At 62.9% G+C, this 55,166-nt stretch carries 53 protein-coding genes and 1 pseudogene (1 of these 54 running past the window's edge); 32 read left to right on the forward strand and 22 right to left on the reverse strand.

Annotated features, from left to right (window positions below):
* Nucleotides 1-192, forward strand: a pseudogene (locus ACFSOZ_RS33295) (glutathione S-transferase family protein); the annotation flags it as partial.
* Nucleotides 193-707: 515 nt separating this feature from the next.
* Here ACFSOZ_RS33295 and ACFSOZ_RS33300 read toward each other — a convergent pair.
* On the reverse strand, nt 708-923 hold the full coding sequence (locus ACFSOZ_RS33300) for a hypothetical protein (protein ID WP_258590263.1): 216 nt from the start codon (nt 921-923) through the stop codon (nt 708-710).
* A 621-nt stretch (nt 924-1,544) separates the two neighbouring features.
* On the opposite strand from ACFSOZ_RS33300, the gene ACFSOZ_RS33305 reads away from it, so the two are divergent.
* Both ACFSOZ_RS33305 and ACFSOZ_RS33310 read left to right on the forward strand, forming a co-directional pair.
* Nucleotides 1,545-2,150, forward strand: a complete 606-nt coding sequence (locus ACFSOZ_RS33305) for a DUF2865 domain-containing protein (protein ID WP_379105218.1) — start codon at nt 1,545-1,547, stop codon at nt 2,148-2,150.
* Nucleotides 2,151-2,278: 128 nt separating this feature from the next.
* A complete protein-coding gene (locus tag ACFSOZ_RS33310) occupies nt 2,279-2,515 on the forward strand; it encodes a hypothetical protein (protein WP_379095644.1) in 237 nt (78 codons plus the stop codon).
* A gap of 36 nt (nt 2,516-2,551) precedes the next feature.
* Here ACFSOZ_RS33310 and ACFSOZ_RS33315 read toward each other — a convergent pair whose 3' ends face one another.
* Nucleotides 2,552-2,899, reverse strand: coding sequence for a hypothetical protein (locus tag ACFSOZ_RS33315; protein ID WP_379095646.1), 348 nt, complete (start codon nt 2,897-2,899; stop codon nt 2,552-2,554).
* Nucleotides 2,900-3,087: 188 nt separating this feature from the next.
* Between ACFSOZ_RS33315 and ACFSOZ_RS33320 the strand changes: the two genes are divergently transcribed.
* The 7 genes from ACFSOZ_RS33320 (at nt 3,088) to phoB (ending at nt 13,531) form a co-directional block, all read left to right on the forward strand.
* Nucleotides 3,088-7,647 carry a PAS domain-containing protein gene (locus ACFSOZ_RS33320; protein WP_379105220.1) on the forward strand — a complete coding sequence of 1,520 codons (4,560 nt, stop codon included), beginning with the start codon at nt 3,088-3,090 and terminating at the stop codon, nt 7,645-7,647.
* 678 nt (nt 7,648-8,325) lie between these two features.
* A complete protein-coding gene (gene pstS, locus ACFSOZ_RS33325) occupies nt 8,326-9,381 on the forward strand; it encodes a phosphate ABC transporter substrate-binding protein PstS (RefSeq protein ID WP_379105222.1) in 1,056 nt (351 codons plus the stop codon).
* Nucleotides 9,382-9,447: 66 nt separating this feature from the next.
* On the forward strand, nt 9,448-10,431 hold the full coding sequence (gene pstC, locus ACFSOZ_RS33330; RefSeq protein WP_379105224.1) for a phosphate ABC transporter permease subunit PstC: 984 nt from the start codon (nt 9,448-9,450) through the stop codon (nt 10,429-10,431).
* A 3-nt stretch (nt 10,432-10,434) separates the two neighbouring features.
* Complete coding sequence (gene pstA / locus ACFSOZ_RS33335) at nt 10,435-11,286, forward strand: phosphate ABC transporter permease PstA (RefSeq protein ID WP_379105225.1); 852 nt, start codon at nt 10,435-10,437, stop codon at nt 11,284-11,286.
* On the forward strand, nt 11,283-12,089 hold the full coding sequence (gene pstB, locus ACFSOZ_RS33340) for a phosphate ABC transporter ATP-binding protein PstB (RefSeq protein ID WP_379105227.1): 807 nt from the start codon (nt 11,283-11,285) through the stop codon (nt 12,087-12,089). The genes pstA and pstB overlap by 4 nt, the downstream gene beginning before the upstream one ends.
* Before the next feature lie 25 nt (nt 12,090-12,114).
* Nucleotides 12,115-12,822: a phosphate signaling complex protein PhoU gene (phoU, locus tag ACFSOZ_RS33345; protein WP_056587420.1), complete on the forward strand. Its 708-nt coding sequence runs from the start codon at nt 12,115-12,117 to the stop codon at nt 12,820-12,822.
* 19 nt (nt 12,823-12,841) lie between these two features.
* A complete protein-coding gene (phoB, locus tag ACFSOZ_RS33350; RefSeq protein ID WP_010911896.1) occupies nt 12,842-13,531 on the forward strand; it encodes a phosphate regulon transcriptional regulator PhoB in 690 nt (229 codons plus the stop codon).
* A 12-nt stretch (nt 13,532-13,543) separates the two neighbouring features.
* On the opposite strand, the gene ACFSOZ_RS33355 is transcribed toward phoB, so the two are convergent.
* Nucleotides 13,544-14,791, reverse strand: a complete 1,248-nt coding sequence (locus tag ACFSOZ_RS33355) for an ROK family protein (RefSeq protein ID WP_379105229.1) — start codon at nt 14,789-14,791, stop codon at nt 13,544-13,546.
* Nucleotides 14,792-15,137: 346 nt separating this feature from the next.
* Between ACFSOZ_RS33355 and xylF the strand changes: the two genes are divergently transcribed.
* The 4 genes from xylF to ACFSOZ_RS33375 all read left to right on the forward strand — a co-directional run bounded on the left by xylF (nt 15,138) and on the right by ACFSOZ_RS33375 (nt 20,331).
* Nucleotides 15,138-16,178 (forward strand): D-xylose ABC transporter substrate-binding protein, encoded by a 1,041-nt coding sequence (gene xylF, locus ACFSOZ_RS33360; protein ID WP_379105231.1) that lies wholly within the window; start codon nt 15,138-15,140, stop codon nt 16,176-16,178.
* Nucleotides 16,179-16,323: 145 nt separating this feature from the next.
* Entirely contained in the window at nt 16,324-17,676 is a 1,353-nt protein-coding gene (locus ACFSOZ_RS33365; protein WP_379105233.1) for a sugar ABC transporter permease, read from the forward strand.
* Between the two features lie 11 nt (nt 17,677-17,687).
* Nucleotides 17,688-18,488 (forward strand): ATP-binding cassette domain-containing protein, encoded by an 801-nt coding sequence (locus ACFSOZ_RS33370; protein WP_013529276.1) that lies wholly within the window; start codon nt 17,688-17,690, stop codon nt 18,486-18,488.
* A 220-nt stretch (nt 18,489-18,708) separates the two neighbouring features.
* A complete protein-coding gene (locus ACFSOZ_RS33375) occupies nt 18,709-20,331 on the forward strand; it encodes a CHASE domain-containing protein (protein ID WP_379105235.1) in 1,623 nt (540 codons plus the stop codon).
* Between the two features lie 159 nt (nt 20,332-20,490).
* Here the strand turns inward: ACFSOZ_RS33375 and ACFSOZ_RS33380 are convergent, their stop codons facing one another.
* The 6 genes from ACFSOZ_RS33380 to ACFSOZ_RS33405 all read right to left on the reverse strand — a co-directional run bounded on the left by ACFSOZ_RS33380 (nt 20,491) and on the right by ACFSOZ_RS33405 (nt 23,976).
* Nucleotides 20,491-20,736 (reverse strand): YMGG-like glycine zipper-containing protein, encoded by a 246-nt coding sequence (locus ACFSOZ_RS33380; RefSeq protein WP_111544405.1) that lies wholly within the window; start codon nt 20,734-20,736, stop codon nt 20,491-20,493.
* Between the two features lie 85 nt (nt 20,737-20,821).
* Nucleotides 20,822-21,148, reverse strand: a complete 327-nt coding sequence (locus tag ACFSOZ_RS33385) for a hypothetical protein (protein WP_379105237.1) — start codon at nt 21,146-21,148, stop codon at nt 20,822-20,824.
* Nucleotides 21,149-21,277: 129 nt separating this feature from the next.
* The gene (locus tag ACFSOZ_RS33390; RefSeq protein WP_379105487.1) at nt 21,278-21,457 is read right to left on the reverse strand and encodes a hypothetical protein; all 180 of its coding nucleotides are present in this window, start codon (nt 21,455-21,457) and stop codon (nt 21,278-21,280) included.
* A gap of 139 nt (nt 21,458-21,596) precedes the next feature.
* Nucleotides 21,597-22,628: a sensor histidine kinase gene (locus ACFSOZ_RS33395; RefSeq protein WP_379105239.1), complete on the reverse strand. Its 1,032-nt coding sequence runs from the start codon at nt 22,626-22,628 to the stop codon at nt 21,597-21,599.
* 185 nt (nt 22,629-22,813) lie between these two features.
* Nucleotides 22,814-22,978 (reverse strand): DUF1328 domain-containing protein, encoded by a 165-nt coding sequence (locus tag ACFSOZ_RS33400; protein WP_027031438.1) that lies wholly within the window; start codon nt 22,976-22,978, stop codon nt 22,814-22,816.
* Between the two features lie 203 nt (nt 22,979-23,181).
* Nucleotides 23,182-23,976, reverse strand: coding sequence for a response regulator (locus ACFSOZ_RS33405; RefSeq protein WP_379105241.1), 795 nt, complete (start codon nt 23,974-23,976; stop codon nt 23,182-23,184).
* A 223-nt stretch (nt 23,977-24,199) separates the two neighbouring features.
* On the opposite strand from ACFSOZ_RS33405, the gene ACFSOZ_RS33410 reads away from it, so the two are divergent.
* Nucleotides 24,200-24,403: a NepR family anti-sigma factor gene (locus ACFSOZ_RS33410; protein WP_379105243.1), complete on the forward strand. Its 204-nt coding sequence runs from the start codon at nt 24,200-24,202 to the stop codon at nt 24,401-24,403.
* Nucleotides 24,404-24,405: 2 nt separating this feature from the next.
* Complete coding sequence (locus ACFSOZ_RS33415) at nt 24,406-24,957, forward strand: sigma-70 family RNA polymerase sigma factor (protein WP_379105245.1); 552 nt, start codon at nt 24,406-24,408, stop codon at nt 24,955-24,957.
* 35 nt (nt 24,958-24,992) lie between these two features.
* Here ACFSOZ_RS33415 and ACFSOZ_RS33420 read toward each other — a convergent pair whose 3' ends face one another.
* A complete protein-coding gene (locus tag ACFSOZ_RS33420) occupies nt 24,993-25,310 on the reverse strand; it encodes a response regulator (RefSeq protein ID WP_379105479.1) in 318 nt (105 codons plus the stop codon).
* Nucleotides 25,311-25,521: 211 nt separating this feature from the next.
* Here ACFSOZ_RS33420 and ACFSOZ_RS33425 point away from each other — a divergent pair, with 211 nt between their 5' ends.
* From ACFSOZ_RS33425 to ACFSOZ_RS33435, 3 genes are all read left to right on the forward strand, one after another.
* Entirely contained in the window at nt 25,522-26,283 is a 762-nt protein-coding gene (locus ACFSOZ_RS33425) for a Crp/Fnr family transcriptional regulator (RefSeq protein ID WP_379105247.1), read from the forward strand.
* A gap of 131 nt (nt 26,284-26,414) precedes the next feature.
* Entirely contained in the window at nt 26,415-26,741 is a 327-nt protein-coding gene (locus ACFSOZ_RS33430) for an ElaB/YgaM/YqjD family protein (RefSeq protein WP_379105249.1), read from the forward strand.
* 11 nt (nt 26,742-26,752) lie between these two features.
* The gene (locus tag ACFSOZ_RS33435; protein WP_379105251.1) at nt 26,753-27,211 is read left to right on the forward strand and encodes a hypothetical protein; all 459 of its coding nucleotides are present in this window, start codon (nt 26,753-26,755) and stop codon (nt 27,209-27,211) included.
* A 76-nt stretch (nt 27,212-27,287) separates the two neighbouring features.
* Here ACFSOZ_RS33435 and ACFSOZ_RS33440 read toward each other — a convergent pair whose 3' ends face one another.
* Nucleotides 27,288-28,820, reverse strand: coding sequence for a sensor histidine kinase (locus tag ACFSOZ_RS33440; protein ID WP_379105253.1), 1,533 nt, complete (start codon nt 28,818-28,820; stop codon nt 27,288-27,290).
* A 155-nt stretch (nt 28,821-28,975) separates the two neighbouring features.
* Here ACFSOZ_RS33440 and ACFSOZ_RS33445 point away from each other — a divergent pair, with 155 nt between their 5' ends.
* Entirely contained in the window at nt 28,976-29,149 is a 174-nt protein-coding gene (locus ACFSOZ_RS33445) for a hypothetical protein (protein WP_379105255.1), read from the forward strand.
* Nucleotides 29,150-29,178: 29 nt separating this feature from the next.
* On the opposite strand, the gene ACFSOZ_RS33450 is transcribed toward ACFSOZ_RS33445, so the two are convergent.
* Nucleotides 29,179-30,099: a diacylglycerol/lipid kinase family protein gene (locus ACFSOZ_RS33450; RefSeq protein ID WP_379105257.1), complete on the reverse strand. Its 921-nt coding sequence runs from the start codon at nt 30,097-30,099 to the stop codon at nt 29,179-29,181.
* A gap of 301 nt (nt 30,100-30,400) precedes the next feature.
* Between ACFSOZ_RS33450 and ACFSOZ_RS33455 the strand changes: the two genes are divergently transcribed.
* The gene (locus ACFSOZ_RS33455) at nt 30,401-31,732 is read left to right on the forward strand and encodes a PRC-barrel domain-containing protein (protein ID WP_379105259.1); all 1,332 of its coding nucleotides are present in this window, start codon (nt 30,401-30,403) and stop codon (nt 31,730-31,732) included.
* Between the two features lie 84 nt (nt 31,733-31,816).
* Here ACFSOZ_RS33455 and ACFSOZ_RS33460 read toward each other — a convergent pair whose 3' ends face one another.
* On the reverse strand, nt 31,817-33,388 hold the full coding sequence (locus tag ACFSOZ_RS33460; RefSeq protein WP_379105260.1) for an alkaline phosphatase family protein: 1,572 nt from the start codon (nt 33,386-33,388) through the stop codon (nt 31,817-31,819).
* A 227-nt stretch (nt 33,389-33,615) separates the two neighbouring features.
* Between ACFSOZ_RS33460 and ACFSOZ_RS33465 the strand changes: the two genes are divergently transcribed.
* The 4 genes from ACFSOZ_RS33465 to ACFSOZ_RS33480 all read left to right on the forward strand — a co-directional run bounded on the left by ACFSOZ_RS33465 (nt 33,616) and on the right by ACFSOZ_RS33480 (nt 36,686).
* Nucleotides 33,616-34,548 carry a VOC family protein gene (locus ACFSOZ_RS33465; protein ID WP_379105262.1) on the forward strand — a complete coding sequence of 311 codons (933 nt, stop codon included), beginning with the start codon at nt 33,616-33,618 and terminating at the stop codon, nt 34,546-34,548.
* A gap of 4 nt (nt 34,549-34,552) precedes the next feature.
* Nucleotides 34,553-35,173, forward strand: a complete 621-nt coding sequence (locus tag ACFSOZ_RS33470; RefSeq protein ID WP_379105264.1) for an alpha/beta hydrolase — start codon at nt 34,553-34,555, stop codon at nt 35,171-35,173.
* A gap of 2 nt (nt 35,174-35,175) precedes the next feature.
* Nucleotides 35,176-35,475 carry a GNAT family N-acetyltransferase gene (locus ACFSOZ_RS33475; protein WP_379105266.1) on the forward strand — a complete coding sequence of 100 codons (300 nt, stop codon included), beginning with the start codon at nt 35,176-35,178 and terminating at the stop codon, nt 35,473-35,475.
* Between the two features lie 152 nt (nt 35,476-35,627).
* Complete coding sequence (locus tag ACFSOZ_RS33480; RefSeq protein ID WP_379105268.1) at nt 35,628-36,686, forward strand: dipeptidase; 1,059 nt, start codon at nt 35,628-35,630, stop codon at nt 36,684-36,686.
* 153 nt (nt 36,687-36,839) lie between these two features.
* Here the strand turns inward: ACFSOZ_RS33480 and ACFSOZ_RS33485 are convergent, their stop codons facing one another.
* Genes ACFSOZ_RS33485 through ACFSOZ_RS33500 form a run of 4 tightly spaced genes read right to left on the reverse strand, consistent with a single transcriptional unit; the run spans nt 36,840 to nt 41,495 of the window.
* Nucleotides 36,840-37,082: a hypothetical protein gene (locus tag ACFSOZ_RS33485; protein ID WP_379105270.1), complete on the reverse strand. Its 243-nt coding sequence runs from the start codon at nt 37,080-37,082 to the stop codon at nt 36,840-36,842.
* 2 nt (nt 37,083-37,084) lie between these two features.
* Nucleotides 37,085-38,320, reverse strand: a complete 1,236-nt coding sequence (locus ACFSOZ_RS33490; RefSeq protein ID WP_379105272.1) for an aminomethyl transferase family protein — start codon at nt 38,318-38,320, stop codon at nt 37,085-37,087.
* A 3-nt stretch (nt 38,321-38,323) separates the two neighbouring features.
* Nucleotides 38,324-39,889, reverse strand: coding sequence for a phytoene desaturase family protein (locus tag ACFSOZ_RS33495; RefSeq protein WP_379105274.1), 1,566 nt, complete (start codon nt 39,887-39,889; stop codon nt 38,324-38,326).
* Entirely contained in the window at nt 39,876-41,495 is a 1,620-nt protein-coding gene (locus ACFSOZ_RS33500; protein WP_379105275.1) for a phytoene desaturase family protein, read from the reverse strand. Before ACFSOZ_RS33500 ends, ACFSOZ_RS33495 begins: the two co-directional genes overlap by 14 nt.
* A gap of 200 nt (nt 41,496-41,695) precedes the next feature.
* On the opposite strand from ACFSOZ_RS33500, the gene ACFSOZ_RS33505 reads away from it, so the two are divergent.
* The 5 genes from ACFSOZ_RS33505 (at nt 41,696) to ACFSOZ_RS33525 (ending at nt 46,829) form a co-directional block, all read left to right on the forward strand.
* The gene (locus ACFSOZ_RS33505) at nt 41,696-42,496 is read left to right on the forward strand and encodes a class I SAM-dependent methyltransferase (RefSeq protein ID WP_379105277.1); all 801 of its coding nucleotides are present in this window, start codon (nt 41,696-41,698) and stop codon (nt 42,494-42,496) included.
* Nucleotides 42,497-42,502: 6 nt separating this feature from the next.
* Nucleotides 42,503-43,216 carry a transcriptional regulator BetI gene (betI, locus tag ACFSOZ_RS33510; protein ID WP_379105279.1) on the forward strand — a complete coding sequence of 238 codons (714 nt, stop codon included), beginning with the start codon at nt 42,503-42,505 and terminating at the stop codon, nt 43,214-43,216.
* Nucleotides 43,217-43,249: 33 nt separating this feature from the next.
* Nucleotides 43,250-44,332, forward strand: a complete 1,083-nt coding sequence (locus tag ACFSOZ_RS33515; RefSeq protein WP_379105281.1) for an ABC transporter substrate-binding protein — start codon at nt 43,250-43,252, stop codon at nt 44,330-44,332.
* A gap of 113 nt (nt 44,333-44,445) precedes the next feature.
* Nucleotides 44,446-45,522 (forward strand): extracellular solute-binding protein, encoded by a 1,077-nt coding sequence (locus ACFSOZ_RS33520; protein ID WP_379105283.1) that lies wholly within the window; start codon nt 44,446-44,448, stop codon nt 45,520-45,522.
* Nucleotides 45,519-46,829, forward strand: coding sequence for a flavin monoamine oxidase family protein (locus tag ACFSOZ_RS33525; protein ID WP_379105285.1), 1,311 nt, complete (start codon nt 45,519-45,521; stop codon nt 46,827-46,829). Before ACFSOZ_RS33520 ends, ACFSOZ_RS33525 begins: the two co-directional genes overlap by 4 nt.
* Here ACFSOZ_RS33525 and ACFSOZ_RS33530 read toward each other — a convergent pair.
* The 3 genes from ACFSOZ_RS33530 to ACFSOZ_RS33540 are packed head-to-tail and all read right to left on the reverse strand — an operon-like array spanning nt 46,793 to nt 49,657.
* Nucleotides 46,793-47,866: an ABC transporter ATP-binding protein gene (locus ACFSOZ_RS33530; RefSeq protein WP_379105481.1), complete on the reverse strand. Its 1,074-nt coding sequence runs from the start codon at nt 47,864-47,866 to the stop codon at nt 46,793-46,795. The two genes, ACFSOZ_RS33525 and ACFSOZ_RS33530, sit on opposite strands and share 37 nt — an antisense overlap.
* 52 nt (nt 47,867-47,918) lie before the next feature.
* Entirely contained in the window at nt 47,919-48,743 is an 825-nt protein-coding gene (locus ACFSOZ_RS33535; protein WP_379105287.1) for an ABC transporter permease, read from the reverse strand.
* A complete protein-coding gene (locus ACFSOZ_RS33540; protein ID WP_379105289.1) occupies nt 48,740-49,657 on the reverse strand; it encodes an ABC transporter permease in 918 nt (305 codons plus the stop codon). Before ACFSOZ_RS33540 ends, ACFSOZ_RS33535 begins: the two co-directional genes overlap by 4 nt.
* Before the next feature lie 255 nt (nt 49,658-49,912).
* Between ACFSOZ_RS33540 and ACFSOZ_RS33545 the strand changes: the two genes are divergently transcribed.
* Complete coding sequence (locus tag ACFSOZ_RS33545) at nt 49,913-51,331, forward strand: aminotransferase (protein WP_379105291.1); 1,419 nt, start codon at nt 49,913-49,915, stop codon at nt 51,329-51,331.
* Nucleotides 51,332-51,362: 31 nt separating this feature from the next.
* Here ACFSOZ_RS33545 and ACFSOZ_RS33550 read toward each other — a convergent pair whose 3' ends face one another.
* The gene (locus ACFSOZ_RS33550) at nt 51,363-52,565 is read right to left on the reverse strand and encodes an aromatic ring-hydroxylating oxygenase subunit alpha (RefSeq protein WP_379105293.1); all 1,203 of its coding nucleotides are present in this window, start codon (nt 52,563-52,565) and stop codon (nt 51,363-51,365) included.
* A gap of 496 nt (nt 52,566-53,061) precedes the next feature.
* On the opposite strand from ACFSOZ_RS33550, the gene ACFSOZ_RS33555 reads away from it, so the two are divergent.
* Nucleotides 53,062-53,472, forward strand: coding sequence for a hypothetical protein (locus ACFSOZ_RS33555; protein ID WP_379105295.1), 411 nt, complete (start codon nt 53,062-53,064; stop codon nt 53,470-53,472).
* A 124-nt stretch (nt 53,473-53,596) separates the two neighbouring features.
* Here the strand turns inward: ACFSOZ_RS33555 and ACFSOZ_RS33560 are convergent, their stop codons facing one another.
* Nucleotides 53,597-55,166 carry the 3' portion of a PAS domain S-box protein gene (locus ACFSOZ_RS33560; RefSeq protein WP_379105297.1) on the reverse strand. Its footprint extends 518 nt past the window's final position, so 1,570 of the gene's 2,088 nt are visible here — the last part of the coding sequence; its start codon lies off the right edge, out of view — the gene reads right to left on this strand; its stop codon occupies nt 53,597-53,599.

Below are 55,166 nucleotides of genomic sequence, written 5' to 3' on the forward strand. Positions count from 1 at the left end.
GAGCCCGTCGATCGCCGACATCCGCCTGGCGGCGACGCTCGAGTTCCTGGCGGTCATCGACTATCCTCTGCCGAAAATGGGCGAAGGAGTATATGGCGGCGATCGAGAAGGCGGCTCGGCAAGGCCTATAGCGAGCCGGCCGGCGACGTGCGCGGCTACATCGCCCATGTGAAGTCGCAGGCCAGGGCATGAGGTTAAGGATTCGTTAACCCAAGCCCTGTCTACTGACGATAATTCACCCCGCGACCACGGATGTACTGGCGCCGAGGTGGAAGGAAAGGTCGGCGCATGCCGGCCTTTTTACTTTCGCGCGCTGGCGCCGGGACGTGATCGAGCCGCGATCAGGCCACGCAAGCCTCGTGGGGTGTCGCTTTTTTGGCGCCAATTTTCTGCCGACAGATATTGTCATCGCCAGCGTTGGCCCTACCATCCATTTCGGCAGTCCCGCATGGATTGTCGGTCATGAGCAAGACGAGGGCTGGCGGATGAAAGCGTTGCGAGGCAGGTTGCGATTGTGGGCGTGATGCTGGCGGGCGCGCTGTTCCTTCCAATGCCGCTGAACTCACAATGCTTGCCCCTGAACCTTCTCACCGGAGCTGGCGCAAGGGGTCGCCGGCAAACGTGTTCACGTTGCAATTCGCGGTCCCCCAAGTAAGCCAACAAACGGCTCAAGCCGTGCCACGGTGGTGCGCACGGCCCGTGCCGGCTCAGTGATGACTGCGCCTTGCCTCGGCATGCCGGGCCAGGTCAGGCGTCTCGAAGACGTAGTCGTTCCAGGCCGATTCCGGGACATGGCCGGCCAGATAGCATTCCAGCAACAGGCTTTGCTCGGCGTTGAGAGGCCTTGGCGCGCGCTCGTGATCCAGCCCAAGCGAGTGAAACAGGTTTCTTGTCAGGTCCGAGACCGTGAAGTGGATCGACATCTGCGTTCTCCTTTGGCCATTAACGCTGAAGGTCGGGCAAAGGTTTCAAAAGCAGCGGGCGGTAATGACGGATTCCGCCCCATTGCGCTCCCGACCCTCGGCGATCGCCGGCCTTGCCGGATTGTCTGGGAGTTCGTCTCAATCTTGAAATAAAAATGTAATATCGAATTTACAGTAGACGACCTAATACACTATGTAAAAGTCTATGCGTTCTGAAAAGCTTGAGAAAATTAGATGTTACTCATTTAATCAAAGCTTGACTAAGTCAAAGACTGTAATTCCAGGTTCTCCGCAACAAGGACCAAGTCGTCCCGATGACCCGTTTCTGGCCTCTCATGATGATCGCGCTGATATCGGTGGCGGCGGTTTTGCTCGGCACGCTTTCGTCCTACGCGGACAGCTGCAGCGCAATCAGAGGCCAGTTGCTGTCGGCCGGCCGCGGCGGCGTGGCGAGCCCGGAACTTGCCCAGTTGCGCCGGCAACTTGCCGCGATCCAGAATCTCGAGAGACAGCGCCAGTGCAAGGCGAAAAGTTCCGCGGGTGGCCTCTTCAACGCCTGCGCCGACCTCGCCAGGAGCCGTGCGGACGTGCAGCGCCGGATCGCTGCTGCTGCCAATTCGGGTGGGGGATACATCGGGCCTGCGGGCGCGGTTCGTCGCGCTTGGCTGCGCGCCTTCGGCAAAGGAACAACGGCGCGCCGCGCCGACGACTCAATCGGCAGGTGCAACGATTGGCGGCAATGCGATGCTGTTCTGCGTGCGCCTGTCGGACGGGTATTTCTTCCCGGCGCCAAAGTCGCAATTCGCTGCAGGCGGCGACCTCAAGGAAACGGCCGACCAGTGCCGCTACATTTGCGACGATCCCGGTGTCGACCTCTACACGCTGAGCGACGCCAGCCTCGAAACCGACAGGATGGTCGCCCTCGATACGCGCAAGCCCTATGCCGAGCTGCCGGCGGCCTTCAGATATCGCGATGACGCGAATTTCAAGGCATGCGACGTCAAGCGCTATTACCGGCGGGTCGCCGAACTGCGAGCCAGGACGGTGACGCCCGCCGACATGAGCAACGCCATCATTCCTCTGCCGTCGGCAAAGCCGGACATCGGCACCGTTGTGGCAGCCACAGTGTCCGATGCCAAAGACCCGGGTGCCGTCCAGAACCAGTCGATCGAGGCCGGCAAGCGGTCGGTGCGCGTGGTTGGCCCAGCCTTCTTCCCGGGCAACTGACCGCTGGCCCTGCCGATTGGCGGAAGCCTGGTTGCAGGGGGCTGTCCCGATCTGGCTGGAACATTAGCCTGGTCTGGAACAGAGGGGCGCTCACGGCGTTGTCATCGACATCAGCCAGGAGAAACGCCATGGCCACGTTCAGGGAAATGAGGGTGCTGGAGATCGTCGAAGACGGCTCCCTGACCACCGAACAGAAAATCGCTGAGCTGCGCGAGATTGAATCGGAGGCGCGTGGGCTGCAGCGCGCTGCCTCGGAGAGCTCGATGGGCGATGAAGATGGCTGGCAGGACGATTTGCGCCAGGTGCGTTTCGCACTCGACAAGCTCGGTGCGAAGGAGCCCAAAAAGGGCGCCGCCTCGCTCTGAAGGCAAGCTCACCGGAAGATTTGTGCTGATCGATCGCTATTCGCAGACCATGCGAGCTCTCTTGCCGGGCTCGCTGACGTTTCTGCAGGTCAGCGGCTTCGTTGGTTCAGACAGGGAAGGCGGTGTCGAGACCCTCGTCCGGTGCCTTCTTGGCGCGACATGCGTTGCGACCCTGCGCTCGGAAAATCGCTGCGGCGGCTGCGGCGCTACCGGGAAAGCGCCGTCCTCGATCTGCCTGTATTCGACATGCGGTGGCGGCCTTTCCCAGAAACGCCTGACATCGAGTGGCCTCGGGATGATGACGGTGCCGTCATAGCTGCGCGAACAGCCGCTGCCGAAAAGCAGCGCCAGCCCCATGAAAAAAGGCAAAATCCGTCCAAGCATCCGCAATATCCCTTGAGACTTATATAGCGGCTTCGACCCCGCCGACAACCCGGCGGAATAGCGCGGGCTGTGTCGGCCGATATATATAACCGACCCGTTAAGGTTAGCGGATCGTTAATGCTTCTCGGGCACATTCCGCCGACGGACCGCGAAGGAGGGTTCGGCCTTGGTTTCGGGGTGGGGATGGCATGGCGGAAGCGGACGACACAACCGGCGCGCGCGGCAAGCGCGGGCCTCGCAAACCGCCAGCGCATGGCGACGATCTATCATCGTCCGTTGCCGACATGGATTCGACCGATACGCTTCGCCAACTGATCGAAGCCGGTTCGGACTGGGTCTGGGAAACCGACGCCGAGCTGCGCTTCTCCTGGCTTTCGCAGAACTACCAGGCTGCCACCGGCATCGACCCGGCTGATGTGCTTGGCCGGTTCCGCTTCGACTTCCTCAACCAGGACCTGAACGGCGACCGCAGTGGTGCCGCGCATCTGGCGGATCTGCAGGCGCAGCGGCCGTTTCGCGACTTCGTCCATGAACTGAAAGGTGGCCGCGCCGATTGCCGTTGGATCCTGACATCAGGCCTTCCAAGGTTCGATGGCGAAGGAAGATTTGCCGGCTATCGCGGCATTGGCCGCAACGTCACGGCGCTGGCCGCCGCCTTCGGGACCCTTGAGCAGAGACCGCAGACGGACGGCGAACCCGCCGAGCATCTTACCGATCTCGAGCGGACGATGGACGCCATGCACATGGGCGTCGTGCTTCTGGATGCGAGGCTCGACACGCTGATCGTCAACAAGGCCTATCGCGACCTCTCCAGGATTCCGGACGGTGCCGTGACCGTCGGCGCCCCGTTCAGCCTGTTGATGGAACTCAACCGCCGCAATGGCATCTATGGCGATATCGACGAACAGCAATGGCAACGCTACCTTGCCACCCGCATGGAGGAGATCCGCGCCGGCTCCGTTGCGCCGCGCGAGTTTCCCCACGCTGACGGCAGGACCATGATGTTCTCGGTCACCGCGCTGTCCGGCGGCAAGCGCCTGCTGACCTACTACGACATCACCGAACTGAAGCTTCGCGACGCCGAAGTCGAGAACGCCAATGCCAGGACCGCCGAAACCTTCGCCAACCTTCGCACCATGGTCGACCAGATGCCGATCGGTGTCCTCGTTCTCGATGCCGATTTGCGTGCCGAAGTCATCAACCGTGCCTTCTACGATTTCTGGCAGATCGACGCCCGGCGCGCCGAGATCGGCTGCAGCTTCCGCGAACTGATGGACGCCAGCCGCGACGTCGACCCGTACGGTCACGACGACGCGACATGGCAGCGGCATATCGCCGATCGCGAGGCGGAAATCAGGGCCGGCACAGCTGGATCGCGGCAGTTCCCGCGCAATGACGGCCGCACGCTGATCTCGTCGATGGCGCCGCTCGCCGGCGGCAAGCGGCTGATCTCCTATGTCGACGTCACCGACATGAAGGATCGTGAGGCCGAACTTGCCGACGCGCTGGAGAAAGCGCGGCTGGCGGAAGCGGTGATCAACGCCGTCAAGGATCCGATCTTCGTCAAGGACGACAATTTGCGGTTTGTGTTCGTTAACGAGGCGTTCGCCGCCCTGTTTGGCCAGACGCCGCAAGCCATGCTTGGCAAGCCCGGCGGCGATTTCCTCTCGACGAGCAATGTCGCGCTTTTCGAACAGAGCGAACGGGACGTGCTTGCCAGCGGGCGCGCTTACGAAGTGGAAGAAAATTTCGAGGCCGATGGCGCCAGCCGCTCGCGCATCGTCAGGAAGAGCCGCGTCGGCATGCCAAGCGGCCGCAACTACGTCGCCGGTTTCCTGTTCGACATTTCCGATATGAAGCGCCGCGAGACCGAGGCCGAGGATGCGCGCAAGCATCTCGCCAGCGTGCTGGAATCCTTGCCGGCGGCCGTGATCATCTACGATCGCGACGACAAGTTCGTTTTCGCCAACCGTAAGATCCAGGATACGCTGCCGGCCTTGAATCCGGCATGGCAGCCCGGCTGTACACTCCGCGAAGCGCTCGTTCTCGGCCATTCGAACGGCTATTTCCGCTCAAGCGGCGACCCGCAAGTCGACAAGCTCTACGATGACGACGCCGATCGCTGGCTGGACGCGATCCTCGCCCGCTACCGCTTGCCCAGTTCCTCGTTCGAGCGCCTCAACCCCGACGGCCGCTGGTATCAGGTCTACGACATGCGGACCGACGACGGCACGTTCATCGGCGTTCGCGTCGACATCTCCGAGATCAAGAGCCGCGAAAAGGCGTTGCGCGACAGCATGCGCCAGATTGACCTGTTCCGGCACGTGCTGGACGAGTTGCCGGTGGCCGCCTTCATCAAGGCGCAGGACCTGAGCATCGAGTTCGTCAACAAGGCCTGGTGCGCGATAACCGGCCTCGCCAAGGAAGACGTCATCGGCCGCACCGACCGCCAGCTGTTCGGTGCGCAGGACGCCGATAGCTACAGCCATGACGACACCGAAGTCGCCGTGAGAGGCACCGTCAAGGAGGTCGAGGAACCCGTCACCCATCGCGACGGCACGGTTCGGCAATTGATGACGCGCAAGAGCCGCCTGGTGGCGCTGGACGGATCGGTGCACCTGGTCGGTTCGAGCACCGACATCACCGACGTCAAGGCGCGCGAGCGCGCGCTGGAAGAGAGCATGCGCGAGAACGAGGTGTTCCGCAGCCTGATCGACAACGTGCCGGTGTCGATCTATGCCAAGCGCTCCGACCTCAGGCAGTTCTACGTCAACAAGGGCTGGTGCGATCTGACCGGCTTCGCCAAGGAAGAGGCGATCGGCAAGACCGACATCGAGATCTTCGGGCCGGACGGCCAAGCCTTCGTTGACAGCGACCTAGCGGTGCTGCGCACCGGTGAAACCCAGGAGGTCGAAGAGACGGTGACGGCCGCCGACGGCGGCGTCAGGCATCAGTTTGCCCGCAAGGGGGCGATGATCGCGTCCGACGGTTCGCTCTACCTGATCGGATCGACCACCGACATTACCGAGCTGAAGACGCGCGAGGCCGAGCTGCGCGAGGCGCGGCAGCGCGCCGTACTCGCCGACCGCGCCAAGTCGGAATTCCTCGCCAATATGAGCCACGAGATCCGCACGCCGATGAACGGCGTGCTCGGCATGGCCGAACTGCTGGCCAAATCGGACCTCGACCCGAAACAGAAGACGTTTACCGACATCATCGTCAAATCGGGCAACGCGCTGCTCACCATTATCAACGACATCCTGGATTTCTCCAAGATCGACGCCGGCCAGCTGGTGCTTGATCCGGCGCCCTTCAACCTTGCCGAGGCGATCGAGGACGTGGCGACGCTGGTGTCGACACGCGCCAAGGAAAAGGACCTCGAGCTTATCGTGCGCATCGAGCCTCGTCTCGAGAGCCTGTTCGTCGGCGATGTCGGCCGCATCAGGCAGATCGTCACCAACCTGCTCGGCAACGCGGTGAAATTCACCGATGAAGGCCATGTGCTGGTCGACGTCACCGGCGAAAGGGTTCCAACCGGAACAAAACTGACGATTTCAGTCACCGATACCGGCATAGGTATCCCCGAGGAAAAGCTGAAACTGGTGTTCGAAAAATTCAGCCAGGTCGACACCTCGTCGACGAGGCGGCACGAGGGAACCGGTCTCGGCCTCGCCATCACGTCGCGGCTCGTCGAACTGATGGGCGGCGACATCGGTGTCGAGAGCGCCGAGGGCAAGGGCTCGACCTTCTGGTTCTCGGTCACGCTGCCGAGGGCCGGACAGCAGAACGGGCAACGCATCATGCCTGTCGACGTGACCGGCGCACGCGTGCTGATCGTCGACGACAATGCCGTCAACCGGGCCATCCTGACCGAGCAGATGACATCGTGGACGTTCGATTCCTGCGCAGCCGAAAGCGGCGCCGAGGGTCTCAAGGTGCTGATCGCCGCCGCCGCCTATGGCGTGCCGGTCGACTGCGTCGTGCTCGACTACCAGATGCCGGGCATGAGCGGCGCCGAAATGGCTCGGATCGTGCGCAACACCGCCGGCCTTGTTGGCACGCCGATCATCATGCTGACCTCGGTCGACCAGTCGCTCGCCAACACCAGCTATCGCGATCTCGGCATCGACGCCCAGCTGATCAAGCCGGCGCGGTCATCGGTGCTGCTGGAGACGCTGGTCGCCACCATCCAGCGGCATCGCCACAACACCACCGACACCCAGCCGCTGGCAGCCGAAATTCCTCCACGCAACGTCGCGCGGCCACAGCCGTCGACACCGTCGGAACAACGGGCGCTGCTGCAGCCGCCTTCGGTTCGCCCCCGGCCACCCGCGACGGGCGGCGGCGACAGGCTGGATATCCTGGTGGCCGAGGACAATGAGGTGAACCAGATGGTCTTCACCCAGATTCTCGGCGAGACCGGTTATGGTTTCGAGATCGTGGGCAATGGCCGCAAGGCGCTCGACGCATTCGGCCGGCTCAATCCTTGCATGATCCTGATGGACGTCTCGATGCCGGAGATGAACGGGCTCGAAGCCACCGCCGCCATTCGCCGGCTGGAGGAAGAAACCGGCACGCATGTGCCGATCGTCGGCGTCACCGCGCATGCGTTGAAGGGCGATCGCGAACGCTGCCTGGAGGCCGGCATGGACGACTATCTGCCCAAGCCGATCAGTCCCAGGGCCTTGCTCGAGAAGGTCGAGCGCTGGGTCGGCGCCAGCCGCCAGGCTCAGCGCAACGCCGGCTAAAGGCCGGCGTCGCTCTATCTCTTTGTTTTGACGCAATTCCGGACGGAAATCCGTTTCACACTTTTCCTGGAATTGCTCTAAAGCGCGTCGCGTTTGAACGGATCCAGGCGACGCGCGCTTCAGGTCTTTGTTTTTGTGTATGTCGTTCTTCCCACAACCAGGGCAAGTTTCGGGCGACATGCATTGGCCTCGTTGTGGGGGATTCGGCGGAGATTCGCTTTGCGCGCCGATGCAGACTATGGCGCGATCGCACCATATCAAAGGCGGCGTCCAGCCGAGACAATGGCCACATCGAATTCCGCTCCTTCAGTTACGGGCGGGAGCAGCGACCGCCGGCATGAGACAGCGTCAACCTACCCCAACGGACCTGTTTTCGGCGATGGCCCGGCCACGACATGTGGCCGAGAGCAACGCGCTCCCGTCCGGATTTTCTTTGCCCAGCCGGCGATCGCGAAACCGCAGGCCTGTCCCGACCTGAAACCGTGCAAGTGCCTGATTCCGGGCGCAAAGCCGGGCTCAGTCGCAAATGCCGGTCGGCCGGCATTTCCCCCACCCCGATGACGCGTTACCGGGGTGACATCAAACTGTCATGCGACTGTAATAATCGAAGGCTATTGGCCTCAGCGGGCGCTGAAGGAACGGCGCCGAGAGACCATCTTCCGAACAGGAGCAGGCCACATGAGACATTTCATCCGCTCGGCGGCCGTTGCTATTGCAATGGCTACGGCGTCCACCTTCACCCTTTCCGCGGCAATGGCAGCTGATCTTTCCGGCGCCGGCTCGACCTTCATCTACCCGGTGTTCGCCAAGTGGGCCGACACCTACAAGAAAGACACTGGCGTCGGCCTCAACTACCAGTCGATCGGTTCGGGCGGCGGCATCAAGCAGGTCATCGCCAAGACCGTGACCTTCGGCGCCACCGACAAGCCGATGTCCGACGCAGACCTGGAAAAGAACGGCCTCGTGCAGTTCCCGATGGTGATGGGCGGCATCGTGCCGATCGTCAACCTGACCGGCGTCAAGCCGGGCGAACTCATCCTTGACGGCAGCACGATCGCGCAGATCTACCTCGGCGCCATCACCACCTGGGACGACGCCGCGATCAAGGCGCTGAACCCGACCCTGACCCTGCCGTCGACGGCGATCGCCGTCGTCCACCGTTCGGACGGTTCGGGCACGACCTTCAACTTTACCAACTATCTGGTCAAGCTGTCGCCCGACTGGAAGGACAAGATCGGTTCGGACACGGCGGTCGAATGGCCGGTCGGCGTCGGCGCCAAGGGCAGCGAAGGCGTTGCCAACACCGTCAAGCAGACCGACGGCGGCATCGGCTACGTCGAGTATGCCTACGCCAAGCAGAACAACCTGTCTTACTCGAAGATGCTGAATGCCGCCGGCAAGGTCGTCGAGCCGTCGCTCGAATCCTTCGGCTCGGCTGCTTCGAATGCCGACTTCAAGGGCGCGAAGAACTTCAACGTCATCATCACCAACGAACCCGGCGACGCCACCTGGCCGATCGCTGCTTCGACCTGGGTGCTGATCCACAAGACCCCGGATGACGCCGCCGCGACCGGCGAAGCGCTGAAGTTCTTTGCCTGGGCCTACAACGACGGCAAGGAAACCGCCAAGGCGCTCGACTACGTCTCGATCCCCGACAGCGTCGTCGACCTGATCAAGGCTTCGTGGAAGGCCGACATCCAGACCGAGGGCAAGCCCGTCTACGTCGGCCAATAATATCCCCTTGAAGGAGCGCCGCGCCGCGGCGCTCCTTTTCCCTCCACTCAAAGAGCCGAGCTTCACATGAGCGCTGTCCAGGAAGCCTTGCCAGCCATTCGAGGTTCGCGCGACGCGACTGTCAGGCGGTTCGCGCTGACCGACGCGATCTTCCACGGCATGACCCGGGCCGCCGCCATACTGGTGCTGGTCCTGCTCGGCGGCGTTGCGATCTCGCTGTTTGCCGGCTCCTGGCAAGCCCTGTCGACTTTTGGCTTCTCCTTCCTGACCAGCGAAAGCTGGAATCCGGTGACGGAGAAATTCGGCGCGCTGGCGCCGATCTATGGCACCATCATCACATCCGCCATCGCCATCCTGATTGCCGTGCCGCTTGGCATCGGCATCGCCATCTTTCTCACCGAGCTTTGCCCGCGCCCGCTGCGGCGCCCGATCGGCATGGCGGTGGAACTGCTCGCCGGCATCCCCTCGATCATCTACGGCATCTGGGGCCTGTTCGTGCTGGCGCCCTTCCTGCAGACGACCGTGCAGCCCTTCATCATAGGCGTGTTCCATGGCATTCCCGGCCTAAACAGCCTGTTTGCCGGTCCGCCCTACGGCATCGGCCTGCTGACGTCGTCGCTGATCCTTGCGATCATGGTGCTGCCGTTCATCACCTCGATCACCAAGGACGTCTTCGACACGGTGCCGCCGGTGCTGAAAGAGTCCGCCTACGGCATTGGCTGCACGACCTGGGAAGTGACCCGCCGCGTGGTCATTCCCTATACAAGGATCGGCATCATGGGCGGCGTCATGCTCGGCCTCGGCCGCGCGCTCGGCGAAACCATGGCGGTGACCTTCGTCATCGGCAACGCGCACCGCATCAGCAGCTCGCTGTTCGCGCCGGCGACGACGATTTCCGCCACCATCGCCAACGAATTCACCGAAGCCGTCGGCGACCTCTACACCTCCTCGCTGGTGGCGCTCGGCCTGATCCTGTTCGTCATCACCTTCCTGATCCTCGCCATCGCACGCTACATGCTGATGCGCATTGACGCCCGCACGGGAGCCTGACCGATGTCGACAGCCACATCGCTTCACCAGAGCCGCAAGCGGAAGAATGCCGTGATGATGACGCTCTGCGTCGCCGCCGCGGGCATTGGACTTGCCTGGCTGGCGCTCATCCTCGGCGCGCTGGTCTACAAGGGTACTGCGGGCCTGTCCTTCGACGTGTTCACGCAGATGACGCCGCCGCCCGGCGATGCCGGCGGCCTGCTCAACGCCATCTATGGCAGCGTGGTGATGACCATCATCGCCGTGATCGTCGGCACGCCGATCGGCGTGCTGGCCGGCACCTACATGGCCGAATACGGTCGCTTTTCGAAGCTCACCACCGTGGTGCGCTTCATCAACGACATCCTGCTGTCGGCGCCGTCGATCATCATCGGCCTGTTCGTCTACGAACTGATGGTCCGGCCGATGGGGCATTTCTCGGCGATCGCCGGCGCCGTCGCGCTGGCCATCCTGGTCATCCCGGTCGTCGTGCGCACCACCGAGGACATGCTTAACCTGGTGCCGAACGCCTTGCGCGAAGCCGGCACCGCGATCGGCGCGCCGCGCTGGGTGGTCATCAAGTCGGTCGCTTACCGCGCCGCCCTGTCCGGCATCGTCACCGGCATATTGCTGTCGATCGCCCGTATCTCGGGCGAGACCGCACCGCTGCTCTTCACGGCGCTCAACAACCAGTTCTGGTCGAGCAATCTCAACGCGCCGATGGCCAGCCTGCCTGTGACCATCTTCCAGTTCGCTCTCAGCCCTTACGAGGAATGGCAGCAACTGGCCTGGACCGGCGCACTCATCATCACATTGACGGTTCTCGCGCTCAGCATCTTTGCGCGCAGCCTGACCGGACGCAGAGAGGACAAATGAGCCAGATGTTGTCTCCAGACATGACGATCGCCGCCGAGGCAACCGCCAGCAAGGCCAAGATCGAGGTCAAGAACCTCAACTTCTACTACGGCCAGAGCAAGGCGTTGAAGGACATCACGCTGTCATTGCCCGAGCGCAGCGTCACCGCCTTCATCGGCCCTTCCGGCTGCGGGAAGTCGACGCTGCTGCGCGTCTTCAACCGCATCTACGAACTCTATCCCAAGCAGACCGCCGAGGGCCAGGTGTTGCTCGACGGCCAGAACGTTCTCGACCGCTCGCAGGACCTCAACCTGCTGCGGACCAAGATCGGCATGGTGTTCCAGAAGCCGACGCCGTTCCCGATGTCGATCTATGAAAACATCGCCTTCGGTGTCAGGCTCTACGAGAAACTCAGCAAGTCCGAGATGGACGGCCGCGTCGAGCAGGCGCTGAAGCGCGCCGCACTGTGGACCGAGGTCAAGGATAAGCTCAACGCCAGCGGCCTCAGCCTCTCCGGTGGCCAGCAGCAGCGGCTCTGCATCGCCCGTACCGTGGCGGTGAAGCCGGAAGTCATCCTGCTCGACGAGCCGGCCTCGGCGCTTGACCCGCTGTCGACCGCCAAGATCGAAGAGCTGATCGACGAGTTGCAAGCCGACTACACGATCGTCATCGTCACCCACAATATGCAGCAGGCGGCGCGCGTGTCGAAGCAGACTGCCTTCATGTATCTGGGCGAACTGGTCGAGTTCGACCGCACCGAGAAGATCTTCACGTCGCCCCGCGAGAAGCGCACGCAGGACTACATCACCGGCCGCTTCGGCTGAGCTCAGGCATACGAGGGACAGGATCATGGGCGAACACACAGTCGCTTCTTTCGACGAGGATCTCGGACAGATCAGCAGGCTCATCAGTGACATGGGCGATCTCGCCGGCTCGATGGTCGGTGGTGCCACCAAGGCGCTGCTGAATTCCGACAACGCGCTGGCACAGCGCGTTGTTTCAGACGACGCGATCATGGACGCGCGCCAGCGCGAGCTCGATGACCGCGCCATCACGCTGATCGCCAAGCGGCAGCCGATGGCCGACGATCTGCGCCATGTCGTCGGTTCGATCCGCATGGCCGGCGATCTCGAACGCATCGGCGACCTTGCCAAGAACATCGCAAAGCGCGTCGGCACCGTCGGCCTCAGCGTCACACCGCGCGACCTGTCGCACTCCATCGATGGAATGGCGCAGCTGGTGCTGATCCAGGTGCAGGGCGTCATCGAGGAGTATGCGGCGCGCGACGCCGCGGCGCTGGCGAAACTGCGCGCCGACGACGAGCGCATCGACGTCAAATACACCTCCGTGTTCCGCGAACTGCTGACCTACATGATGGAAGACCCGCGCAACATCACCGCCTGCACGCATCTTCTGTTCTGCGCCAAGAACCTCGAGCGGATCGGCGATCACGTCACCAACATCGCCGAGAATGCGTATTATGTTTTGACCGGTACGCAGTTGCCCGCCAATCGTCCGAAGCAGGACGAGACGGCAATGTCCGCGCCGGCGGCATGACGACAGGGGTGACCAGTCGATGATCGCGCCACGCATCATGGTGGTGGAGGACGAGGAGCCGCTAGGCGTGCTGCTCCGCTACAATCTGGAGTCCGAGGGTTACCAGGTCGAGGTGGTGACGCGCGGTGATGAGGCCGAGATCCGGTTGCAGGAGAACGTCCCCGACCTTCTGGTGCTCGACTGGATGGTGCCGGCGGTTTCCGGCATCGAACTCTGCCGCCGGCTAAGGATGCGTCCCGAGACCGAGCGGCTGCCGATCATCATGCTGACCGCGCGCGGCGAGGAAAGCGATCGTGTGCGCGGCCTTTCGACCGGCGCCGACGATTATCTGGTCAAGCCGTTCTCGACACCGGAGTTCATGGCCAGGGTCAAGGCGCTGCTGCGCCGCGCCAAGCCGGAAGTGCTGTCCAGTGTGCTCAAGGTCGGCGACATCGTGCTCGATCGTGAATCGCACCGGGTCTATCGCAAGAAGAGCGAGATCAGGCTCGGCCCGACCGAGTTTCGCCTGCTCGAGTTCATGATGCGCCATCCCGGCCGCGTGTTCTCGCGCAGCCAACTGCTCGACAATGTCTGGGGCGAGACGATCTACATCGACGAGCGCACGGTCGACGTGCATGTCGGCCGGTTGCGCAAGGCGGTCAACAATGGCCGCATGCCCGATGTCATCCGCACCATCCGCGGTGCCGGATACGCGATCAGGGAAGATTGACTCCCGTTTGATTCACGCCACGTTCTTGCCAACGAGGCCGGATCTTGTCTGCGCGCCAGGTGCGAAAATCTCCTGGTCGACGAAAGTCAGCGCGCGCATGGCGCAGCCTTCGCGGATCAATGGCAGTTCGTTCGGCTCGGTGTCGAAGGATATCGATTTCGAGTGCTGGCCGCCGGCGGTCTGGGCAATCGCCTCGCGCAATGCCGGCTCGATCAGGTCGAAGGCCGCGGCGCTGACACCGACCATGGCGACCGGCGCCGGATCGATCAGCGCGAACAGGCTGCCGAGACCGTAGCCGAGCGCTTCGCCGGCCTTGCGGTAGGCCTCGCGCTCGGGTCCATCCCTTTCGCGAGCCGCAGTTGCCAGAGCGCGCATGTCAGCGTCACTGACATCGGCGACGGGTTCTGCGTCCTCACTCATCTGCCTTGCGTTGCGCCAGATGGCGTAGTTGCCGGCATAGGCCTCGACGCAGCCGCGCCGTCCGCAGCGGCACAGCGCGCCGTTCGGCCGATGGATCATATGGCCGAACTCGCCGCCCGAGGAATGGGTGCCGGTGAACAGTTCGCCCTTCAGCACCAGGCCCATGCCGATGCCGTGCGACAAAAGGATGGCGATGAAGTCGTCGCGGTAGCGCTGGGGATCGCGCCAGCGCAGCGCCACCGCCATCATGTTGCAGTCGTTCTCCATGGTGGCGGGGATGCCGAACTCGTCCTCGAGTATGTCGGCGAAGGCGATATCTGTGTGCGGCGTGATCGGCGACCACAACATGGCGCGGGCACGCGTGTCGGTGATGCCCTGGATCGCCAGCGCGATGCGGGCGACATTGCGGACGTCGAGATCGGGGTCTTCGAGGCGGCGCCGCACGATGGCGACGCATTCGCCGACCAGCGCGTCGCGCGACATCGTCAGCGTATCGAGCCGGCGCTGTTCCTCGGCGATCACCTGGCCGGCATAGTCGATGACGGCGACGGAGAGGAAGTTCAGCGACAGCACTACGGTCATCACCGCCGCCGCTTCCGGATTGAGGCTGAGGCCGACCTGCGGTCTGCCGCGTTTGAGCGAGCCGGCCTCGCTCGGCTTGCTCTCGGCCAGGATGCCTTCGCCGATCAGGTCGGAGGAGATCGCCGATATGGTCGAGTGGCTGAGGCCAGTGGTCGCGGCGATCTCGGTGCGTGACGGCTGTCCGGCGCGACGCACGGCCGCAATCACCATCGCCCGGTTGCGACGGCGCAGATCGTCGTGGCGGATTCCGACCGACATGTTTTTTCACATCCTCCCGGTCGCTGCAGCCTTTCGTGCCCCCCGAAGGCTGTCAGCGAAGCCTGAAGCGCGACGCACCTCAGGCGTTGTTTCCGCTCACGTCGCCCAAACCGCTGCGCACTTTTGGGCGACATGCGCTGACCAAATTCTGGCAGAAGCCTGCCATCCTGTCATTATTTATTCCGGGGCTCGAAAAAAATTCAGAGAGACATCAAAATCCATCAGAATCGATGTTGACAGCGTTCGGCCGTTGGACCAGTATTTTTTCGAGGCTCGAAAAAATAGAGCTTCTGTGCCGGCCTACGGGTCAGTTTGGTCGCGCCATACGCGGCGCAGGGAGGATAATATGAAAAGATTCACAGCCGCCATCCTGGCGGGTGTCGCCATGTCGCTGACGCTCGTGTCGGTCGCGCAGGCGAAGGACAAGGTCATCGGCGTTTCGTGGTCCAACTTCCAGGAAGAGCGCTGGAAGACCGACGAGGCCGCCATGAAGACGGCGATCGAGGCCGCCGGCGACAAGTACATCTCCGCAGACGCGCAGTCCAATCCCGGCAAGCAGCTGACCGATGTCGAGAGCCTGATCTCGCAGGGCGCCAACTCGCTGATCATCCTGGCGCAGGATGCCTCGGCCATCGGCCCGGCGGTGCAGAAGGCGCTGGACGAAGGCATTCCGGTCGTCGGCTATGACCGGCTGATCGAGAACAAGGACGTCTTCTACCTGACCTTCGACAACAAGGAGGTCGGCCGCATGCAGGCCCGCGAAGTGTTCAAGGTCAAGCCGGAAGGCAACTACGTCTTCATCAAGGGCTCGGGTGCCGATCCGAATGCCGACTTCCTGTTCTCGGGCTCGATGGAAGTGCTCAAGGAGGCCATCGACAGCGGCAAGATCAAGAATGTCGGTGAGGCCTATACGGACGGTTGGCTGCCCGCCAACGCCCAGAAGAACATGGAGCAGTTCCTCACCGCCAACGACAACAAGGTCGACGCGGTGGTCGCGGCCAATGACGGCACCGCCGGCGGCGTCGTCGCGGCGCTGACGGCGCAAGGCCTGGCCGGCACCGTGCCAGTCTCTGGCCAGGACGGCGACCACGCCGCGCTGAACCGCATCGCGCTCGGCACGCAGACCGTGTCGGTGTGGAAGGACGCGCGCGAACTCGGCAAGAATGCCGCCGAAATCGCCTCGCAGCTGGCCGACGGCAAGAAGACGGGCGACATCGCCGGCGCCAAGGACTTCACGACGCCTGGCGGCAACACCGTCAAGTCGCTGTTCCTGACCCCGGTTGCCATCACCAAGGACAATCTCAACGTCGTCATCGACGCTGGCTGGATCAAGAAGGACGAAGTCTGCGCGGGCGTCGCCGCCGGCACCGTCGCGGCCTGCAACTAAAGCTGGCCGAACCTACTCGATATCAACGCCGCGGCCCAAAGGCCGCGGCGTTTTCTCAAAAAGATTTGTGTTTCCGCATCAGGCGGATAGCTTCTAGGCTGGGTTCCGGCATCCGCGTCAGACGGCAAGCCGGTGGGAGGAAATCATGACCGACACGACGTCCAACCCGCAGGTCGACACCGCGCGCGCGTCGGAACTCGGCGTGGTCGCCCGGTTCCTGAAAGCGACCGAGATCGACACCCGCATGCTCGGCATGGTCGGCGCGCTGCTGATCATCTGGATCGGACTGCACGCCATTTCCAGCCTGCGCCTTGGTGTCAATCCGCTCGATTTCGACAGCCGCACCTTCCTCACGCCGCGCAACCTGTGGAACCTGTCGGTGCAGACATCCGCGGTGGCCATCATGGCCTGCGGCATGGTGCTGGTCATCGTCATGCGCAACATCGACCTGTCCGTCGGCTCCGCCGAGGGCCTGGTCGGCATGGTGATGGGCTTTGCGCAAGTGCATTTCCTGGTGCGGTTCGTCGGGCTCGAACTCGGCAATCCGTGGATCTGGGTTCTGGCATTGGTCATCGGCCTGGCGCTCGGCCTGCTGATCGGCGCCTTCCAGGGGTTTGTCATCGCCTATCTCGAAGTGCCCGCCTTCATCGTCACGCTGGGCGGCCTGCTGGTCTGGCGCGGCGCCGCCTGGTGGGTCACCAGCGGCCAGACGGTGGCGCCGCTTGACGCCACTTTCCAGTTGATGGGCGGCGGGCCTGCGGGATCGATCGGCGCGACCTGGAGTTGGGTTGTTGGTATCGTCGCTTGCCTTGCCGTGGTGTTTGCGCTGTTCAACGGGCGCGTGCAGCGCAAGCGTTTTCGGTTCCCGCTGCGGCCGATCTGGGCCGAGACGTTGCTCGGCGCTGTCACCTGCGCGGTCATCATGGGTGCGGTGTGGCTCGCCAATTCCTATCCATGGCCGATCGGCATCGTGAACAGATATGCGGCGGCCAACAACATCACCGTTCCCGAAGGCGGCCTGTTCATCGCCCATGGCATCGCCATACCGGTGCTGATGGCGGTCGCGGTCGGGCTGGTCATGACCTTCATCACCAACCGCACCCGTTTCGGCCGCTATGTCTTTGCCATTGGCGGCAATCCGGAGGCTGCCAACCTTGCCGGCATCAACACGCGCTGGGTCACCATGAAGGTGTTCATGATCATGGGCGTGCTGGCGACGATCGCCGCTGCGATCTCCTCGGCCCGGCAGAATTCATCGACCAACGTGCTTGGAACGCTCGATGAACTGCTGGTCATCGCGGCCGCCGTCATTGGCGGCACGTCGCTCGCCGGCGGGTCGGGAACGATCATCGGCGCCATGCTGGGCGCACTTCTGATGCAGTCGCTGCAGTCCGGCATGGTGCTGCTCGGCGTCGACTCGCCGCTGCAGAGCATCGTCGTCGGCGCCGTGCTGGTCATCGCCGTCTGGCTCGACACTGTCTATCGCAAGCGCGTCTAGGAGGCATGGCCATGACTGACAAGACTGCTCCCGCCGCCACCGCGCTGATCGACATGAGGAACATTTCGATCGCCTTTGGCGGTATCCGCGCCGTTGACGACGCCTCGATCGATCTTTTCCCCGGTGAGGTCGTGGCGCTGCTCGGTCACAACGGCGCCGGCAAGTCGACGCTGATCAAGATCCTGTCCGGCGCCTACAAGCGCGACTCGGGCCAGATCTTTGTCAATGGCGAGGAGGCATCGATCTCCAACCCGCGCGACGCCAAGAAATACGGCATCGAGACGATCTACCAGACGCTGGCGTTGGCCGACAATGTCGATGCCGCCGCCAACCTGTTCCTCGGCCGTGAACTGATGACCGCCTGGGGCACGCTCGACGACGTTGCGATGGAGGCCGAGGCGCGCAAGGTGATGGGCCGGCTCAATCCCCGCTTCCAGCGCTTCAAGGAGCCGGTGATCAAGCTGTCGGGCGGACAGCGGCAATCGGTGGCGATCGCGCGCGCGATCCTGTTCAACGCGCGCATCCTGATCATGGACGAGCCGACGGCGGCTCTTGGTCCGCAGGAAACGGCGCAGGTCGGCGAGCTGGTCAAGCAGCTCAAGTCGGACGGCATCGGCATCTTCCTGATCAGTCACGACATCCACGACGTGTTCGAGCTTGCCGACCGGGTCTGCGTCATGAAGAACGGCCAGGTCGTCGGTACCGCGCGCACCACTGACGTGACGCAGGACGAGGTGCTTGGCATGATCATTCTGGGCAAATGCCCACCCGGCGCCATTCCCGGGCCAGGCGCGCTGAAGATCGCCGCCTAGAGCCTGTTTGCGTATGACCACTTCCGAAAACCGGGACCCACTTTTCGGGATCATGCTCCGGCCTGCCGTCAGGCAGTATCCCCCTGGCCGGACGAACATGCCGGTCGCTGGTTGCCGGTCATGTGATATGCCAGCTGTCATGATGGCTTGGCCTTGCCATTGTGTTGGCACGGCGACTTGCCCATAAAGGTCCGACATTGCCCATGGACCGCATCATACGTTGAAGAAGCTTTTTCCAATCGTCGCGTTCATCGCCGTTGCGCTGATCAGCATGACGATGGCGGGGTTCGCCTATTTCGCGACCCAGGAGGCCGCCCGCATCAAGTTCGAAGCGACAGCCGACGATGCGCTCAACCGGATCGAGAGCCGCATCGACCTGCATCTGTCGCTGCTGCGGTCGACCCAGGCGCTGTTCGATGCGCGCAACGGCGATATCTCCCAGAACGAGTTCAAAGCGTTCTTCAACGCACTCGATGTCGACAACAATTTCGCCGGCTTGCGGGGTATCGGTTTTCTCAGGCTGGCCAAGGCCGGCGACGAGGCGGCGGTCGAACGCGATATGCTGCATGACTGGGGTGTCAGCCACCCGATCTATCCGGATACCACGCAGCCCTGGCGTACCCCCATCGTGCTGTTCGAGCCACTGGACCCGTCCAACCAGACCAGCATCGGCTACGACATGTTCAGCGAACCGGTGCGGCGCGCGGCGATCGAAAAGGCAATGTCGGACGACCAGCAGCACGCCAGCGGGCTGGTGCAACTGGGCCAGAACACGGGTGCCGCGCAGACCTTCACCGGCTTCTTCGTTTTCGTGCGGCTCAATGTCGAAACCGCACCCGATGTCATCAATGCGTCGAGGTCCTCCACGGCCGGCTTTCTCTATGCGGCGTTTCGGGCCCGGGACCTGTTCCAGATAGCGCTCAGCCGCTCGCCGCTGCTGCCGGTCAACACCGAAATCTACGACGGCGCGGTGAGTGGCGACAATCTCTTGTTCCGGTCGGAGACGCCGCCGGCTTCCTCCTTCGGGGACAGGCTGCTGATCACCCGCAAGGTCATGGTGGCCGGCCAGCCGTGGACGGTCCTGTTCCGGCCGACAAGCGCCTTCTCGCAGCCGTCGTCGCGCGCCATTCCGGTGATGCTGGGTCTGCTCGGCCTGCTGCTGGCAGGCGCCATCGCGCTGGTGGCACGCTATCAGGAGCGGGCCTATGAGGCGGCCTCGCGCTTGCACGAAACGACGGAAAAGAGCCTGCTCGAAAAGGACCTGATGCTGCAGGAGATGAAGCATCGCATCAAGAACTCGATCACCAGGGTGCTGGCGATCGCGCGCCAGACGGCTTCGCGCGCCACTGACGTCAACGAGTTTTCCTCATCGTTCTCGGCCAGGCTGCAGGCGATGGCGGCATCCCAGGACATGCTGACGCGCTCGCGCTGGCAGAAGGCCGATCTTGGCGATCTCCTGCGCATCGAACTTGGCCAGGTGTTCGGCAAGGAGCTGCCCGAAGAGCTGTTGTCGGGACCGGAGGTGCTGCTCGACGAAACCACGACGCAAGCGCTCGGCCTGACTTTCCACGAACTGGCGACGAATGCGCTGAAATATGGCGAAGCCGGCAATTCGGTTGGCGCGCTCAAGGTCGACTGGTCGGTCGAAGGGCGCGGGCGCGACATCGTGCTGGCTCTCAACTGGCGGGAAACCGGGCAGAAGAAACTCGAAGCGCCCGCCAAGACCGGATTCGGCACCAAGCTGATCGACCTCAACGTCACGCGCGAATTGCGCGGTACGATCCATCGCGATTACCGCGATGACGGGTTGAATGTGGAGATCAGAATTCCGCTGACGGCCTAGAACCTTGTCTGACGCAATTCCGGACGGAAAACCGTTCCACACTTTTCCTGAGAATTGCTCTAACGGCGACCATCAGGCAAACAAAATTTAGCGTCCAGACATCGAAAATCCGGAGGCCGGCGGACCGGTCTCCGGATCGACATTTCGATTATCGCCGAACTAGTTGCAGCGAGCCGTGTAGATCCGGCCGCGATGATCGCGATACTGGCAATAGCCGTTGCGCAGGTTGCGCACCAGCAGGCCGGACCCGGCACCCACAGCCGCCCCGATCAGCGCACCCTTGCCACCGCCGACCAGGCCGCCGACACCGGCGCCAATCAAGCCGCCGCCAACCACATCCTGCTCGGTGCTGGTACAGCCGCTGAGGGCAGCCACCGCAATCATGGCAATAATCATCTTCCGCATAGAGTCACTCCTCACTTTGTGTCCACACTTTTTGGTAAGCTCCAGCAGCCATTTAGCACGAAATGACGGCCTTTGCTGCTCGAATTTATTGTTGGCTAAGATGGTCTTTTTCTGGGCGAACCGCGTTCGATGCCATCACGACGTTGGAAATTGCCAGGGAAGCGTCGAGCGTGCCATCCGCACGCACGTTCCAGACGATCTGATCATAGTCGTCTTCCAGCGCCGGATCGACGGCAAGGCATTTGGCCACGATGCGCTGGGCCTGCCCCTGCACGTCGCCCATGGCGAACGGCCGTTCGGCGACACACTGGTCGGCGGTCTCGAAAACGCTTACCGGTACCTGGAGTTCACGGCAGTCGGCCATCGTGTTCGAGCAACCGATGACCAGCAGCAACGCAGCGATGTGTTCCATGGCGACATGTCCTCTCGCCATAGTAACGGTCGATGGTCGCCAAAGTTCCTGACCGCCGGGCCGACAGCGAAATAACGTGGCGCGATGGGCAATTCCGGCGCTGGCTTTGGTTGCAGGCGAGGATAGACCTCAGGAGACCAGCTGGAACAGGACCACCGCGACGATCACCGCGGTCAGACCCAGGCCGGCAAGGCGCAGCGAGGTGTGAGAAGCCGGAGGTAGCGGTGGCGCGGACGCCTCAGAGTCCTGAAACCCGCCCATCGAAATGCGAGCGGCCTGCTCCAGTCTGTTCATGTCGGCAACCATCAAGCCATTCCTCCCGCACCAAGCTGCAAGTCCTGCTGCGGCAATGTCCGGCGGCGCGGCAGGTTCCAGCGGTGTCTGGGAAAAACAGCATCCGCTTTTATGGTGAATAGCCGGTTAAGGACGAGCTGGCGAAGGCGCGCGCTCATTCCGTCTCGAAATTGCCGTGCGGAAGGACAAGGCGGTATTCAAGGCGGCCCGGCATTATCTCAAGCGTCGCGGTTCCGTTCATAGAGGCGGGCACGACCCGCTCGAGCGCGACACTGCCGAAGCGCTTCTGGCTGCGCTCGATGTCGCTCGCCGATATCGCTTCGGCCCATGTCAGCGACAGCGCGACACCCTCGCCAGCGGTTTCGAGATCGGCCGTTACTTCGACAAAGCCGCCCGCATGCGAAAGGGCGCCAAAGCTGACCGAATTGACGGCGAGTTCATGCATGGCAAGGCCGATATGCAGTGCGGCGTTGGGATTGAGATAGGGATTTGCTCCGCGGAAGCGCAGGCCGTGCGACGGATCCACCCCGTTGCGACCGACTTGGCCCGACACCAGCTCGCGAAGTGCCGCGCCCCGCCAGTTCGAGGACGTCACCAGATCCTGGGACGAGGCTAGCGATTGCAGCCGGCCGCGAAAGCGGGTCAGGAAATCAGCGATGCCATCGGAATAGCGCCCGGTCTGGGTGGCTATGCTTTGAATGATCGCCAGGAGGTTCTTCGAGCGATGGCTGACTTCGCGCAACAGCGTCGTCAGGGTCTGCTCACGGCGCTTCTGGTCGGTCGTTTCGACCATGGTGGTGACGACACCTTGCACCGTGCCGCCATCGCCATGGTCGGCGTCGACCCACACCTGAAACCAGCGAAAACCGTCTTCGGCGGGAACACTGATTTCAAGGCGTTGCGGATTGCCGGATGCGATGACGTCGCGCTTGGCCGCACCGATGCGGTCGACCTGCGCCGCTGGCAGGATGCCGTTGCCGTCAGCGGTGTCGGAAACCCAGGGCGCACGCATGTTGCGCGCCCATACCGTTTTCATTTCGCGATCCTGATAGAGAACGGAAATGCCGGCATTGTGCAGCGCGTGGAGAAGAGCCCGGCCAAGTTGCATACCGCTTTCGGCAGGATGCAGGGCGATGACTTCATCGCTCTGCACGTCGTCCTTCCTATCTCCGGTTCTGGAACGCATCGGCCAATCTGTCCACCCAACTCAGGCTGAACGGCTCACTGTGAAATGGGTTCCAAAGAGGGCCCGAAAACCGGCCTCCAAAAGCAGTCCGCCGAGCGGCGTCCGTTGAAGGATACCGCCCGGCGGTGGCTGGAAACCGTTTGAGGGGTGCGGCTTCCAGTGTTCGCTCGGGTGATCGCTCGGTCTCACGCCCGTTTGAACAGGCCAGCAAGAAGCGAAATCACCAGGAAAGCGAGAAAGATGAAAAACAATATCTGCGCTATGCCGGCCGACGTGCCGGCGATGCCGCCGAAACCAAGCGCGCCGGCTATGATTGCCACGACGAGAAATACGAGCGCCCAGTAAAGCATGATCCATCTCCTTCGAATGGTGCGATGAAAACGTGGTTAGATGCGGTTTGTTCCACCATTTGCCGAAAAAGACGATGCTTGCAAATCGTTCTGGGCAGGGTGGCGCCGGCAATTCGCTGATGACAGGTCCGGCATGCCAAAAGTCCGCCTGATGCATCGCGTCAGGCGGTCCTTGATGTGGTGTCGTCAGGAAGTGCTGCGGCTTACGCGGCAGCTTTCGCCTGGCGATCGAAGAACAGCGCCTGGCTGATCAGTGCCTTGACCATGTCGGGGTTGAACGGCTTGGTGACCAGGAAGGCCGGCTCGGGGCGTTCGCCGGTCAAGAGACGCTCGGGAAAGGCGGTGATGAAGATCACCGGCACCGATGTCGACGACAGGATCTCGTTCACAGCCTCGATGCCCGAACTGCCGTCGGCAAGCTGGATGTCGGCCAGCACCATCTTCGGCCGCGTCTTGGCGAACATCGTCACCGCCTCGGCATGGGTGCGCGCCGTTCCGACGACGCGATGCCCGAGGCTCTCGACCATTTCTTCTATATCCATGGCGATCAGCGGTTCGTCCTCGATGATCAGTACGTCCGTTGCCACCTGGCGGGATATCTCGTTGCTAGCCTGGGCAAGCAGCTCTGAAAACTCCTGGTCGCCGACATCGAGGATCTCGGCGGCTTCGTCCTCGCTGAAACCTTCGACGGCGACGAGCAGGAAGGCCTGGCGGGGACGCGGCGCAATCGCATTCAGGTTGGCGGCGGCGCGCTGTTCCCATGCCGATTGCGGCTGCTCCTGCGGAACGCGGATGGCGACCGATGTGAACAGCTTGGCGAAAACCTTGTACAGCGCGATGCGCTCGTTCGATGCCTCGGGAAAGATATCGATATCGGCGATGATGGCCTCGAGCATCGCGGCGACCAGCGCGTCGCCACTCTCCTGCGATCCGGAAACGGCCCGCGAGAAGCGGCGCAGGAACGGCAGGTGTGGTGCGATGGTGGCGGATAAGCTCATGGTAGGACGTCTCCCTCAGAATGACGTGATTGCATAGATTGCAGGTCGAGCTGATTGCAAGCCCCGACAAACAACGCGGGTCTTGAGAAAAAGTTCCGGACTTGATGGAACTAATACGCCGGGACGGCGTTTGAAGTCGGGATGGGCAACCAGACGAGGGGGCCGCTTGCGTTGTGTTGAGTAATGTTATGAGCGGCTTGGGCGCTGGGAATACAAGGGCAAAATGAAGGATATGACGAAAGATATTCTGGCTGGCGTCGCGGGCAGGCGCCGGAACGGTTCCGGTGACACACTCGGGCCGAACTCCGAAATCGGACGCAAACTTAAACAATATTACGACGAGCTGGTCTCTGACGATGTGCCGGATCGCTTCGCCCAGTTGCTCAGTCAGCTGGAACAGGCCGAACCCGCACAGAAGAAGGACTGAGCATGGCTGCGGTCTCCCAAGGCTTCAAGACCGATCTGCTTGGGGCAATCCCGAGCTTGCGCGCCTTTGCCGTGTCGCTGACGCAAAATGCCGACAAGGCGGACGACCTCGTCCAGGAAACACTGGTGAAGGCCTGGGACAAGCATGAGAGCTTCCAGCCCGGAACCAATCTCAAGGCGTGGCTTTTCACTATCCTGCGCAATGAATTCTATTCGCAGATGCGCAAGCGTGGGCGTGAGGTGCAGGACAGCGACGGCATCATGACGGCCAGGCTTGCCGTTCATCCGGCCCAGCATGGCCAGCTCGACCTGAAGGATTTTCGCGGCGCTCTCGAACAATTGCCGGAGGATCAGCGCGAAGCCATCATCCTCATCGGTGCGTCGGGCTTCTCCTACGAGGAGGCCGCAGAGATTTGCGGTTGCGCGGTCGGGACGATCAAGAGCCGCGTCAGCCGGGCTCGCACGCGATTGCAGGAGATTCTGAAGATCTCCGGGGAAGACGAGTATGGTCCGGATGCGATTTCGGCCCAGGTAACCGGAACGCCGGCCAACTGACCTGAATCTCAACACACCTTAAGTCGAATCGTGTCTTAATCAGCAGAAGCGCGCCCGCAGGCCGCCGCCACCGCTTGCATGAGGTCATCACCCGAATAGGGCTTGCCGACCAACCTGACGCCGGGAAACGATGCCTTGATTTCATCGGGATCCGAATAGCCCGATGCGAACACGAAAGGGACGCCCGCGGCGCGCAGTCCCGAGGCGAAATCGAGTGTCGAGGCGCCGCCCAGCATGAGGTCGACAATGGCGGCGTCGAAGTGCGTGGCGACCTGCCCGTCGATCTCGGCCAGATCGCGGGCGATCACCACCTCGCCGGCGCCATGGTCACGGCAAAGCTGCTCGACATCCATGGCGATGAGAAATTCATCCTCCAGGACCAGAATCCGCAATCCGTCAAGCAAAGGGGACACAGGCAAAGGCTCCTTGAAACGTACCGAAGTCATGATCGCTATTTGATGAGCTGTCATTTAAAAAAGACATGCGCCCGTCCCGGAACCTCGATCCTCGCAACGCGTTTGACACGCAGCCTTCTGAAGAGCGGGCTTTCGAAGAGGGATCGAAATGTCAGGCCAGAACGGTCGCGCTTTCTCCAGCCGCCAATATCCTTGCGAGAACTGCCCGTTGCGGCCGTTACCGGTTTTCCGCGACTTCGAAAAGCAGGAACTGGCCTTCATCAGCAAATTCAAGAAGGGCGAGCTCGCTGTCGACAAGGGCGCCACGGTCCTGGTGGAGGGAAGCCACAGCGCCCATCTCTACACCGTGCTCTCCGGCTGGGCATTTCGCTACAAGCTGATGCGGGACGGCCGCCGCCAGATCCTCAACTATCTCATGCCCGGTGATCTGATTGGCCTGCAGGGCAGCGTGATGGGTGAGATGCAGCATTCCGTCGAGGCCCTGTCGCCGATGCTGCTGTGCGTTTTCGAACGCGAGTATCTCCACGAACTCTACCGCAACCATCCCGGGCTGGCCTACGACATCACCTGGATCGCATCGCGCGAAGAGCGCATGCTGGACGAGAATCTGCTCAGCCTCGGACGCCGCAGCGCAATCGAGCGTGCCGCCTATCTTATCGCCTTCATAGGCAGCCGGGCCAAGGTCGTCGGGCTGAACGGCAAGCAATCCGTCCAGATCCCGATCACGCAACAGCACCTCGCCGACACGCTCGGCCTGTCGCTGGTCCATACCAACAAGACGATCCGCAAGCTGATGGATCGCAAGCTGATTGTCTGGCGCGACGGCGGTTGCGAAGTCACCGACAATGAAGGGCTCAAGCAACTCGCCGGCTGGGAAGGGCTGGGCGAGGCGCGCCGGCCGCTGATCTGACGAAAGCGACTTTCTGCCAGGGCCGTCGGATCGGGTGCGCGTGCATGCGTTTTCGGCTACTTTGTCCCCGTTCTCGGAACCTTGAGACATGCGGCGCGTTTTGAAATCAAGCAATCACAAGGAGTTAAGCAATGGCAACTGCCGCAGGAAAGACCGCCAGCGAAGGCCGGCCGAATTCAGACCTCGAAGCCGATATCAGGCAGTTGAAGGCCGATATCGACAAGCTTACCAAGCAGTTGGCCAAGACCGGCGAGCATGGTTACGGCACCGCGCGCCGTGCGGCCACCGAAGGGGTCGAGCAGCTGCGTGCGCAGGGCGAAGCAGCCTTTGACAGTCTGCGCGGCAACGCCAAGGACATCGAAGCGCAGATGATGGCAAGCGTGCGTGAAAAGCCGGTGACGTCACTGGCGATCGCTGCCGGCGTCGGCTTCCTCTTCGCGCTCCTCGCGCGTCGCTAGTCGCATACCAGATGGGAATGCTAGCATCCCTGATTTCCGGTCTCGCCTCCGGCGAAACCGTTGCCGCCATGCGCCGCGCGCGCACGGCGGCAATCGTTTATGGGCTCGCCGCAATCGCTGCGCTCTGCGGCCTCGGCTTTCTGGTCGGGGCAGCTTACATCTGGGCTGCGACTCGTTACGGGTCGCAAGTGGCCGCGTTGAGCTTCGGCGCCGGTTTCCTGGTGCTTGCCGGGCTGATCCTGCTGATTTACCAGATATCCGCAGGCGCGCGCGCCCGGCGCCGGGCGCGACGACGCAATGCCGACATGAAAGCTATAGGCATCACCGCCGCCCTTGCCGTGCTGCCGGCGCTGCTCAAGGGAAAAGGCGGTCTCGGCGTCATTCTGGGTCCGGCCGTGGCGCTGGCCGCCTACGCCATCTACCGCGAAAACGTGAAGTCAGACGATTCGGATGAAGACGAGCGGAAATAAGGTCGTCGGTCTCCCGGGTGAATTGGGGGATCCGAAAACCGGCGTCCACTTTTGCTTCGTTGACCTTCATGATCTGTCACTTCGACAGATCTTCCAGCGGCATCGATATCTGGCAAAACACGCCTTCCGGCCGGAACTCATGGGTCACTTCGCTTGAAATGACCTTGGCGAGGCTGCGGCGGATGAGGATCGAGCCGAAGCCGTGTCGCTCCGGGGGAGCGACTTGCGGGCCGCCGCTTTCGCGCCAAGTCAGCACAAGGCGGCGGGCACCCTTCCTGCCTTGCGTCTTCCAGTCGAGATCAACCTTGCCGGACGCCACCGACAGCGAGCCATATTGCAGCGCATTGCTGGCCAGCTCATGCAGGATCAGGCCAAGTCCGACGGCCTGGTCGGGCGACAGCAACAACTCGTCGCCGGAAATCGTCATGCGCGGCTGTTCGGCCGTGTCGAAAGGCCTGACCTCGATCTGGACGAGTTCGCGGATACCGATGCCGCGCCACTCGCGGTCGGACAACAGATTGTGGGCGATGCCCAGGGCCTGAAGCCGGGAGCCGAAAGCTTCGAGGAATTCGCTCGGCTGGCGGGCATGCCGCACGGTCTGCGTCGCCAGCGCCTGGACGGTCGCCAGCGTGTTCTTGACGCGGTGGTTGAGCTCGCGCAGCAGCAGCCGTTGCCGCTCGTCGCCAAGCTTGCGCTCGGTGATGTCGTAGTTGACGCCGAAGATCAGCGTCGGCCTGCCGTCGCCATCGCGCTCGATGACACGGCCGCGCGTGGCGAGCCAGCGCGGTGGATGAAAGTCCTTCACCCGGTATTCGCCGAAATAGTCGTCGCTGCCGGTCAAGGCGTCGCGAAAGCGGGTTTCGGTCTGGTAGACGTCGCGTGGATCGATGGCGGTGAGGATGTCGCGCGCCCGCAGCCGGTTCGAGCGCGGCAGGTTGAACAGCTCCGACAGCAAGGTGTCGCATTCGATGATGTCGGTGCGGATGTCCCATGCCCAGCTGGCGAGCGAAGCCGCATCGAGCGCGATGGCGCGCCGCTTTTCCTCGCGCACGAGTGCTGCCTCGGCGATGGCGCCGCTGCGGGTCGCATCCTTCAAGGTGAACAGGCTGGCGGCGAGGCCGGCGAGCGCCTTCAACTGCTCGATCCTGGCGCGGGACGGAAAGGCATGCGGCTTGCGGTCGAGCACGCACAGCGTGCCGATGCGGGCGCCCGCCACGATCATCGGCGCGCCGGCATAGAAGCGCACATGGTGCCTGCCGGTGACCAGCGGGTTGGCCTTGAAGCGTGGGTCCGTCGTTGCATCCGTCACCACCATCGGCTCGTCGCCGGCGGCAATCGCATGGGCGCAGAAGGAGATGTCGGTCGCGGTTTCGGTCTCGTCCAGACCGACACAGGATTTGAACCACTGCCGCTCGTGGTCGACGAGCGTCACCAAGGCGATGGGCGCGTGCATCGCCGCCGCGGCAAGGCTGCTTATGCGGTCGAAATCCGGATCGGCCGCTGTGTCCAGCACCTCCAGCCCTTGCAGTACGGCCAGCCGGTCCTCGTCCTTGACCGCGCGCGCAACTTCGGCCGGCAGATCCGGCACTGTTTCCGCCTTGCTATTCACCCAAGTCCCCAATGCCCCGTCCCAGCCTTGCCCGCTTCACGGACCTGCCGGCCTGCAACCAGCCGGCTTCCCCGGAACCATCCTAGCGAGGAACCGTTACCCGACCGTGTTTTGCCGAGCGCGTCGGTTGGCGCGAAACGAGACAAGGACCGACCATGGTCAAGATCATTCCTGAAAACGAAGCGCGTCAGGGGCGGTGGGGCTGGCACGGCTTGCGTATCCTGATTGCCGCGCTGCTTCTGGCCTTCGTTGCCTGGGGCATCGCCGAAATCTATGGCGAATTGGCCAAGACGCCGGCGACAGAGCAAGGAAGCGCGCCAAGCGGCTAGATTTTCAACCTTCATCGTCCGCGGTCGCATCAGGCAGCCTTGGCCTCGGCGATGCTGGCCGGCACCAGGACATTCAGCGCGCCGGGCCGGATTTCGATCGTCGTCTCGCGGTCAAGCCTGACCAGTTCACCATCCATGACGGCGCGAAACTTCCTGCTGCCCGAATGGATTTTCAGGACCGTTCTGTCCGCCTGATGGATTTCCACGTGTTCGTTGTCGCGCCACTTGCCGCGCGCCACGTTGAAGAAGAATTTGACCAGTTCGGCGCGCTGTTGCGCCACCGTGACATAGACGCCAAGCACCCCGCCCGCCGGGTTGTCGGCGTAGGGCAGGTGGCCTTCGCCGAACAGGTTGTTGGTGATGCCGATGCCGGTAATGCGGGCCGCCATCTCGGCTTTGCCGATGCTGAGCGTCACGTTCATCGCCGGTGGATTGTTGATCGTCGCCCAGGCCGCCCTGGCCGAGGCGCGGATTTTTCCCAACCGCGAACCGAATTCCATTTTCTGGCGCAGTTGCACCATCTTCGCATGCATGCCGATCGAGAACTGGTGAACGAAGGGCCGGCCGTTGGCGGTGGCTATATCGACCGCGATGATTTCGCCGTCAGCAAAGGATTTCAGCGCGGCATCGAGCGACTGTGGAATGCCCAGCCCGCGTGCGAAAAGGTTCATAGTGCCGGCCGGCAATATGGCAAGCGCCTTCCTGGTGCCCATCAGCCGAGCGGCCGCCGCAGAAATGGTTCCGTCGCCACCGCCGGCCAGCACGACGTCAACGGAGCGGCGCGATGCAGCGCCGTCGAGCGTCTCCACCACGTCCTTGCCGTCAACTATATCAATGCTGAGGGAGTGGCCTGCCGTCTCCAAGGTCTGACGCATCTTGTCGGAGAAAACGGCAAGGTCCGTGTTGCGCAAGGTGCCGCCGTCCCGGTTCAGCACCGCTGCAAATTTCATGCCCGGCTCCGTCATTCAATCGCAATTCGGCCGGGACAGGCCCAGCCAGAGGCTGAAACGTTACGAAGCGGGAAAGGTTCCGTTTCGGGAGCAGCGAAATTCACCGGCGCATTCTACAGCCGCCTCGTATCCGCTTCCTGGTTTTCACCTTCCTGGTTTTCACCGCGGACGCGCGATTTTTTTGTCGGAACAACAGCATGGTCACGACGTTGTGAAGCTGTAGCAGATGCCGCGTCCGATCCCGAAGCGAGGGTTCAACAGGGCGTGGCGTGCACGAAATCACGCACGAGGAGAGACTGACATGATCCGCAACCTCTTAGCCACGACTGCACTCGCAACGCTGGTCGCGACCGGGGCTTACGCGCAGAGTGCGACAACCCCGGCGCCAGCGCAGACCCCTGCCGTCCAGGAGCCAGCCGCCACTCCGGTGCCGAGCGCCGAAGGCAGCATCGTCACCAACATCATCGGCGAATCCGTCTACAACGGCACCGGCGATGACGCCGAGGACATCGGCAAGGTCAGCGATGTCGTCTTCGACAAGGAAGGCCAGGCCAAATCCGTCGTCATCGGCGTCGGTGGTTTTCTGGGTGTCGGAGCCAAGAATGTCGCTTTCGACTATGGCAAGCTGGAATGGGCCGAGAAGAACGGTGACCGCTGGCTGGTCGCCCAGACGACCAAGGACGATCTGACGGCGCAACCGGAGTTCGACAGCAAACCCTATGCGCCAGCTCCTGCGCCTGCTGCATCGACCGATGCAACGGCGCCGACGGCGCCGGCGACGACGGATACCGCGCAGACGCCTGTCGATTTGAATGCCGCTCCGGCTGAGGCGGTGAAGCGTGCCGACGGCAATCTCGCCACCAACATCATCGGCGAAACCGTCTACAACGGCACCGGTGATGACGCGCAGAACATCGGTAGCGTCAACGACATCGTTTTGACGAAGGAGGGCAAGGCCGAGTCGCTGATCATCGGCGTCGGTGGCTTCCTTGGTCTTGGCGCCAAGAATGTCGCCTATGAGTTCGACAAGGCCCAGTGGGCCGAGAAGAACGGCGCCCGCTGGCTCGTAGCCCAGACCACCAAGGAAGAGCTGCAGGCACAGCCGGACTTCAACCGCAAGGCCTATGACCCGGTACCCGCGACGACGGCGTCCAATGAGCCGGCGGCAACGGCGCCGGCCGCTGCACCGTCCGAAACCACGGCTCCTGCTGTCGCTCCGGCGGACAAGACGGCGGAGGCTACGACACCCGATGCCACGGCTCCGGATCAAACTCAGACGGCAGCTATCGACAAGTCGACACTGACCGAGATGCCGGTTGGCGAAATCCGAGGCGATGACCTGAAGGGCACGACCGTCTACGGCGCCAATGACGTCAAGGTCGGCGAGATTGGCGACGTCGTGCTGGCGCCCGACAGCAAGCCCGATGCGGTGATCGTCGATGTCGGCGGCTTCCTCGGCATAGGCGAGAAGGAAGTCGCGGTCGGCATGGATAATCTCAAATTCATGACCGACAAGGACGGCAAGAAGTACCTGTACACGACCTTCACCAAGGAACAGCTCGAGGCGCAAACCACCTACGACAAGGGCAGCTATGCCGAGAAGCGCGACCAGCAGCGTCTGATCGTGCAGTAGGGCAGTAGGGCTGTAGGGCTGTAGGGCTGTAGGGCTGTAGGGCTGTAGGGCTGTAGGGCTGTAGGGTTGCGGCCGTCGGCGTACCTACTGCTCTACTCCTTGTCCCCTGCTGACAAAGCCTACGACGCCATGCTCGGTCAGTTCGGCCAATGCCAGCGACTGGTCGAGATGTTCGGCTCGCCAGGCAAGCAGTCTTTCGGCGAACTCCAGCCGCACGGCCTGATGGGCGGGATCAGCGGCGAGGCTGTTCAGTTCGCCGGGATCGCTTTCCAGGTCGAACAGCAGTGGCGGCAGGCCGCCGCCGAAATGCACATACTTGAATTTTTCCGTGCGGATGACGGCGAGGTTGCACTGGCGTGAGGCGACGCCGAAATGCCGTTCGGCCTCGCCTCCGGCAATCGAGCGGAAGTCGAATTCCCAATGCGCGGCATCGCGCCAGTCTGCCGGCTGCTCGCCTTTGATGAACGGTTTCAGCGAATGCCCGTCGAGGTGCCGAGCGGCATCTCGGCCAAGCAGGTCGAGAAGCGTCGGCAAAATATCCACCGCTTCGGTGAAATGATCGACGCTACCGGCCGCCTTGCCGTGGCGCGGGTCGCGGATGATCAGTGGAATGTGGTAGCTGCCGTCGAAGTAGCCGCCCTTGCCCAGCATGAAATGGTCGCCCATCATCTCGGCGTGGTCGGAGGTCAGCACGATGATGGTGTCGTCCCAGGCGCCTGCGGCCTTGACCGCGTGCCAGATGCGGCCGAGTTGCGCGTCGACCTCGGAGATCATGCCGTAATAGATCGCGCGGATGCGGCGAAAGTCGTCATCGCTCCAATCATGCACCTTGCCGCTGGAGCCAGGACGGAACTTGGTCTGCTTCTGCTGGCCGAGATCATAGGCGAGATAGGGATGGCTCTCTGCCTCGGCCTGCCAGCTCGCAGCACGGCGGAAGGCGGCACCGTCGGCTGGATCATACAGCGTGTTGTATGGCTCCGGCACGATGAAGGGTGGGTGCGGGCTGATGAAGGAAAGATGAGCGAACCACGGCGTGGCCTGCTCCTGCTCACCGAGCCAGCGCGTGAATTCGCCGGCCAGGAAGGCCGCCGGGGTTTCGTCCTTCGAGTAGACGGGCGGTGCGTTGCTGACGGCGGCCTCAGCCTTGCCGCATTCGTTCGCCGGGCGATGGATGTCGGGAGATCCGGCGTTGGCATCGATGCCCCGCTGCTTCAGCCAGGACAGCCACTGCTTCTGATGCTCGGGCAGCAATTGGCGCACCGTGAATCCCGGCAGCACGCCCTCATAGCTTTGCAGCCGTGGGTCGCCCGGCGCCAGCGGGCGCGGGTCGAGCGACACGTCGGTGGAGCCGAACAGCGTCGGATCGTAGCCGAGGCTGCGGGCATGCAGCGCGATGTTGCCGTGACGGGCGTCGAGCGGTGTGCCGTTACGGCAAACGCGGTTGTTCATCTGGTAGAGGCCGGTGTAGAGGCAGGCGCGGGCCGGTGAGCAAGGTGCTGCGCCACCGTAGTGCCGCCTGAACAGCACGCCTTCGGCGGCCAGCGCGTCGGCATTCGGCGTCTTCACCACCGGATGGCCGGCGGCCGACAGGCAATCACCGCGCCATTGGTCGCATGTGATCAGCAGAATGTTCGGGCGCCTGGCTTTTCCTGTCACTCGCGATACCCTTGTCCCTGCATGGTTGAACGCCGATCATGGAACCGAATTCCGGCGATGGCGCAAGCCTGGCATGTTTGTCAATTGGTGAACAAACTTCTTTCGGTTGTTCACTTTTACAGCACAGTCCATTCTGTGTTTGCCGCCTTTGCCGCAAGCGGTCGCATCCTCATATTGGCGTGGACAGCGGCAAGGGCCGCACCAGCACCAAGGGAAGGAGCAAGACAATGCTCGACCAGATCAAGGGCCTGCATCACGTCACCTCGATGGCCAGGGATGCCCGGCAGAACAATGATTTCTTCACCAGGAAACTCGGTCAGCGCCGGGTCAAGAAGACAGTCAATTTCGACGCACCTGACGTCTATCATCTCTACTATGGCGATGAGGCGGGTACGGCCGGTTCCGTGATGACCTATTTTCCGTTTCCCGACATCGGCAAGGGTCGTCATGGCGTCGGCGAAGTCGGCACCACGGTCTATTCGGTGCCGGAAGGCACGCTCGCCTATTGGGAAAAGCGTTTCGCCGATGAGGGCGTCACCGGCCTGTCGCGCGAAGAGACCTTCGGCGAGAAGCGCCTGGCCTTTGCCGGCCCCGATGGCGACGGTTTCGCGCTGGTTGAGGACAAGGCCGACAGCAGAGTGCCTTGGGCCAAGGGCGGCGTTCCCCCTGATGAGGCGATCCGCGGCTTTCATTCCGTGTCACTGCGGCTGAAGGATGGCGGCGCCACCGCAGAGCTGCTGAAGTTCATGGGCTACGAGGAAATCGAAAAGTCCGGCAACGTCAGGCGATTGGCGATGAAGAACGGCAACGGCGCCGATGTCGTCGACATCGAATCGCTGCCGGCTGCCGCCTTCGCCGATCTCGGCGCCGGCTCCGTCCACCATGTCGCCTTCGCCGTCGAGAACCGCGCCAAGCAGCTCGAAGTGCGCAAGGCGTTGATGGACACCGGCTATGGGGTGACTCCGGTGATCGATCGCGACTACTTCTGGGCGATCTATTTCCGCACGCCGGGCGGCGTGCTGTTCGAGGTCGCCACCAACGAGCCGGGCTTCGACCGCGATGAGGATACCGCTCATCTCGGTGAGGCGCTGAAGCTGCCGACGCAGCACCAGCACCTCAGGCCCTATCTCGAACAGCATCTGCAGAAGCTGGAAGGCTGAGGTCATGAGCAAGGACGCCTACATCCACAAGCTGCTGCCCGGTTCGCCGGGCGGTCCGCTGCTCTTCGTCTTCCATGGCACGGGGGCCGATGAGAACCAGCTTCTTTCGCTGGGGCGCGATCTCGCGCCCCAGGCAACCATCGTCTCGCCGCGCGGCGACGTGTCGGAACAAGGTGCGGCGCGCTTCTTCCGTCGTACCGGCGAGGGCGTCTACGACATGGACGATCTGGCGCGGGCGACGGACAAGATGGCCGGCTTCGTCAAAGCCCATGTCGAAGCGGCACAGCCTTCGGCCGTGTTTGGTCTTGGCTATTCCAACGGCGCCAACATCCTGGCCTCGGTGGTGTTCGCCGCGCCGGCAGTGTTCGATGCCACGGTACTGATGCACCCGCTGATCCCGTTCGAACCGGAAGTGAAAGGCAGCCTCGCCGGCCGACATATTCTCGTGACCGCCGGCAAGCGCGATCCGATCTGCCCGCCGAACCTGACTACGCGGCTCGAAGCCTATTTGCGCGCCGACGGCGCCGATGTCACAGTGGAGTGGCATGATGGCGGGCACGAGGTGCGGCCGAACGAAATAGAGGCGGCGCGGCTTTTCTTTGCCGGTGCCACCCAGGGAGTATAGCGATGCCTGACCAACTGCCTGAGATCGAACTGGAAGATCGCGGCTCCAAGGGTCGTTATGTCCTGCGCGGACCCGGTGGTGCCGAGGCCGAGATGACCTTCACCAAGATCGGCGAGCACCAGATCATCATCGACCACACCGAGGTGCCGGATGCATTTCGCGGCCAGGGTGCCGGGCTTCGGCTCGTCACCCGCGCCGTCGAGGACGCGCGCGCGGCGGGCAAGAAGATCATCCCGCTTTGCCCGTTCGCCAATGCCCAGTTCCACCGTCACAAGGAATGGGCCGATGTGCTGAAGCAGTAGGATCGGCCGGCATTTCTTCGATCGGAACGGCGCGACATCAGGCTGTCATCCCACTGGGATGGCTTTGGCATTTGCACGGGTAGCGCATCTTGCCTAAGTGGATATGATATATCGCAGCCACCGCGCCGACAAACGAACCGAATGATCCCCCAATGACCGAAACCGACCTCGTTCCCGTCTTCGACGGCCACAACGATACGTTGCTCAGACTCTACCAGTCCAAAGACACAGACGTCGAAAAGCTGTTCCTCGAAGGGAAATCGGGCGGCCATATCGACCTGCCGCGCGCGAAGGCCGGCGGCTTTGCCGGCGGCATGTTCGCCATCTTTCCGCCGCCTGTCGAGAAATCCAGGCGCAGCGCCGTGCCGCTGGCGCCGAGCGATGCCGAGCCACTGCCGCCCGAGGTTCCGCGCGCCGATGCATTGACCTCGACGATCGCGATGGCCTCGATCCTGTTCAAGCTGGAACGAGCCGGAGCGCTCACCGTCTGCCGCAGTGCCGGCGATGTGCGCAACGCCATGGCGCAAGGCTCGATCGCGGCGGTGTTCCACATCGAAGGGGTCGAGGCCATCGATCCCGAACTCACCATGCTCGACGTGCTGCATGCCGCCGGCCTGCGTTCGCTCGGCATCGTCTGGAGCCGGCCGAACGCCTTCGGCCATGGCGTGCCGTTCCGCTTTCCGTCTTCGCCGGACACCGGCCCCGGGCTGACCGATGCCGGCAAGGCGCTGGTCAAGGCCTGCAACCAGCTGAAGATCATGATCGACCTGTCGCATCTCAACGAGAAGGGCTTTCGCGATGTCGCTGCGCTCAGCGATGCGCCGCTGGTCGCGACCCATTCCAACGTGCATGCGATCTGCGGCCATTCGCGCAATCTCACCGACTGGCAGCTGGGCGCGATCCGCGAGTCGGGCGGCATGGTCGGGCTGAACTTCGCCACCGGTTTTCTGCGCGAGGATGGCCGCATGAATGCCGACACCAGCCTCGACATCATGGTGCGCCATGTCGATTCGCTGCTGCAGGCGCTGGGCGAAGACGGCGTCGGCCTCGGCTCGGATTTCGACGGCGCCATGATCCCGGCCGTCATCGGTGACGTCGCCGGCCTGCCGAAGCTGATCGATGCGCTGGCGGCGCGCGGTTTCGGCCGTGCGCTGATCGAGAAGATCGCCTATCGCAACTGGCTGAGCATGCTGGAAAGGACGATCGGCTAAGGTCTGTCGATATTCAGGTGAGGCCGGCCTGCGAATGGCTGCTTCCTGCGCTTCCGGTGCTCACGTACTTTAAGTACGCTCCGCTCCGGTTCTCGGAAGCCACAATTCTCGACTCGGCCTGACCTGATTCTCAACAGACCTTCGGCGAAAAAACTAAGCGCCAATGCGCTTCAGCCAGTCCTTGCCGACGCCGCGATCGCGGATGATCGACAGCGGATTTTCCGAATCGAGCCGCGCGCAGATGCGGTAGACCTCGAGCGCCTCGGCGGTCATCTCGCCACGCTTGTAGAAGAACATGGCGGCGGCATAGCGTGTGCGCCCGGACCATTTCTCGCCGAGCGGCGTGTTGACCAGCTCCCACTGTTCGGCTGCTTCGAGTTCCGCCTCGTCGGTCATGGTCAGAAATCCGCCGGCGGATTGGCGGTGCGGCGGTCAAGCTTGATGAAGGGGCGCTGCACGACCTTGGCCCGCTTCATCAGCTTCTGATACTGCAGCTCGCGCATGGCATAGATCTCGACCCAGAGATCCTCGACCATGGTATCACCGTACGGCCGCGCCAGCGAGGCGATGGCGATGTTGCGCTTGGCCATCGGCGACCACATGGCGGCGCTGACCAGGCCGACCTCCTGGCTTTTCTTGTGATAGACGATAGCGTGTTCGGCGGGGATGTTGCCCTCGATCTCCAGCCCGACCAGCACATGGCGCAGCTTGCGTTTCGCCCTTGCTTCGAGGACGGCGCGGCGGCCGTTGAAATGAGCTTTCTCGAGATCGATCATGAAGCCGAGGCCGATCTCGTCTGGCATGCGCAAGCGATCGGCGCGGATGGCGTGCTCGGCGGTGGTGAAATCGGCATTGGCGACGATCAGCCCGGCCTCGAGCCGGGCGCGGTTGAGCGCGGTGTAGCCGATGGCGCGGATGCCGCGCAGTTCGCCGGCCGTCATCAGCCGGTCCCACAGGCTCAGCGCCTTGTCGGCCGGCACGAACAGTTCGTAGCCGAGATCGCCGGTGAAGCCGGTGCGCGAAATGCTGACGACGCCGCCGTCATGCGGGAAGTCGGCGAGGTCGAATATTTTCAGCTTATCGACGCCGGCGAAGCCGGCATCGCGCAGCACGGCGAAGGAGGTCGGTCCCTGCAAGGCGAGGCCCGCAACGGCCTCGGTCTCCTCCTCGACTGTTGCGTCGAAGCCGATGGCACTGTCGAGCAGCCAGGGGAGATGCCGCTCTTGCGAACACAGCCGGAAGCGCGTCGGCGACAGCCGGAACAGCGTGCCATCGTCGAGGACAAAGCCCTCGTCGTCGCACCACGCCGTGTAGTGGACGCGGCCGGGTTTTAGCTTGGTGACATCGCGCAAGGTAACGCGGTTGAGGAAGGCTTCGGCGTCCGGCCCCTCGATCCGGTATTTGGTCATCGGCGAAATGTCGAACAGCGCCGCCTGACTGCGGATGGCGAAATATTCGAGCTCTTCGTCCCATAGCGAATGCGGCGCGCGGTAGCCGGCCCAATTGTACCAGTCCTGGGTTTTGGCCAGTGCGTCGATGCGCGGCTGGAACGGCGTGCCGAGCCGCAGCGTGCGGAAATGGCTTTGGGCGGCGATGCGGGCGGAGATGGGCTTGTTCTTGGTCGCCTGGGCCATGGTTTACCCCTTCATCGCGATGATGCGCCGCGCGGCGTTGAGGCCGGGAGCGCCGGAGACGCCGCCTCCGGGATGCGAACCCGCGCCGGCCAGGAACAGCCCATCGACGGGTGTATCGTAGCTTGACCAACCCGAGACGGGCCGCGAGATGAGCATCTGGTCGGCCTGCAATTCACCGTGGTGCCAATGGCCGCCCGGCATGCGGTAGCGCATTTCCATGTCGGCTGGCGTGAGCAACTCTGTGTGCAGCACGCTCTTGCCGATGCCAGGCGCATAGGCCTCGAGCTGCGCCATGATCGCCTTGAGGAATTTCGGCCGGCCGGCAGCCCAGCCCTCTTTGAGCGCGTACGGCGCGTATTGCACGACCGCCGACAGCACGCAGGCGCCGCCGGGCGCGAGCGACGGGTCGGCAAGGCTGGGCAGCGTGATCTCCATCACCGGCTCGCGTGAGAACTCGCCATATTTGGATGGGTTGAAGGCGCGTTCGACGTGATCGGGCGAGGGGGCGATGACCAGCCGCCCCCTGTGGCCGGCGGCATCGACGCCAGTGAATTGCGGTGGCCGGTCGAGCGCCAGATTGAGCTTGGCCGCATCGCCCCTCATGCGGATATTCTTCACCTTGCGCACGAAGCCGGTGTCGATCTCGCGCGGCCCGACAAGGTCGAGGAAGGTGGTCGCCGGATTGATGGCGGAGACGATCGTCCTGGCGCGCAGCACCTCGCCATTGTCGAGCGCGACGCCGACGGCACGGCTGTTCTCGACGATGATCTTCGCCACCGGCGCCGATGTGCGGATGGCGACGCCCGCCTTTTCCGCCGAGGAACGGATGGCGGCGACAACCGCGCCCATGCCGCCTTGCGGCAGGATCTGCGCGCCAGTCGCCCCGCCGGTCTCGCCGGCCAGCCGGTAGTAGAGGCCGAGCAATGAGGTCGGCGAGCGCGGGCCGAGATGGCTGCCAAGCGTCGCATCGAAGGCGAGCAACCCCTTAAGCCGGTCGTCATCCAGCTGCTCGTCGAGCAGATCGGCAACGTTCATCAGCAGCACGCGCAGGAAGTCGCGCATGTCTTCCTTGCCGAGCCTCTTCAGCGCCAGCGCGGTCTGGCCGAGTGAAGCGGTTTCGAGCAGCGATATACCGGCCAGATCGGGTGGACGGCGGGAGAGGAACGGCTTCAATATGCCGGCATAGCGCAGCAGTTGCGCGCGCAATTCCTTCCAGGCGGACTGCTCGGACGAACTGGAGCCGGTCAGCACCTCGCCATAGGCGCCATGCAGGATCAGCGGCGGGCCATCCTTCGACAGCGCAACCGATGGCATGAAATCGGCGCGGGCGACTTTTAGCCCGTGTTTGTCCAGTTCCAGCGTCTTCACCACATCGGGATGCAGCCGATTCAACAGATGGGCGATTGACGAGACACGAAAGCCGGGCGCGAGTTCTTCGGTGCGCGCGGCGCCGCCGACTTCGGCTCCGGCCTCCAGCACCAGCACCTTGCGGCCGGCTTTCGCCAGTGTGGCCGCGGCGACGAGGCCATTGTGGCCGCCGCCAACGATGATCGCATCAAATGACGTCATGGGCAGGGCTCATATGCGAGGTCGATTTGGCGAGGTCGCGCAGGATTTCGGCCGCAGCATTGCGGCCGGGCGCACCCATGACGCCGCCGCCGGGATGGGTCGAGGAGCCGCACATATAGAGGCCACCAACCGGCGAGCGGTACTGCGCGTAACCCGGCACCGGACGGTTGAACAAAAGCTGGTCGAAGGTCAGTTCGCCCTGGAAGATGTTGCCTTCGGTGAGGCCGACCTCGGCCTCGATCTCGCGTGGCGTGCGCACCTCCATGTGAACGATGCGGTCGCGGAAGCCCGGCGAATACTCCGCGATCTGCGAGATCACGCTTTCGGCGAAGCCGTCGCGGTCTGCGTCGGTCCATTCTCGACCGCCAATCTTCGGTGGTGCGTATTGCACGAAGCAGCTCATGAAGTGCTTGCCGGGTGGCGCCATGGTCGGGTCGAGCGTCGTTGGCATGACCATGTCGAGGAAGGGATCCGCCGACCAGCGGCCAGCCTTCCAGTCGTCATAGGCGCGCTCCATGCGCTCCATCGAATCGGTGAAATGCATGTCGCCGCGATAGACCGGCGAATCCTTCGGCAGGGCCGGGAATTCCGGCAGCGAATCGAGCGCGATGTTGACCTTGCCGGAGGAGCCGCGGATCTTGAAGTTCCTGATCCGACGCAGGAAGATGTCGGGCAGTTCCTTCTCTTCGACCAGCTTCAGGAAGGTGCGCTTCACATCGGCGTTCGAGACTACGAGCTTGCCGTGGATCTCCTCACCGCCGGCCAGCACCACGCCCTTGGCCTTCCCGCGTTGGACGAGCACATGATCGACCTCGGCGCCGGTGCGGATGGTTCCGCCCGACGCCTTGAACGACGAGGCCAGCGCCTTGGTGACGGCGCCCATGCCGCCGCGCGCATAGCCCCAGGCGCCGACCGAGCCATCGACCTCGCCCATATAGTGGTGCAGCAGCACGTAGGCCGTGCCAGGCGACATTGGCCCGAGCGCGGTGCCGATGATGCCCGAAAGCGCGAAGTTCGCCTTGATGACATCGGTCTCGAAATATTCGTCGAGAAATTCCGAGATCGACATGGTCCAGAAACGCAGCGTCAGCGCCATTTCCTGCGCCGACAGGCCGGCGAATTTCTTGCCGAGATATAGAAGCTCGCCGAGGTCACGCGGCCGTAGGCTGGTCGGGTCGGGCGCGGTGCGCATCAACAGCGGCTGGATGAAGCGGCACTGCCGCGTCACATCACGGGCATAGCGGTCATAGGCTTCGGCATCGCGCATCGAGAAGCGGGCGAACTCACGCCGGTGGGCGTCGTGGTCGCGGTAGTTGGCGAGATAGTCGCCGTCGCGCGTGAACACCGCGCCGCCCTCGTAGGAGATGACCTGCAGGCCGAAGCGCGGCAGTTCGAGGTCGCGCATGATCTCGGGGCGAAACAGCGAGCAGACATAGGAGCAGTTGGAATAGAGGAAGCCCGGCGTCAATTCCCGGCTGGTGGCAGCACCGCCGACCCAGTCGTTCTTCTCGACCACCAGCACGTCGAGGCCGGCGCGCTGCAGATAGCAAGCGTTGACCAGACCGTTGTGTCCGCCGCCGATGATGATCGCATCCCAAGCTTTCATTTTGGCCCAGTCTTCATTCCGACCCGCTCTTCATTTTTGCGTGATCTGTCCCCGAATGCGCGGAATTTGGCACGGCAGTCGCCGTTCTGTCCAGCCATATTGAATGAATGTTCAACAAATGGTGTTGCGTTTTGCCCTGTATGCGCTACGCTTTGCCGGCAGTCGAAAGTGCGTAAATCGGCTGAAGGGGCCGAGATCCGATGATCGAAACGGCAGCTGCCGAGCCGGAGTATGACAACACCGCCATCCGCTTCCTCGAGGCGTTGTGGGGCGACGGCTACCTGTCGCCCGGCGGGCCGGACGAGGTCGACCGGGTGGTCGAAGGGCTTTCACTCAAGGGCAAGACTATTCTCGACATCGGTTGCGGCTCCGGCGGCATCACGCTGCATCTCGTCGAGCGCCATGGTGCCGCCCACGCCACTGGCTTCGATGTCGAACAGCCGGTGATCGAGACGGCGGTCGGGCGCGCCGCCGCGCGCGGGTTCACGGATCGCGCCAGCTTCGTTCAGGCCCCGCCGGGACCACTGCCGTTCGCCGATCGCTCCTTCGATGTCGTCTTCTCCAAGGATGCGCTGCTGCATGTGCCTGACAAGGATGCCTTGTTCGCCGAGATCTTCCGCGTGCTCAGGCCGGGCGGCGTCTTTGCCGCCTCCAACTGGATGATCTCGCATGACGGCGAACCGTCGCCCGAGATGAAGGCCTATGTCGCGGCGGAAGGGCTGTCCTTCGCCATGGCATCGCCGGCACGCTATGCGCAGGCGATGCGCCGAGCCGGCTTTGCCGATATCACGGTCAGGGATCGTAGTCCCTGGTACCGCGACGTCGCGCGCGGCGAGCTGGAAAGGCTGAAGGGGTCGCTCTATCCGGCGGTCGCGGCTGTGGTCGGCGCCGCCTATGTCGACAAGAACATCCGAACCTGGGAAGCCATGCAGAAGGTGCTTGACAGTGGCGAACACCGTCCCACTCATCTTCGCGGGTGGAAGCCGGATGCAAATGGATAGCCGGCGATGCTGGAGATCATTGCACGCATGAAGACGGCAGACGCCAGGGAAGCGCTTCTTGAATCGGCGCGAAAAACCGAATCCGAAAAGCGCGGACGCAAGGCCTCGAAGGAGGTCAGGCAACTTCAGCTCATCGAGGCGACGATCGATTCGCTGGCCAAGCGCGGCTATTCGGAGACGACAATGGCCGATGTCGCCGACGGCGCCGGCCTGTCGCGCGGCATCGTCAATTTCCATTTCGAAAGCAAGGAAAAGCTGCTGATCGCAACCTTGCAGTACATGTATGACGAGTACTCGGCGCATTGGCGCAATGCCCTGCAGAAGGCAGGCGATGATCCCGCCGATCAGCTACGCGCCCTGGTCTCCGCCGATTTCGACCGTTCGATCTGCAACAAGCGCAAGCTGGCTGCCTGGTGCGCCTTCTGGGGCGAGGCCAAGTCGCGGCCGACTTATCAGGCGCTGAGCAGCGCCCGCGACGCCGTCTATCAGACCATCTTCATCGACCTGTGCGCGACGCTCAAGCAGAGCGGCGACTACGCCTACGAGCCGCAGGTCATGGCGCTGGCGCTCAGCGCCATGCTGGAGGGGCTGTGGCTGCGGTTGATGATGGGGACCGAGGACACCACCCGCGAGACCGCCTTGCAGGCGGCAAACGAATTCCTGTCGGCGGCATTCCCCAAACACTATCCGTGGAAGGGCAGCGGCGCGACGAAACCATAAGAAAATCAGAACAAGACAGAGGATGGAACAGCAATGAAGACATTCACTCGACGCCTGACATTGACCCTGGCACTGGCTGGGACGCTGGCGGCGTCCGCCGCCGCACTGGCGATCGCCGCCGACAAGGACCTGATCGTGTTCGACTGGTCCGGCTACGAAGATCCGAGCTTCCATCCGAAATATGTCGAGAAGAACGGCGACTCGCCGACCTTCGCCTTCTTCGGCGACGAGGATGAGGCGTTCGAGAAGGTCCGCTCGGGCTTCAAGGCCGATCTCGGTCATCCCTGCTCGCAAAGCGTGACGAAATGGCGCGAGGCCGGCCTGCTGCAGCCGCTCGACACCTCCAAGATCACGGGCTGGAAAGACCTCAATCCCGGCATCATGGCGATGAAGGATCTTGCCACGACATCGGACGGCAAGGCCTGGTTCATGCCCTGGGACTGGGGCAACACGCAGCTGACCTACAACTCCTCCAAGATCGACGCCAAGGATGTGCAGTCGCTGAAGGCGTTCGCCGATCCCAAGTTCAAGGGCCGGGTGTCGATCGGCGACAATGTCGACGACGCCTACGCGCTTGCCAGTCTGGCCATCGGCCTCAAGGACTGGACCAAGATGACCGACGACCAGTTCAAGCAGGCGTCGGATTTCCTGCGCCAGGTGCACAAGAACGTGCGCTCCTACTGGACCGACACGACCGACGTGGTGCAGTTGCTGAGCGGAGGCGAGGTCGATCTCGCCTGGGCGTGGAACGATGCAACCGTGCAGTCGGTGGCGGCCGGCGTGCCGATCAAGGCCAAGAAAGACACCGACGAAGGCATCTCGACCTGGGTCTGCGGCTACGTGCTGTTCAAGGACGCGCCTGGCAACATCGAAAAGGCCTATGATTTTCTGAACGCGGTCAACGACCCGGAGACCGCCAAGGTGCTGGTCAAGGACTGGGGCTACGGCCAGGCCAACGCCCAGGGAATGGCCGGCGTCGACCAGGCGGTCCTGAAGGACAAGGGCTATGACGACGTGCAGAAATTCGTCGACAAGACTCTGTTCCAGTCACCGGTGCCTTCCGACCTCAAGCTCAAGATGATCGCCGAATTCGAGAAGATCAAAGCCGGTTATTGAACCTGTTTGGAATGTCGTCCGCCCGCCGACATGGCGAGCGGACGGGCTCGCCAAGGCCGCCGAATTCTCCTAACCTCGCAGCGATCTTTTTCGCGATGGGGGAGTTTCGCGCCATGAAGTCAGTGCTACGCCGCCTTGCCCTCGCCGCCGCGTGTTTGATCGGCGCCGGCGAGGTCTATGCGTTGGCCGAAGGCGGTGGCGACCTCGTGGTGTTCGACTGGTCCGGCTACGAGGATCCGCTGCTGCATCCCGCCTACGCCACCAAATATGGCGCTGAGCCGACCTTCTCCTTCTTCGGTGACGAGGATGAAGCCTTCGAGAAGATGCGGGCCGGCTTCAAGGCCGATATCGCCCACCCCTGCTCGCAGAGCGTGGTCAAGTGGCGCGAGGCCGGCATGCTGCAGCCGCTCGACACGTCCAAGATCACGGGCTGGAAAGACCTCAATCCCGGCATCATGGCGATGAACGATCTCGCCACCACCGCCGACGGCAAGGCCTGGTTCATGCCGTTCGACTGGGGCAACACCTCGCTGCTCTACCGCTCCGACAAGGTGACGGCTGATCAGGCACAGTCGCTCAGGATCTTTGCCGATCCGAAATTCAAGGGCCGCGTCACCATCGGCGACAATGTCGACGACGCCTATGCGCTGGCAAGTCTGGTCATAGGCCTCAAGGACTGGACCAAGATGACCGACGCGCAGTTCCAGGAGGCGTCTGCCTTCCTGCGCGACGTGCACAAGAACATCCGCTTCTACTGGACCGACGACACCGACCTCAACCAAGCCTTTATCGGCAATGAGGTCGACCTCGTCTGGGGCTGGAACGAGACCTTCGTGACGCTCAAGGGGCAAGGCATGCCGATCGCCATGAACCGCGACACCAAGGAAGGCATTTCGACCTGGGTGTGCGGCTATGTGCTGATGAAGGATGCGCCGGGCAAGCTCGATGAAGCCTATGATTTCCTCAATGCCGTCAACGCACCCGCGGTGTCGGACTACCTAGTCAAGACCTTCGGCTATGGCCATGGCAATGGCGCCGGCATGACGGCTATCGACCACAAGGTGCTGGCCGACCGCGGCTTCGACAATCTCGACAAATTCCTCGACAAGACGCTGTTCCAGCAGCCGGTGGCACCTGATCTCAAGCAGCGCATGGTGGCCGAGTTCGAGAAGATCAAGGCCGGCTATTGACGAGCGAACTGGAAAGAACCGATGTCGTCATCGTTGGCGCCGGCTTCACCGGCCTGTCGGCGGCGCTTGAGCTGAAGGCAGCCGGCATCGATTTCATCCTGTTCGAAGCACAAGACCGTGTCGGTGGTCGGGTCGAGTCCAGACAGAACGGGCTTGGCGAGCGCATCGACAGCGGCGGCCAGTTCATCTGCGACGACATGCCTGAAGTGATGGCGCTGGCGCGGTTGCGCGGCAAGACGCTGGTCCGGGCGTATGCGGAAGGCGATTTCGTCGCGCAGCCGCCAATGAGCGCGAGCGAGGGAGCGCGGACCTACGGCGCGTCCATGGCCATTCGCGAACGGATGAACGCGATTGCACCGGACGACCCTGCGATCGCCGGATTGAGTGTCGCCGCATGGCTTGCGCGACAGGATGATCCCGAAGCGGCCAAGGCGGCCTTTAGCGCAATGATCGAGGGGCTCTGGTGTCAGGCGCTGGAGAGGTTGCCACTCTGGCACCTGATCGACAATGACCGCCGCATCACCAACGAGGTGACAGAGCTCCAGTATCTGCTCGCCGAGACGATGCATTCGCTGGCCGATGATCTCGCGTCCGACCTCGGTCGCCGAATCCGGCTCGGCTCGGCTGTGGCGCGCGTCGAACAGGGGTCGGATGGTCTTCGGGTCGTCACCGACTCTGGGTTGATTGCCGCAACTTCCGTGCTGGTTGCCGTGCCGCCGGTGATGGCATCGAAGATCGCGGTTTCACCGCCCTTGCCGGCACCGCTGTCGAAGGCGCTCGACGTCTGGCGCAGCGGCATGGTCATCAAGATCCAGCTGCGCTATGCCAGTGCTTTCTGGCGCGATAGGGGGCAAAGCGGCATCGTCATCTGGCGTGAACCGTCGAGCCTTTTTGCCTGCGACGTCAGCAAGGATACTAGTCATCCGGCGCTGGCGTTCTTCATCGGCGGTTCGCTTGCCAAGTCCTGGGGCGATCTCGATGAAGCAACGTTGCGTACCGAAGTTACATCCCGGCTTGTCGCGGCATTGGGCGATGAGGCCGGGGCCATAATCGATTTCAGTTTCCGCATCTGGACTGACGACCGATGGAGCGGCGGCGGCTATGCCGATCTGATCCTCGATATGGCAGCGACTGATGCCGAGCGCGTGCTTGTGGCCGGGGCGCCGCCGATCCATTTCGCATCGTCGGAACTGTCACCTTCATTTCCGGGCTATGTCGAAGGCGCGATCATTGCCGGACGCATCGCCGCGCGAAAGATCATCTCCGAAATTCAGTCCGCCATCGCCACCAGCGCTTCCGGATCATAGGCAAGGCGGATCGAGGTGCCGACCGGGATGTCGTCGGCGCCGAAATCGTTGGTCTCGGTCACCGACAGCGGCTTTTCCAGGCCCGGTATCTCGACGATCAGATGGGTGATCTCGCCAAAATAGTGGCGTTCGACCACCTTGCCGGCGACCTCGAACTTCGCCGTCGCATTGTCCCACAGCACGCGCAGGCGCTCCGGCCGAATGCCGAGCGTGGCTGTGCCACCATTGCGCACGAAGGCCTTGGGCTTGTCGGTCCTGACGCGGCCGAATCCCAGCGTGTCGACGACCAGCGAGGCGCCATTCTCCTCGACAATCTGCGCCTTGACGAAATTCATGCCGCCGAGGAAGTCGGCAACCTGGCGGTTGACCGGCCGTTGGTAGATTTCCTTCGGTGAGGCGACCTGCGCTATTTTTCCGCCAAACATCACTGCGATGCGGTCGGACATGGCGAGCGCTTCATACTGGTCGTGGGTGACCAGCACGAAGGTGATGCCGACCGCCTGTTGCAGGCGGCGCAGTTCCACCTGCATCTGCTCGCGCAGTTTCTTGTCCAACGCCGACAGCGGCTCGTCGAGCAGCAGCACCTTGGGGCGCATCACCAGAGCACGGGCGAGCGCCACGCGCTGCCGCTGACCGCCGGAAAGTTCTGTCGCCAGGCGCTTGCCGAGGCCGATCAGCGACACCTGCGCCAGCGCTTCCTCGACCCGCCGCTTTTCCTCGCCGCCCTGCAGCTTCAGTCGCTTCAGCCCATAGGCAACGTTCTGCTCGACGTTGAGATGCGGGAAGATCGCATAGCTCTGGAACACCATGTTGGTCGGCCGGCGATTGGCCGGGATGCCTTCCATCGGCTGGCCACCGACCGAGATCGAGCCGCTGGTCGGATTGTCGAAGCCGGCAATCATGCGCAACAGCGTGGTCTTGCCGCAGCCGGACGGACCGAGCAGCGAGAAGAATTCGCCCTCCCTGATGGTCAAGGAGGCGTCGTCGAGCGCCTTGAACGCGCCATAGCTGCGAGTGACGCTGCGGATCTCGATCATCGCTCGTTCAGGCTTGGACCGGTCTTCCTGGGGACGCTCGATTTGCGGCTGCTCAGGCATAGAGGCCTCCCTCGTTCTGGGTGCGTCTGGCCGCGCGGCGACGCAGGACTTCGGCGACGGTCATCAGCAGGAAAGAGGCAATCAGCAGCAGCGTGCCTAGCGCCAGCACGCCGGGCAATTTCGCCGCGAAGCGCAGCTGGCCCCAGATGTAAATCGGCAGCGTCGCATCGGTACCGGTGAGGAAGAAGGCGATGATGAACTCGTCCAGCGAGATGGTGAAGCAGACCAGCAGGCTGGAGATGATCGCCGGCGCCACCATCGGCAGCGTCACGCGGCGGAACGTGCCGAAGGCGCTCTCGCCGAGATCGGCGGAAGCCTCTTCCAGGCTGCGGTCGAAGCCTTCGAAGCCGGAGGTCAGCACCGTCATCGAATAGGGGATGCAGACCAGGACATGGCCGAGCACGACGGTGAACAGTGACAGGCTCAAGCCAAGCTGCAGCATCACCAGCAGCATCGAGATGGCGACGATCACTTCGGGCAGCACCAGCGGCGCCATGATCAGGCCGTTGATGGTGCGGCGGCCGGGATAGCGGTAGCGGGTGATCGAGCGGGCGGCGAGGATGCCGAGCACGGTGGAGAGGACCGCGGCCGATACGCCGACGATCAGGCTGTTCCAGGCTGCGTCGAGCAGAGCCGGGGTGCGGGGCAGATCCTCGTACCAATGCAAGGTGAAGCCGGAGAGCGGAAACTTCGGCGTCGCCGCCGTGTTGATCGAGAAGATCGGCAGGAAGATGACAGGCAGATAGAGGAACACGACGTAGAGGAACGCGTAGGCCGGCAGCCAGCCGCCGGACAGGAAGCGCCGCACCGCCGTCATCGCGCCAGCCTCTGCAGGGCGCGGATGATGAGCACCGTGGCGCCCGCCATCAGCGTCACGATCAGCATGGTGGTGACGGACAGGGCAGCACCCAGTGGCCAGTTGGAAGCCTTGCCGAACTGCGCCTGGATGGCATTGGCGATCATGACGCCGTCCTTGCCGCCGACGAGCTTCGGCGTGACATAGTCGCCGACGGTCGGGATCATGACGATCAGCGCCGCAGAAATCACGCCTGGCGCCGACAGCGGCAGTGTCACGCGCAGGAACGAGCGCAGCGGGCCGTCACCGAGATCGGTGGCTGCTTCGACCAGCGTGCGGTCGACCTTTTCCAGCGAGACAAAGATCGGCAGGATGGCGAAGGCCGCCCAGGCATGGGTGAGCGTGATGATGACGGCGGTCGAATTGTAGAGCAGCGCGGTCGATGGCTCGTCGATGATGCCGAGGCCCATCAGGCCGGAATTCAAGACGCCGTTGTAGCCGAGGATGACCTTCCACGACATGACGCGCAAGAGGTAGCTGGTCCAGAACGGGATGGTGATGAGGAACAGCCACAGGCTCTTGTGGCGGCCGCCATGGAAGGAAATGAAGTAGGCGATCGGATAGGCCAGGATGACCGTGAACAGACTGACCGTCAGCGAGATGTAGAGCGAGCGCCACAAGAGATCGCGGTAGATCGGCTCGGTCAGCGCGACGCGGTAGTTTTCCAGCGTGAAGGTGCGGTCGATGGTCAGGTAGTTCTGCGTCCAGAAGGAGTGGGCAATGACCACCAGGATCGGCAGGACGAGAAGGATGAGGGCGTAGAGAAAGGTCGGGCTGATCAGGGCAAGGCCCTGGACGGGTTCGGATTGCAGAAGGGCATTTCGTCTGGCCCGCGTCATCCGCAACGGGGGCGACCCTTCCGCAGCCGCCGTCATTGCAGGGCTCCGGGTGTGATGTCGGTTGCTGGCCTGGACTGTCCCGCCATGCGGCTCCCATTGTGCTGGCGCCGGCTCCTGTTCCCCTTGCCGGCTTTCTTTCATCATGCGCGCATCCGCCGATTGAAATCAAGCGCTATTTCTGCGATATTGATTGAACAGACATTCAAAATTGAGTGAAGAAAGCCGGGATTTCCGACATTTGACGCTGAGTTTCATGCCTGAGAAAATTCGACTGGATGACTGGAGGCGATTGTGGCTGCTGCGAGAGATCTGAGAACGACCGAAACGGCTGATATCGGTGGTGACGATGCCGTCGAGCTGGCCAAGCGCCATCTTATTCAGCCCTGGCCGTTCGCCGCTTCGGTCGGTGCCGAAGCGCGCGCGTTGATCGGCGAAGGCGACGGCATCTACATCACCGACAGCACCGGCAAGCGGCTGATCGACGGGCCTGCCGGTATGTGGTGCGTCAATGTCGGCCACCGCCGCGAGGAACTCGCCAGGGTGATGTATGACCAGGCGATGGCGCTGTCCTACAACACGCCGTGGTACACGATGAACGCGCCGTCGGCGGAACTCGCCATGCGCATCGCCGGCCATGCGCCAGGCGATCTCAGCCACGTCTTCTACACCACCGGCGGCTCTTCGGCCGTCGAGACGGCGCTGCGCTTCATGCAGTTCTACAACAATGTGCGCGGCCGGCCGGAAAAGAAGCTGATCCTGAGCCGGGGCGGCGCCTATCACGGCTCGACCTATCTGTCGGCCTCGCTCAATGGCCGTCCGCGCGACCGCGACTGGATGGACGGCGCCGACGAGCTGGTGATCAAGCTGTCTTCGCCCGATCCGTTCCGCCGCCCGCGCGGCATGAGCGTTGCCGCCTTCACCGATTTCCTGGTCGATCAGTTTCGTGACACGGTTGCCCGCGTCGGCGCCGACAAGATCGGCGCTTTCGTCGGCGAGCCGGTGCAGGCATCCGGCGGCGTCATCGTGCCGCCCGACGGCTACTTAAAGCGTATCCGCGGGATCTGCCGCGACAACGACATCCTCTATGTCTCCGACGAGGTGGTGACGGCCTTCGGCCGGCTTGGCCATGTCTTTGCCTCCGGCGACGTGTTCGGTATCGATCCCGACATGATCACCTTCGCCAAGGGCGTCACCTCGGGCTATTTCCCGCTTGGCGGCGTCATCATCTCGGAGCGGCTGCTGGAAGAGTTGCGGCGCTCGAATCACCCTGACGCGATGTTCGGCCACGGCCTGACCTACACCAGCCACCCCGTCGGTTGCGCAGTGGCGCTGAAGAACCTCGACCTGCTGGAAGAGGGCGTGCTTGCCCATACACAGGACGTCGCGCCCTATTTCCAGGCGCAGCTGAAGACGCTGGAAGAGCTGCCGCTGGTCGGCGAGGTGCGCGGTTTGGGGCTGATGGGCTGCGTCGAATGCGTGGCGGACCGCGAGAGCAAGGATCCGCTGCAGCTCGACAAGGATGTCGGCAAGCGCATCGACGCGCATTGCCACGAGCTTGGCCTTTTGGTCCGGCCGCTGATCAACATGTGCGTGATGTCGCCGCCGCTGGTCATCACGCGCGAGCAGATCGACGACATGGTCGGCATCTTGCGCGAGGGCATTTCGCGCACGATGGATGATTTGAGGAAAGAAGGGGTGTGGCGGGGGTAACGGCTAATCTCCCCACGAGGCCGTCCGCCCCCTACGATCGCGACCTGAGCGCGTCGTTCAGATTCCACATGTCCTTCTCCTCGGGTGCGGTCTCCAGGCCCAGCACCGGCAGCATCTTGCGCAGATGGTCGTGATGGGTACGCACGCCATATTCGAGGTCCGAGAGATAAAAGCCCTCGAAGGCTTCGGACAGCATGGATTCGTTCGACCACACGGAAAGCTGGACGTCCTCCGACATCGTGTCGCGATCGATGCGGAAGGAGAGGTAGCGGGCGGCGGCCTGCTCGCGGCTCTCGTCGCGGTAGCGATAGATGGCGCCGCGCAGCAGGGTCTGCCCGGTCGACAGCGGAAACTCCTGGTAGAACTGCACCGATTCCGGCATCACCGAAATGACCGCATTGGGGAAGATGCCGTAATAGACCCAGGCCTTCTTCAGATAGTCGGGCAGATGCGCCGGCTCGGGCGCGATCTTGACGTAATTCTTGACGCTCCAGCGGCGGCCGGCATGCGGGTTGTAGGTGGCAAAGGAGCGCGACACGCCGTTGATGAAGGGTTCGTCGAAATAGGTGGCGCCGTAGAGATCCTGCAGGGCGGGATGCGCCATGGCGACGTGATAGCCCTCATTGTCGACATCGCGAACCGACTTCCAGTTTACCGGGGTCTTCTGGGTCCAGATGCCCCAGGAGGGCACCATGTCGGCGGCATTGTAGTGCGCGAATTCGGGCTCGATCGGCTTCATCAGCTCAGCCACCGAAGGCTGCGGCCCGCCATTACGGAAGCGGATGAAGATGAAGCCCATCCAGACCTCCAGATCGAGCGGCATCAAGCCGAATTCGGTCTTGTCGAGATCGGGGAACGAGCGCGGGCGTGCAGCTCCGCGCAGCGTACCGTCCAGATTGTAGACCCAGCCATGGAACGGGCACACCAGCGCATTCTTGCAATTGCCCTGGCTGTCGGCGACGACGCGGCTGCCGCGGTGGCGGCACATGTTGTTGAAGCCGCGCACGACGCCATCCTTGCCGCGCACGATCAAAGCGCGTTCGCCAACCACGTCCATGGTCAGGTAATCGCCGGAATTCGGTATATCCGAGACATGTCCGACGATCTGCCAGTGGTTGCGAAAGACGTACTCCTTCTCGAGCTCGAGAAGAGCATCGGAATGGTAACTCCAGCCCGGTAGTCCCCGCCGGTCCCAATCGTTGGGGATCGCCACGTCACGGAGGTGCGGGTTCATAAACGTCTCTTCTTTTTGTTGAATACTCATTCAATAAAAGCATATTTTGCATTGAAATGCAATGACTTGTGAAAATTCAACGATTTTCAAGATGGAATCCACGTGTCGTCTGGAGCCAAAATCTGCGCGGCTGTCGGCCCGGAAAACCCCGAAGAATCCGGGTGTTAGTCATGGTTTCAAAGGCGCTGTCCCGACACGAACTCGCGAAGCAAACGGAGCGGAGGACAAAGCGCCTCGCGGGGGCAGAAAGGGCTTGCCGCCCGCTGGCTTTGACTACGTTCCGGCGGCGCATTGGCCACGGCAATCAACGTCGATCCGGGCGAAGGATCATTCTTCGAGAGGATGTGCGAACTGCCGTGACCGTTTTTGCCCGATTCTGCCCGAAACACTGTTTCAGAACCCGTTACATTGTCAGTCTTGCGTCACCTTCGCGCTGTTACACAGCTCAGCTAAGTTCGTTTCATCACCAAAAAGAAACTCAGCGAAGGGGAAGACGATGTTTGCGAAAATCCAGACGACCCGCGGTGAGTGCCGCTTCCAGGCCCCAGAGCGCAATGACCGCCGTCCGAAACTGGCGCTGCGCCAGCGCGCCAGCGATCACCCCATGGCGATGTTCATCATGCTGGCTGCCTGTGCCTTCATCGGCATGGCGTTCACGCCGACAATCGGGCCGGCCTTCGCTTCGTTGAATCCACCAGCCAACGTCGTTGACGGCGCGCAGACGACGACCAAGACCGCGCGTCTGCCGGTGCCGGCAACCGACTTCGCCTGCAAGGGACAGGCCTGGGGTGCCGAGAGCATCGATTGCCTGCGCGCCATCGCCATGCAGTCCGGAGCACACAAGACCCGCGCGATCCGCTTGATCGCCAATGCCGCACCGTTGACCGGCACGCCGAACGTTTTCTGATTTTTGTCGAAGCCTGATCCCGAAACCGGTTCCCATCTTGGGATCAAGCTCCGACCTCCCCGAGCGCTGCCTCCAGCGCGCTCTTCTTTGGCTCCCGCCGTGACGTCGGCCGGGAGCCTCTTTTTTATCCCTTCAATGCAGCCTGTTCGGCAATGGCGGACAGCACGCTGCGTACGTCCAGCGTGCTGAACGGCTTCTCCAGGATCTGCGGCCGCTGCTGCGCCGGCAAGGCCTCGATTTCGGCTTTAGCGCCGATCAGGTCGCCGGTGACCAGCACGAAACGCCGTGCCAGGTCAGGCTTTTCGGCAAGCAGCTCGCGATAGATCGATATGCCGCTGATGCCCGGCATGCGCAGGTCCGAAAAGACGATGTCGGGCGGCATGTGGCCGCTCAAGGTGGCGGTGCCCGATTCCCAGACAGGAACGATCCGCGACTTGATGCCCATCAATTCGAGAATGTCGGAGAGCGAGCCGGCGACATCCGGCTCGTCATCGATGATCAAGGCGTGGCGCAAGCCGCTCGAGCGCGGCTGGTTCTCGCCGGCGCTGGCGACGCCTGCCGCGATGGGCGGCAGCTGGACGACGAAACGCGCGCCCCTCGGCACGACTTCCTCGAACCAGACATTGCCATTGTGACGCTCGATGATCGATTTCGAGATCGACAGGCCGATGCCGGTGCCGACGCCGACCGGCTTGGTGGTGAAATAGGATTCGAAGATGCGGCCGCGGATCGCTTCAGGCACGCCGGGGCCGTTGTCCGCGACCGAGAAGCAGGGGTTGCCCCGGTCGCTGCGGAACGTCCGCACCTTGATCAGCCGGTCGCCGGCAACGCCGGCCAATGCATGCTGGCTATTGATGAGGAAGTTGGCCGCCACCTGCGTCACATGGTCGGCATCGGCCATGACCAGCAGCGGGCCGGCGGCGAAATCGGTGTCGATGATGATGCCGCTTGAGCGCGCGCCATAGGCGGTCACCTCGAGGGCTGCGCGGATCACCTGGTTGAGATCGGTCTCGGCCTGTGCCGCGGGATGAAGACGGACCATCGACAGGAAGCTCTTGACGATGCGGCCGCAGCGCTCGGCGGCGGCGCGCACTTTCTCGGCACGCACCTTGGTCTGCGGATCGGAGGCGAATTCGTGCAGCAGCGTCGATTGCGCCACCACCACGGCCAGCGGGTTGTTGAGCTCGTGCGAGACGCCGGCCAGCAACGACCCCATCGCCGCCATCTTCTCGTTCTGGTGGAGCTTCTCGCGCTGGCGACCGATCTCCTCCTCGGCGCGCAGTCTGTCGCGCAGGTCGCGGATCGAGCCGAAAATCAGGCGGCGGTCGGCAACCCGCATCTCGGTTGCCGTCAGCTCGATCGGGAACACCTCGCCGGCGGCGTTCTGGGTCACCGTCTCAAGCCGCTGGCCGACCATCGGCGCGCCGCGGCCGGACATGTATTCGGCCCCCGACGAATAGCCCTTGCGGTAGTATTCCGGCACGACGGTGTCGAGCAGGTCCTTGCCGAGGATGTCGCTGCGCAGGAAGCCGAACATCTTCTCGGCGGCCGGGTTGAACTCGATGATCGAGCCGGTCTCGTCGATGACGATGATGGCATCGAGCGAAGCCTGCAGCATGGTGCGGCGGATGACCTCGCTGGCATGGGCGTCGGAGGGCGATCGCTCGATGGCGTCGCCGATGGCGAGCGCAATG

It is taken from the genome of Mesorhizobium newzealandense (genome assembly GCF_042682145.1).
In the GTDB taxonomy this organism is placed as follows: domain Bacteria; phylum Pseudomonadota; class Alphaproteobacteria; order Rhizobiales; family Rhizobiaceae; genus Mesorhizobium; species Mesorhizobium newzealandense.

Bases quoted from the DNA above. Each gene is read 5' to 3' on its own strand.
- ACFSOZ_RS33300 (WP_258590263.1), bottom strand. From the start codon at position 923: ATGTCGATCCACTTCACGGTCTCGGACCTGACAAGAAACCTGTTTCAC.
- ACFSOZ_RS33310 (WP_379095644.1), top strand. From the start codon at position 2,279: ATGGCCACGTTCAGGGAAATGAGGGTGCTGGAGATCGTCGAAGACGGC.
- ACFSOZ_RS33315 (WP_379095646.1), bottom strand. From the start codon at position 2,899: ATGCTTGGACGGATTTTGCCTTTTTTCATGGGGCTGGCGCTGCTTTTC.
- ACFSOZ_RS33320 (WP_379105220.1), top strand. From the start codon at position 3,088: ATGGCGGAAGCGGACGACACAACCGGCGCGCGCGGCAAGCGCGGGCCT.
- pstS (WP_379105222.1), top strand. From the start codon at position 8,326: ATGAGACATTTCATCCGCTCGGCGGCCGTTGCTATTGCAATGGCTACG.
- pstC (WP_379105224.1), top strand. From the start codon at position 9,448: ATGAGCGCTGTCCAGGAAGCCTTGCCAGCCATTCGAGGTTCGCGCGAC.
- pstA (WP_379105225.1), top strand. From the start codon at position 10,435: ATGTCGACAGCCACATCGCTTCACCAGAGCCGCAAGCGGAAGAATGCC.
- pstB (WP_379105227.1), top strand. From the start codon at position 11,283: ATGAGCCAGATGTTGTCTCCAGACATGACGATCGCCGCCGAGGCAACC.
- phoU (WP_056587420.1), top strand. From the start codon at position 12,115: ATGGGCGAACACACAGTCGCTTCTTTCGACGAGGATCTCGGACAGATC.
- phoB (WP_010911896.1), top strand. From the start codon at position 12,842: ATGATCGCGCCACGCATCATGGTGGTGGAGGACGAGGAGCCGCTAGGC.
- ACFSOZ_RS33355 (WP_379105229.1), bottom strand. From the start codon at position 14,791: ATGTCGGTCGGAATCCGCCACGACGATCTGCGCCGTCGCAACCGGGCG.
- xylF (WP_379105231.1), top strand. From the start codon at position 15,138: ATGAAAAGATTCACAGCCGCCATCCTGGCGGGTGTCGCCATGTCGCTG.
- ACFSOZ_RS33365 (WP_379105233.1), top strand. From the start codon at position 16,324: ATGACCGACACGACGTCCAACCCGCAGGTCGACACCGCGCGCGCGTCG.
- ACFSOZ_RS33370 (WP_013529276.1), top strand. From the start codon at position 17,688: ATGACTGACAAGACTGCTCCCGCCGCCACCGCGCTGATCGACATGAGG.
- ACFSOZ_RS33380 (WP_111544405.1), bottom strand. From the start codon at position 20,736: ATGCGGAAGATGATTATTGCCATGATTGCGGTGGCTGCCCTCAGCGGC.
- ACFSOZ_RS33385 (WP_379105237.1), bottom strand. From the start codon at position 21,148: ATGGAACACATCGCTGCGTTGCTGCTGGTCATCGGTTGCTCGAACACG.
- ACFSOZ_RS33395 (WP_379105239.1), bottom strand. From the start codon at position 22,628: ATGCGTTCCAGAACCGGAGATAGGAAGGACGACGTGCAGAGCGATGAA.
- ACFSOZ_RS33400 (WP_027031438.1), bottom strand. From the start codon at position 22,978: ATGCTTTACTGGGCGCTCGTATTTCTCGTCGTGGCAATCATAGCCGGC.
- ACFSOZ_RS33405 (WP_379105241.1), bottom strand. From the start codon at position 23,976: ATGAGCTTATCCGCCACCATCGCACCACACCTGCCGTTCCTGCGCCGC.
- ACFSOZ_RS33410 (WP_379105243.1), top strand. From the start codon at position 24,200: ATGAAGGATATGACGAAAGATATTCTGGCTGGCGTCGCGGGCAGGCGC.
- ACFSOZ_RS33415 (WP_379105245.1), top strand. From the start codon at position 24,406: ATGGCTGCGGTCTCCCAAGGCTTCAAGACCGATCTGCTTGGGGCAATC.
- ACFSOZ_RS33420 (WP_379105479.1), bottom strand. From the start codon at position 25,310: ATGGATGTCGAGCAGCTTTGCCGTGACCATGGCGCCGGCGAGGTGGTG.
- ACFSOZ_RS33425 (WP_379105247.1), top strand. From the start codon at position 25,522: ATGTCAGGCCAGAACGGTCGCGCTTTCTCCAGCCGCCAATATCCTTGC.
- ACFSOZ_RS33430 (WP_379105249.1), top strand. From the start codon at position 26,415: ATGGCAACTGCCGCAGGAAAGACCGCCAGCGAAGGCCGGCCGAATTCA.
- ACFSOZ_RS33435 (WP_379105251.1), top strand. From the start codon at position 26,753: ATGGGAATGCTAGCATCCCTGATTTCCGGTCTCGCCTCCGGCGAAACC.
- ACFSOZ_RS33445 (WP_379105255.1), top strand. From the start codon at position 28,976: ATGGTCAAGATCATTCCTGAAAACGAAGCGCGTCAGGGGCGGTGGGGC.
- ACFSOZ_RS33450 (WP_379105257.1), bottom strand. From the start codon at position 30,099: ATGAAATTTGCAGCGGTGCTGAACCGGGACGGCGGCACCTTGCGCAAC.
- ACFSOZ_RS33455 (WP_379105259.1), top strand. From the start codon at position 30,401: ATGATCCGCAACCTCTTAGCCACGACTGCACTCGCAACGCTGGTCGCG.
- ACFSOZ_RS33465 (WP_379105262.1), top strand. From the start codon at position 33,616: ATGCTCGACCAGATCAAGGGCCTGCATCACGTCACCTCGATGGCCAGG.
- ACFSOZ_RS33470 (WP_379105264.1), top strand. From the start codon at position 34,553: ATGAGCAAGGACGCCTACATCCACAAGCTGCTGCCCGGTTCGCCGGGC.
- ACFSOZ_RS33475 (WP_379105266.1), top strand. From the start codon at position 35,176: ATGCCTGACCAACTGCCTGAGATCGAACTGGAAGATCGCGGCTCCAAG.
- ACFSOZ_RS33480 (WP_379105268.1), top strand. From the start codon at position 35,628: ATGACCGAAACCGACCTCGTTCCCGTCTTCGACGGCCACAACGATACG.
- ACFSOZ_RS33485 (WP_379105270.1), bottom strand. From the start codon at position 37,082: ATGACCGACGAGGCGGAACTCGAAGCAGCCGAACAGTGGGAGCTGGTC.
- ACFSOZ_RS33490 (WP_379105272.1), bottom strand. From the start codon at position 38,320: ATGGCCCAGGCGACCAAGAACAAGCCCATCTCCGCCCGCATCGCCGCC.
- ACFSOZ_RS33495 (WP_379105274.1), bottom strand. From the start codon at position 39,889: ATGACGTCATTTGATGCGATCATCGTTGGCGGCGGCCACAATGGCCTC.
- ACFSOZ_RS33500 (WP_379105275.1), bottom strand. From the start codon at position 41,495: ATGAAAGCTTGGGATGCGATCATCATCGGCGGCGGACACAACGGTCTG.
- ACFSOZ_RS33505 (WP_379105277.1), top strand. From the start codon at position 41,696: ATGATCGAAACGGCAGCTGCCGAGCCGGAGTATGACAACACCGCCATC.
- betI (WP_379105279.1), top strand. From the start codon at position 42,503: ATGCTGGAGATCATTGCACGCATGAAGACGGCAGACGCCAGGGAAGCG.
- ACFSOZ_RS33515 (WP_379105281.1), top strand. From the start codon at position 43,250: ATGAAGACATTCACTCGACGCCTGACATTGACCCTGGCACTGGCTGGG.
- ACFSOZ_RS33520 (WP_379105283.1), top strand. From the start codon at position 44,446: ATGAAGTCAGTGCTACGCCGCCTTGCCCTCGCCGCCGCGTGTTTGATC.
- ACFSOZ_RS33530 (WP_379105481.1), bottom strand. From the start codon at position 47,866: ATGATCGAGATCCGCAGCGTCACTCGCAGCTATGGCGCGTTCAAGGCG.
- ACFSOZ_RS33535 (WP_379105287.1), bottom strand. From the start codon at position 48,743: ATGACGGCGGTGCGGCGCTTCCTGTCCGGCGGCTGGCTGCCGGCCTAC.
- ACFSOZ_RS33540 (WP_379105289.1), bottom strand. From the start codon at position 49,657: ATGACGGCGGCTGCGGAAGGGTCGCCCCCGTTGCGGATGACGCGGGCC.
- ACFSOZ_RS33550 (WP_379105293.1), bottom strand. From the start codon at position 52,565: ATGAACCCGCACCTCCGTGACGTGGCGATCCCCAACGATTGGGACCGG.
- ACFSOZ_RS33555 (WP_379105295.1), top strand. From the start codon at position 53,062: ATGTTTGCGAAAATCCAGACGACCCGCGGTGAGTGCCGCTTCCAGGCC.